The sequence below is a fragment of the Limnothrix sp. FACHB-881 genome (assembly GCF_014698135.1).
GTDB lineage: Bacteria > Cyanobacteriota > Cyanobacteriia > CACIAM-69d > CACIAM-69d > CACIAM-69d.
Genome location: NZ_JACJSN010000023.1, coordinates 1 through 57,671, shown reverse-complemented (window position 1 = coordinate 57,671; position 57,671 = coordinate 1). Strand labels below are relative to the sequence as shown.

General features: G+C 55.8%; 39 protein-coding genes (1 of these 39 running past the window's edge). 21 read left to right on the top strand and 18 right to left on the bottom strand.

From position 1 onward, the window contains the following. From H6G52_RS16850 to H6G52_RS16840, 3 genes are all read left to right on the top strand, one after another. Nucleotides 1–234, top strand: partial view of an NAD(+) kinase gene (locus tag H6G52_RS16850; protein ID WP_190355921.1) — the 3' portion only. 714 nt of this gene lie to the left of the window's left edge; 234 of the gene's 948 nt are visible here — the last part of the coding sequence; its start codon lies beyond the left edge, outside the window; the stop codon is at nt 232–234. Between the two features lie 198 nt (nt 235–432). After that, nucleotides 433–1,419, top strand: coding sequence for a phosphatidate cytidylyltransferase (locus H6G52_RS16845; protein ID WP_190529842.1), 987 nt, complete (start codon nt 433–435; stop codon nt 1,417–1,419). A gap of 235 nt (nt 1,420–1,654) precedes the next feature. After that, nucleotides 1,655–3,124 (top strand): DUF697 domain-containing protein, encoded by a 1,470-nt coding sequence (locus H6G52_RS16840; protein WP_190529840.1) that lies wholly within the window; start codon nt 1,655–1,657, stop codon nt 3,122–3,124. On the opposite strand, the gene H6G52_RS16835 is transcribed toward H6G52_RS16840, so the two are convergent. The 10 genes from H6G52_RS16835 to H6G52_RS16790 form a co-directional block, all read right to left on the bottom strand. After that, nucleotides 3,063–3,737 (bottom strand): hypothetical protein, encoded by a 675-nt coding sequence (locus H6G52_RS16835; RefSeq protein WP_099533776.1) that lies wholly within the window; start codon nt 3,735–3,737, stop codon nt 3,063–3,065. The genes H6G52_RS16840 and H6G52_RS16835 overlap by 62 nt on opposite strands. A gap of 69 nt (nt 3,738–3,806) precedes the next feature. Further along, nucleotides 3,807–4,421, bottom strand: coding sequence for a MerR family DNA-binding protein (locus H6G52_RS16830; protein WP_190529838.1), 615 nt, complete (start codon nt 4,419–4,421; stop codon nt 3,807–3,809). A gap of 201 nt (nt 4,422–4,622) precedes the next feature. After that, nucleotides 4,623–5,534, bottom strand: coding sequence for a glycosyltransferase family 2 protein (locus H6G52_RS16825; protein ID WP_190529836.1), 912 nt, complete (start codon nt 5,532–5,534; stop codon nt 4,623–4,625). A 134-nt stretch (nt 5,535–5,668) separates the two neighbouring features. Further along, on the bottom strand, nt 5,669–6,796 hold the full coding sequence (locus H6G52_RS16820) for a Gfo/Idh/MocA family protein (RefSeq protein ID WP_190529834.1): 1,128 nt from the start codon (nt 6,794–6,796) through the stop codon (nt 5,669–5,671). A gap of 298 nt (nt 6,797–7,094) precedes the next feature. Then, a complete protein-coding gene (locus H6G52_RS16815) occupies nt 7,095–7,976 on the bottom strand; it encodes a DUF6492 family protein (protein ID WP_190529832.1) in 882 nt (293 codons plus the stop codon). Between the two features lie 475 nt (nt 7,977–8,451). Continuing rightward, nucleotides 8,452–9,864: an O-antigen ligase gene (locus H6G52_RS16810; protein WP_190529830.1), complete on the bottom strand. Its 1,413-nt coding sequence runs from the start codon at nt 9,862–9,864 to the stop codon at nt 8,452–8,454. Between the two features lie 236 nt (nt 9,865–10,100). Continuing rightward, nucleotides 10,101–11,279, bottom strand: coding sequence for a hypothetical protein (locus H6G52_RS16805; RefSeq protein ID WP_190529828.1), 1,179 nt, complete (start codon nt 11,277–11,279; stop codon nt 10,101–10,103). Between the two features lie 221 nt (nt 11,280–11,500). After that, on the bottom strand, nt 11,501–12,874 hold the full coding sequence (locus H6G52_RS16800) for a GGDEF domain-containing protein (RefSeq protein ID WP_190529826.1): 1,374 nt from the start codon (nt 12,872–12,874) through the stop codon (nt 11,501–11,503). A gap of 122 nt (nt 12,875–12,996) precedes the next feature. Further along, entirely contained in the window at nt 12,997–13,500 is a 504-nt protein-coding gene (tsaE, locus tag H6G52_RS16795; protein ID WP_190529824.1) for a tRNA (adenosine(37)-N6)-threonylcarbamoyltransferase complex ATPase subunit type 1 TsaE, read from the bottom strand. Nucleotides 13,501–13,797: 297 nt separating this feature from the next. Then, nucleotides 13,798–15,402, bottom strand: coding sequence for an NAD(P)H-quinone oxidoreductase subunit 4 (locus H6G52_RS16790; protein WP_190355911.1), 1,605 nt, complete (start codon nt 15,400–15,402; stop codon nt 13,798–13,800). Nucleotides 15,403–15,760: 358 nt separating this feature from the next. On the opposite strand from H6G52_RS16790, the gene H6G52_RS16785 reads away from it, so the two are divergent. After that, on the top strand, nt 15,761–16,519 hold the full coding sequence (locus H6G52_RS16785) for a Uma2 family endonuclease (protein ID WP_190529822.1): 759 nt from the start codon (nt 15,761–15,763) through the stop codon (nt 16,517–16,519). A gap of 269 nt (nt 16,520–16,788) precedes the next feature. Here the strand turns inward: H6G52_RS16785 and H6G52_RS16780 are convergent, their stop codons facing one another. The 6 genes from H6G52_RS16780 to H6G52_RS16755 form a co-directional block, all read right to left on the bottom strand. Continuing rightward, nucleotides 16,789–18,579 carry a tetratricopeptide repeat protein gene (locus H6G52_RS16780; protein WP_190529820.1) on the bottom strand — a complete coding sequence of 597 codons (1,791 nt, stop codon included), beginning with the start codon at nt 18,577–18,579 and terminating at the stop codon, nt 16,789–16,791. Nucleotides 18,580–18,588: 9 nt separating this feature from the next. Beyond that, the gene (locus H6G52_RS16775) at nt 18,589–19,029 is read right to left on the bottom strand and encodes an ATP-binding protein (RefSeq protein WP_190529818.1); all 441 of its coding nucleotides are present in this window, start codon (nt 19,027–19,029) and stop codon (nt 18,589–18,591) included. A 3-nt stretch (nt 19,030–19,032) separates the two neighbouring features. Next, on the bottom strand, nt 19,033–19,374 hold the full coding sequence (locus H6G52_RS16770; protein WP_190529816.1) for a hypothetical protein: 342 nt from the start codon (nt 19,372–19,374) through the stop codon (nt 19,033–19,035). Continuing rightward, nucleotides 19,346–19,678 carry a type II toxin-antitoxin system RelE/ParE family toxin gene (locus H6G52_RS16765; protein WP_190529814.1) on the bottom strand — a complete coding sequence of 111 codons (333 nt, stop codon included), beginning with the start codon at nt 19,676–19,678 and terminating at the stop codon, nt 19,346–19,348. Before H6G52_RS16765 ends, H6G52_RS16770 begins: the two co-directional genes overlap by 29 nt. A gap of 11 nt (nt 19,679–19,689) precedes the next feature. Next, a complete protein-coding gene (locus tag H6G52_RS16760; RefSeq protein WP_242026461.1) occupies nt 19,690–19,962 on the bottom strand; it encodes a DUF433 domain-containing protein in 273 nt (90 codons plus the stop codon). A 248-nt stretch (nt 19,963–20,210) separates the two neighbouring features. Continuing rightward, the gene (locus tag H6G52_RS16755; RefSeq protein ID WP_099534778.1) at nt 20,211–22,037 is read right to left on the bottom strand and encodes an ABC transporter ATP-binding protein; all 1,827 of its coding nucleotides are present in this window, start codon (nt 22,035–22,037) and stop codon (nt 20,211–20,213) included. A gap of 553 nt (nt 22,038–22,590) precedes the next feature. Here H6G52_RS16755 and H6G52_RS16750 point away from each other — a divergent pair. Both H6G52_RS16750 and H6G52_RS16745 read left to right on the top strand, forming a co-directional pair. Beyond that, complete coding sequence (locus H6G52_RS16750; protein ID WP_190529812.1) at nt 22,591–24,219, top strand: iron uptake porin; 1,629 nt, start codon at nt 22,591–22,593, stop codon at nt 24,217–24,219. Between the two features lie 168 nt (nt 24,220–24,387). Further along, the gene (locus tag H6G52_RS16745) at nt 24,388–26,016 is read left to right on the top strand and encodes an iron uptake porin (RefSeq protein WP_190529810.1); all 1,629 of its coding nucleotides are present in this window, start codon (nt 24,388–24,390) and stop codon (nt 26,014–26,016) included. Between the two features lie 22 nt (nt 26,017–26,038). Here the strand turns inward: H6G52_RS16745 and H6G52_RS16740 are convergent, their stop codons facing one another. Further along, nucleotides 26,039–26,194 (bottom strand): hypothetical protein, encoded by a 156-nt coding sequence (locus H6G52_RS16740; protein WP_190529808.1) that lies wholly within the window; start codon nt 26,192–26,194, stop codon nt 26,039–26,041. Between the two features lie 187 nt (nt 26,195–26,381). Between H6G52_RS16740 and H6G52_RS16735 the strand changes: the two genes are divergently transcribed. The 10 genes from H6G52_RS16735 to H6G52_RS16690 all read left to right on the top strand — a co-directional run bounded on the left by H6G52_RS16735 (nt 26,382) and on the right by H6G52_RS16690 (nt 40,490). After that, entirely contained in the window at nt 26,382–27,938 is a 1,557-nt protein-coding gene (locus H6G52_RS16735) for a ferredoxin--nitrite reductase (protein WP_190529806.1), read from the top strand. Nucleotides 27,939–28,022: 84 nt separating this feature from the next. Then, nucleotides 28,023–29,363, top strand: a complete 1,341-nt coding sequence (locus tag H6G52_RS16730) for a CmpA/NrtA family ABC transporter substrate-binding protein (RefSeq protein ID WP_190529804.1) — start codon at nt 28,023–28,025, stop codon at nt 29,361–29,363. 492 nt (nt 29,364–29,855) lie between these two features. Then, a complete protein-coding gene (gene ntrB / locus H6G52_RS16725) occupies nt 29,856–30,695 on the top strand; it encodes a nitrate ABC transporter permease (RefSeq protein WP_190529802.1) in 840 nt (279 codons plus the stop codon). A gap of 68 nt (nt 30,696–30,763) precedes the next feature. Then, the gene (locus H6G52_RS16720) at nt 30,764–32,779 is read left to right on the top strand and encodes a nitrate ABC transporter ATP-binding protein (protein WP_190529800.1); all 2,016 of its coding nucleotides are present in this window, start codon (nt 30,764–30,766) and stop codon (nt 32,777–32,779) included. Nucleotides 32,780–32,863: 84 nt separating this feature from the next. Further along, nucleotides 32,864–33,706: an ABC transporter ATP-binding protein gene (locus H6G52_RS16715; protein ID WP_190529798.1), complete on the top strand. Its 843-nt coding sequence runs from the start codon at nt 32,864–32,866 to the stop codon at nt 33,704–33,706. A 229-nt stretch (nt 33,707–33,935) separates the two neighbouring features. After that, on the top strand, nt 33,936–36,074 hold the full coding sequence (locus tag H6G52_RS16710) for a molybdopterin oxidoreductase family protein (RefSeq protein ID WP_190529796.1): 2,139 nt from the start codon (nt 33,936–33,938) through the stop codon (nt 36,072–36,074). Nucleotides 36,075–36,110: 36 nt separating this feature from the next. Next, complete coding sequence (locus H6G52_RS16705) at nt 36,111–36,419, top strand: DUF3181 family protein (protein WP_099534787.1); 309 nt, start codon at nt 36,111–36,113, stop codon at nt 36,417–36,419. Between the two features lie 234 nt (nt 36,420–36,653). Next, nucleotides 36,654–37,859 (top strand): argininosuccinate synthase, encoded by a 1,206-nt coding sequence (locus tag H6G52_RS16700; RefSeq protein ID WP_099534788.1) that lies wholly within the window; start codon nt 36,654–36,656, stop codon nt 37,857–37,859. Between the two features lie 306 nt (nt 37,860–38,165). Then, nucleotides 38,166–39,767: a HAMP domain-containing sensor histidine kinase gene (locus H6G52_RS16695; protein WP_190529794.1), complete on the top strand. Its 1,602-nt coding sequence runs from the start codon at nt 38,166–38,168 to the stop codon at nt 39,765–39,767. A gap of 3 nt (nt 39,768–39,770) precedes the next feature. Continuing rightward, nucleotides 39,771–40,490, top strand: a complete 720-nt coding sequence (locus H6G52_RS16690; RefSeq protein ID WP_305068647.1) for a response regulator transcription factor — start codon at nt 39,771–39,773, stop codon at nt 40,488–40,490. Between the two features lie 17 nt (nt 40,491–40,507). Here the strand turns inward: H6G52_RS16690 and H6G52_RS16685 are convergent, their stop codons facing one another. After that, nucleotides 40,508–42,478: a hypothetical protein gene (locus tag H6G52_RS16685; RefSeq protein WP_199312479.1), complete on the bottom strand. Its 1,971-nt coding sequence runs from the start codon at nt 42,476–42,478 to the stop codon at nt 40,508–40,510. A gap of 66 nt (nt 42,479–42,544) precedes the next feature. Here H6G52_RS16685 and cobJ point away from each other — a divergent pair, with 66 nt between their 5' ends. The 5 genes from cobJ (at nt 42,545) to H6G52_RS16660 (ending at nt 57,583) form a co-directional block, all read left to right on the top strand. Beyond that, nucleotides 42,545–44,446 (top strand): precorrin-3B C(17)-methyltransferase, encoded by a 1,902-nt coding sequence (cobJ, locus tag H6G52_RS16680; RefSeq protein WP_190529792.1) that lies wholly within the window; start codon nt 42,545–42,547, stop codon nt 44,444–44,446. Nucleotides 44,447–45,885: 1,439 nt separating this feature from the next. After that, a complete protein-coding gene (locus H6G52_RS16675) occupies nt 45,886–47,376 on the top strand; it encodes a response regulator (RefSeq protein WP_190529790.1) in 1,491 nt (496 codons plus the stop codon). A gap of 600 nt (nt 47,377–47,976) precedes the next feature. Beyond that, nucleotides 47,977–52,638 (top strand): chemotaxis protein CheW, encoded by a 4,662-nt coding sequence (locus H6G52_RS16670; protein ID WP_190529787.1) that lies wholly within the window; start codon nt 47,977–47,979, stop codon nt 52,636–52,638. Nucleotides 52,639–53,030: 392 nt separating this feature from the next. Then, nucleotides 53,031–56,561, top strand: a complete 3,531-nt coding sequence (locus tag H6G52_RS16665; protein ID WP_190529785.1) for a GAF domain-containing protein — start codon at nt 53,031–53,033, stop codon at nt 56,559–56,561. 152 nt (nt 56,562–56,713) lie between these two features. Further along, nucleotides 56,714–57,583 carry an Hpt domain-containing protein gene (locus H6G52_RS16660; RefSeq protein WP_190529783.1) on the top strand — a complete coding sequence of 290 codons (870 nt, stop codon included), beginning with the start codon at nt 56,714–56,716 and terminating at the stop codon, nt 57,581–57,583. Nucleotides 57,584–57,671: the final 88 nt, after the last annotated feature.

Below are 57,671 nucleotides of genomic sequence, written 5' to 3'. Positions count from 1 at the left end.
CGCTGTGTGGTCAGCATTTGGCCCTTGGGGGATTACGAGCTGGCCACCAAAGTTTGGACGGATGGTGTTTTTGGGGCTTCCCTTTGGCCCGGCCAGCGGATTGATGTGCGGATGGCGGATTGCGTGGCCAAGTTTGTGATCCTGCGGGAAAACTATTCCTACTACCGCACCCTGCGCGAGAAATTGCTTTGGGCCGGGGCCCGCATTGACTATGGCCATGCCAGCCGCAATTAGGCCCAGCACCCAGCCTAAACCTGAAATAGGGACGGATTTAGCGCGATCGCCCTAGTTGGCTACGGCACACAACACCGAGGCGCACTGCCTTATCCTTAATTAAGGCCAACTTAACCTCGGTTCCCCGTTTCCTTAACCCTGTGTCGCAGTTCTTGGTCGCTGCGCTCGCCCTTGCTGTCCTCGTGCTGGTTGCGTCCCATGTCTTTGAGTGAATCAAGTTCCGCTGCAATCAAGTCTGCTTTGCCAAAAGCGGCCCAGGGCAATGCCGGCCGCAGTTGGGGCGATCGATTAGCAGGGTGGCCCTGGCGGCGGATTTTCAGTGCCGTGGTGGGAATCTCGATCGCCCTCACCATGCTGGTGTTAGGTGGCTGGTATTTCACGGCGGGGTTTGGCCTGTTGGTCTACCTGGGTTTGGGTGAATATTTCGCCCTGGTGCAGGCCAAAGGGGCAGTTCCCGCCGTGAAAACCGTCACCATTGCTTGTTTGGCAATTGTGGCCGCCTCGGCCTGGATGCCGTCCGTGGCCGATGCGATCGTCCCGATCGCCAGCACCCTGGTTTGTTTCTATTTGCTGTTTATGCCCAAAATGGCCTCGATCGCCGATCTGTCCAGCTCGGTGATGGGCCTGTTTTACTGTGGCTATTTGCCCAGTTATTGGGTGCGGCTGCGGGTCGGGGCGGGGCTGGCCTTGGACGATGGAGCCGTGGCCCGGTTGCCGCTGAATGGGTTCTGGCCCGAATCTTGGAACCCGGCCGCCTGGCCCGAGGCCCTGACGGTGACGATTCTGGCCTTTTGCTGCATTTGGGCGGCCGATATTGGGGCCTACATCATGGGCAAATGGGTGGGCAAAACCCGCCTCTCAGACATCAGCCCCAAGAAAACCGTGGAAGGCTCTTTGGCCGGCACGCTGGGCAGCGCACTGGTGGGAACTCTGGGCGCGGCCTATTGCCATTGGCCCCTGTGGTTCATCACGGGGCCTTTGTTGGGGCTGCTGGTGGGTGTTTCCAGTCTGCTGGGAGATTTGATTGAGTCCCTGATGAAGCGAGATGCGGGGGTCAAAGATTCCGGGAATTTGATTCCGGGCCATGGCGGCATTCTCGATCGCGCCGACAGCTACATTTTCACGGCTCCCCTGGTGTATTACTTCACGACCCTATTGCTCCCGTTCGTTTCTCAGTTGAATTAGTTGTGTTAGCGAATTCGCCGCTGAATCGTTCAAAGCGCATGATTTTCTAAAAACTCCGATTCCTTAAATTCCTTAAACTCCGATTCCCTAAGGAGTTGCCCTATGGCCGTGGTGCTGATGGCAGGAATGACCCGATCTGCGCCTGCTAGCTGGATTTTCGGGAGCCAATGCAACGAGACGATCGCCTCGCTTCTACAATGGGGGCGACTAGTTTGATTTGGATGAGTTCACAGCCTTGAACGCGCCCCAGTCGGAACAATTTGAGCGCGTCCGATCGAGCTTGCGACGGGCGATCGAGCAGTTGGGTACTCGCGATTCACAACGGTGGAATGCCCTGATTCAGCCGGATTTGGATCGGTTAGCGGGGGCCCTCGACAAGCTCGATCGATTCGTGGTGCGGATTGCGGCCTTTGGCTTGGTTAGCCGGGGCAAGTCCGCCGTTTTGAATGCCCTGTTGGGGGAACACCTGTTGGAAACGGGGCCCCTGAATGGCCTGACGCGCTTGCCCCGATCGGTGCGGTGGCATCCTCCCGGGCGCGATCGCCCGATCGAGGTGGAATTCATTGACACACCGGGGCTGGATGAAATTGACGGAGAAAGCCGCGCTGAACTCTCGCGGGAAGTAGCCGAGCGATCGGACTTGATCCTATTCATCACCGCTGGCGACTTAACCCAGGTGGAATATGCGGCCTTGCGAACCTTGCGCCAGGCCCATAAGCCCCTGATTTTGGTTTTCAACAAAATTGATTTGTTTCCCGAAACGGAGCGGCCGGCGATTGTGGAGCGGCTGCGATCGCTCATGCAGTTGGAAGCGGCCGGTCAGCCCCCACCCACCCACCGGCCCAACAATCCTGCTGAACGTCGCTGGGATCCGTTCTTGCCCGTGGATGAAATTGTGCTGGCGGCGGCGGAACCGGCCCCGATTCAAGTGCGGGAAGAATGGCCCGATGGCCGGGTGACCTATGGTTGGGAGTCGCCCCCACCGGAGATTGAGGCCTTGCGATCGGCCATTTTGGCCACCATCGATCGGGAAGGAGAAGCCCTGCTGGCCCTGAATGCCCTGATGCAGGCCCGCACTGCCCAGCAAACCATCGCCCAAAAAACCCTCACCCACCTGCGCGACGATGCGGAGGCCCAAACTTGGCGATTCATTCAAGTGAAGGCCGTAATCGTGGCCCTCAGTCCCTTTGTGCTATTGGATGCGATCGCGGCGGTGTTGGTGGATTGGTTTTTGGTGCGATCGCTGTCGCGGCTCTATGGCCTGCCCCTGGTGCGATCGGCTTGGCAGTCGTTTTGGAAAACGGGCTTGGTCAGCTTGGGAGCCATGCTGCTTGGAGAGGTGGGGGGCGGCTTCTTGGGTGGGAATGACGGGCGATCGCTCCAAGCGGGCAGCGACGGCTTCAGCGGCTACCTGGGGGCGGCCCTGGTGCAGGCGGCGGCGGCGGCCTTTGGCAGCTTAGCGATCGCCAAAACCACCCGCAGTTCCCTCGAAGCGGGCTGCACTTGGGGAGATGACGGCCCCGACACCCTCGCTAAAGACTTGCTGGATTTTGTGGAGCCGGGAACCGTCCTGCACCAACTGCGAGACGAGTGGCGATCGCGCATTGGCCTGGGCGGCCTTGATGCCAAACCCACCGACCCTGCTAAAACAGTCGCGATCGTGCCCGCGCCGAAAATCCCCCCGGCAGATAAATTGGACAAGTGACCCCCGCCCGCATTTGTGACCAGTCACAGAACTGGGCCGCCAACGCATCGCCCGAGCCATTGCAAACTCGCACATTAAAGCCATATTCCCTGGCCACTCGCCCAAATTCATTCAGGTAGGCATATTGGCGCGGGTATTCCAAATTATTCCAAGGTTGCAAATTAAACGTCACTTCCACCCAAGGCGGCAATTGCTCATCACCCCGGTGGATCGTCCAGCGATCGACAATTTTTCCCCCCAGCAAATCCCGCGTGAGCCAGAGGCTAGGCGGAGTCAGGCCCTGTTGGCGAATTTCCTGATCGGTGGCCATGGGTTGATCGCCAAAGCAGCCCGTCCGTCGAAAGATTCGGGTTGGCTCCAGTTCCACGGCCACCGGATCCCCCAAGGGTTGATCGGACAGTGCATCGCTGCCGCTGGTGACGGCTGCCGCCGCAGCCTCCGAAGCCGAAGTTTCCACAGCTGGCGACACGGACATTTGCACCGGCTCGGCCTTGGGCGGCCCTTCCCGGGCGATCGCCTCGGGCGCAATTGCCACCGGCAACCCCAACCCCAGCCCTAAACCAACGGCCCAACCAATAGCAGCACGGTTAGCAACACGAGTAAGACTGGGCATGACTTTTGCGCCATTCTGGCGGCAGCTTGCAACGGGCAATTCTGAAGATTTTAGAGGGCGCGATCGGCTTCAAGGTTTAGTGCCAGGGCTTGGCGATCGATTCGCACAGCAACCGGCAGCAGCAGACGGCGGCGGGGTTGACTGGGCGATTGATGACTGGGCGATTGATGACTGGGCGATCGTTGAACCCTGAGTAGCCGCAGTCTCCGCCTCCAAAGCAGCACCCTCCATCGCCTGATGAAGCTGACTTGCTCGCTCCACAATCGGACAAATATTGCCCGGGGATTGTTCCAAGTCATCCGCCACCGCCAACAGGGATTGCAACTCATCTCGCAGCCGCTGAAGCGATTGAATGCGGCGATCCAAATCTGCCAACTTATCCCGCAGCTTATGCTTCACCGTTGAACAGGGAGCATTACCACTGTCATAAACCGTCAGCAGCTCACTGATATCTTGCAAACTCATGCCCAAAGATTGGGCCTGCTTCACAAAGGCCAAGCGATCGAGCGTGGACGGTGCAAACAACCGAAACCCGCCAGCCGTTCGATCGATCGCTTGGATCAGTCCCAAACTTTCGTAGTAGCGAATCGTTTGAATGGAGCAGCCACTGCGCGATCGCACCTCTCCAATTTTCAACAGATTTTGGGCTGGTGCTTCAGCACGCTTTGCAAATTCCCAAGACACTGGAACCTCAGAAATTTTTTATTCATCGAACTTCGTTCACCTAAGCTTATCAATATTTATCAATCATGCATTCAACTTTGAGGATATCTACATTGAGGGATTTACAGATTCAGTTTTGACTGAAATCCTGAGTTAGCTCTCAGGTTTTAGCAGCATCAACAATCCCTCACTAAACTTTATTAAGCTGAGCTTAGATGATCGCTAAACCCAAGTGGTTCTGCGTCCCAGTAATCCCATAATTGTGCCCGCTCCCTGCGCCGTTCGGATACAAGCTCGATATAAATGATGCTTTCCTCGCAATAATCCAGGAATTAGCGCCAGAATTCCCAAAATCATTAACGCAAGTCCCTTGCAGAGCCGAACTAGAAATATCTTGGGCTGTGGGTAGAGTTCTTTTTCAACCAAGCTGTAAATGCTCCAACCCCAATAGTTACGCCGTAACAACCATTGAAACGTGGTTCGACTAGCCGGAATCGATTCATAGGCGATCGCCTCTGCTGACCAAACAATTTTTAAGCCCGCTTGATGGAGCCGCATAAATAGGTGCGTATCTTCTCCACCTCCCACCGCAAATCGCTCATCAAAAACACAGGGTATTTGCTTCAGATACGGCGCAGGGAGCAACACATTGTTCGTGAAAGCCACATGCAAGTTCTGACCTGTTTTATAGGCAGGAGGCGCAAAGAATTGTCCCTGATGAATCCAGTTAGGCACTTGATTGGATTGAAACACGGGCAAGATTGGCCCGCCCACAATATCTGCTTGAAATTGCGCTTGCGCAGTCAAAAGCGCTTCTAGCCAAGAGGGGCAAGCTTGTTCATCATCATCAATGATGGCGATGAAGTCACTATCTTCAGCCGCATTTTGAATGGTGCGATTTCTGGCATAGGTCACACCCGATCGCATTTCAACATCGTAGCGAATTGGCCAGCGGGAGCTTTCTTGCCAAGTGGACAAGGTTTCACGCGCCGACCCATTTGCATCATTGTCAACCACAATGATTTCAATTTCAGGAGTTGCAATTTGCTCAAACTTGAGTGCCTGCAAGCTCAAGATCAGTTGATGCAGTAAATCTTGTCGTTTATAGGTGGCAACACAGATGGAAACTTTCATGAAAATTTAATTGATCACCTTCAATTAGCCACACTCAATCAGTCGCACTCAATCAGTCGCACTCACCAATCGCCCCTAAACCGCCCGTGATCCCTCATTTTGCGATGATGACTCGTTGAATCGAAGCCTCACGATCAAAGTGCCCAAGGCAACGGTTCCACCACCGGGCAATTGGTTTGCATTTGATAGGTACATCCTTGAGCCGTCGCGTAGTGAATAGCCAAGACCATTTCATTCACATGCAATGAATAGCGTCCTGATAACCTGGGTGATCGCTTATTTTCAATTGCCTCGGCTAAGTCGGCAATTCCCCGCGCAAAATCCATTTGTTGAGCGCCCCGATACTTTTGACGCTTGGTGACTGGCCCCACCAATGGGTAACGTTGCGCGAGCGGCCCCTCGATCGTTTTGCGACGAATTCGTAGACGACGTTTAATATAAACGGGCGATCGATAAAACCAACAATCTTCCGTATACATCACCCCCTGATCTCCAAAAATTCGTAATTCGTGATCATGGGAAGCCACAATACTACAGGTCAAGCGAGCCACAACTCCCGAGGCAAACTTAATACAGGCAACTGAAAAATCCGGCGTATTGGGTGGATCTAGATGATCAACACCCTTATTGGGAATCGTACAATCCGCAAAGGCAGTAACGCTAACAGCCGACCCAAAGAAAGCAGGTAACCAAGTTAAGTAATAGCCCGCATGTTCCAACGTGCAACCCACTTCAAATTCATCTTTGTAGGGCCACGGTATTCCCGATTCACTCAGCCAGGTTTGGTAAGCCATCGCAGGCACAAACCCATCGTCCATTTCTGCATAAACCAAGCTGACTTGGCCAACCGCTTGCTCGCGCAAAGCTTTCCAAATCGTTTGTGCCGTTTCGCCCAAAAGGCTGCAAGGCGCACCGGAAATTTCCAGTTGCTTAGATTCCGCTAGTTCAACCAGTTCTTTGGCCTCTTCAAAAGTCATCCCCAGCGGTTTTTCCGAGTAAACATGTTTGCCCGCCAACAAAGCTGCTTTGGAAACTTCGTAGTGACTGCGAGGATTGGTTAGGTTGATGACAATTTGCACGCGCTCATCTGCCAACACCGCTTCCAAACTGGGGTACTTAGGAAGTTTATGAAATTGAGAAAAATGCTCTGTGCGTGCTGAATCTCGATCCATTACGCCCAGAATTTTTAATGAAGGATGATTTTCGAGGGTTCGCACATAATAATCAGCAACAAATCCACAGCCGATCAATGCAACATTCATGGAACTATTGCCCGTTTATATTGATCAAAAACAGAACAAGGGGGATGCCCCAAATAGTCAGCTAGTTTTGGCGGTCTCAGGATCAAGAACATCACTGCTGACCAAGGAGTTGGTCAGCGGGCCCCCACAAACCTGGCCAAATTTTCATCCTTTACCAAGATTTGTGGCCAGGAACCGGATCATTGAAAGTAGCCCGAGGGTTTTTGATCGTATGCTGGCTTCTTCGACTCGCTCAAAAGTTACCCTCCATCCATCATGAAGAGCGATCGACTACACATGCACACCCTTAGCAACCAGTCTATTCAAGCTCTAACAAGCTCGCGTATCGATCAACTGCTATTTTAGCCTTAGCAGAAATCATGATGGCAACATGCTCAGGTCGAGTTGAGTTAACAAAGTTGCGCAACTCTTCTTCGGTCATCACATTGGGATCGTAATAGGAATTGAGAATTTTGGTTGGATCCCAGTAATGACTGCTTCGGTCTTGAAGCACCCGGTCAATATAGGTTCCATAGAGTGTGTATTCAGAAAAATGCCAGGTTTTTGAAACTGCCTCGAACCATGATTGATGATAAATTCGTTCAATGTGACGACACATCGCTGTTACATTTTCTCGTTTCCACGTGATCACATCAGCAATGTAGTCGGGAGCTGGCATGGGTGTTGCTGTTAAACCCAATAACCGGCTAGCCGATTGATGCCAATGTTGATGCGGCGTATCCATTCCGATCGGATTTCCCTCTGGCTCAGCATAGAATCGAACTTGGTTATTTTTGACCAGGTTCGAAATGCCAAAGTCTCGGATAAACATTTCATCCGAGTCCAAAAATACTGAAATTTCTTCATCAATGACTCTAGAAAGTGCAATTTTGGAAATTTGCTGCATAATCCAGCTACGCACTGGAACTCCTTTTAGGCTGAACCAGGTTTTTCGGATTTTGGGTAGCCTAAAAAGCCAAAAAGGGAGCAGATCTTGAACAATAATAATTTCTGTGTGTTGATTTTTGAGTTGTGAAAACAGTTTTAGATCCCGCTTTTCTACAACAATGTAATGCTTGAAAGGTGGTTGAACAAATCGCGATATACTTTTGCAGAGAAGTTGACAGCGTTGGAAATCTTGATCATAGCTTGGCGTAATGATTGCAAAGGAAGACAGATTTTGAGAATTATCGATTTGCATGGGATGACTGGTGTTGAAGGCAGAGCTAGGTTATCGATTTTTGAGCATCTTCAAGCGAAATACTGACTCAAAGGGTTCTTTTAAAAACAGGACAGTTGAAAACAAGGCACTGAACAATTATTCTGATTGATTTTATTTGAATCAGGAAAAAGTAAATCAAGAAAAAGTTTCTCAATCATGAGATAAATTGTTCTATTTTCAAGATTGAAGTTTTGTAAGCCTGAAGTAATGTTCAAGCAACTTCTCGGGTTATGTTTCAAACACCCATTGTAAGCCAAAGATTTTCGCTATTATTATACTGCATTGCCGAAATTGATTTGTATTTAGCTTTGTAGAATTTTTTGAGAATTTTCGAGGAATTTTTATTTTTGATCAAGAAGAATTTGTAAATTGTAAAAAGTGAATTTTTCTTAAAGAATTTGCTTGCAAGTAAGTATTTTGAATTTCCTTAAAGTACCTTCAGTTTTTCTCGTAGTCAAGAATTGGACTTATACTCAATTCCAACTCTTGACTCATCCGACAAGAACTCAGCGGTCTCGGGCAAGGGTTGTTCCGGAATCTGAGTGGAAAAATTCGAGGGGTTAACTTTAAATTGTTGATAATAGTTTGCTGCCACTGTGAAGGAGACAGCAGCAAAGATGACACTTGGCAAGGAATTACGAAACAGCAAGGAGCTTTCCGAAAGATTAGCAACGGTGCTGTAGGTAAAGAACATCAGAACCCAAATATATTCGTTATTTTTAGTGGCACGCATGAGCGCTATGGTTTTGACAATTGTTTGAAAAACAACCCAAACGTAAACTGCTAAGCCCACAAGACCTAAATCAATACATATTTCCAAAAATCCATTATGGGCATCAGGAACGGGCCACCGAACTGCGCGAACAACATAGGCTGATTTCCCATCTAAGCCATTCCAGAATGTGCCAAAGCCATAACCCAGGATTGGTCGATCCTTGATTCGATCGATCACAAATTCCCAAACATCTGTTCTACCTGTTAGGCTAGCATCCTTACCTAACGCGCCCAGGATATTAATTACGATGTCATCCCAATAAAAAAATAAATTAATTCCAATGACGGCTGACCAGATTAGGCAGCGAACCATCCATTTGTGTGGTAGGCGAAAAATCTGGCCAAATGCGCTCATGCCAATCAGCAATCCAATATTAATAAAGGGACTTTTGGAGCCAGAGAGTTGAATAAGAACAAAGGCAGTGAGGAGGCCAGACCAAGCTAAATAGCGATATCGTCGATAGGTTTCGGAAATACCAAGCAGCACAAAGACTCCGGAAGCGAGGGCCATCATTTTACCCAGTTGATTTTTGTGGGAATAGATGCCGCGCCATTTGCCGGCATGAACTGCGCCCATCACGCCATATTTACGGAGGGCAACACCAAAGACGAAACAGAGCACTTGGGAAATGCCAAACATAACTCCCAAGATGCGCACTTGATCCCTGAGGGAGTAGCGAGTGGCGAGATAAAGACCAAATTGAAAGGTGCCAATCATGGCGATCGAGGCATTAAGGGTCTTAGACGGCTCGATCGACCAGAGAAACGAAATGGGAAACATAGCAATGAGAAAAACCACTGTGGGAGCTGCCATTAGCATCACAATGACTTTTTTCCATCGCATAATTAATAAAATATTGGTGACGATGTAGTTCAAAAAATAGAGCGCCACGCTCGGTTTATAATTAAAAGATAAGATATCTTGCCCATCACCTTCACTGGCTCCATTGGTTAAAATAACCTCTAGAATGCCAAGGGAGTAGCGAATGAGAAAGAAAACAACAAAAATGTGTTCTAAGAGAAAGAGAGGATTGCGGTTATAAACCTCTTTGAGTTTTGCTGTTGCTTCCTTTGTAATCAAAAAAATGCTCATTTCTTTTTGATCAAATACTAGTCAAGGGGGTTGGCAGCGGATCTGGAGCAATATTCGTAAACAATCAAAATAAATTCAAAACGAACTCAAAATAAAACAATTTAAGATCAATGGCAGATCAATATTAACAACATTAATTCAATGCCAAGCTCAAGTTTGGTTCATGGGTTCGCTGGTTTGAGCCGTGAGTTCAGCAGTTATAGTCCAATTTTTAAGCGAGTTTACCTGACTTGCCACTAGGCGTTGGGCTTGCGGGGGGCGCGGCGGTGCTTGGGTGCTGGTGGCTCGTTAGCGGACAGGTCTTTGAGAAGAAAACTGAGCCACAGCCGCAAGGAGTTGGTTTCCTGTTGTTTTTTGTGGTTGACCCGCAGGAGTGCTTGGCGATCGCGCTGTAACTCGGCTTGGATTGCTTGCTGCTGAGCACGAGCTTGGGCCATATTTTCGTGAATTTGGTTTAATTCCACTTGCCGATCGCGACAGAGGGCCACGAGTCGATCGTGCTCTGCCTGTAGTTTAGCGACGGTGGAGGGCAGTCCGTCGTATTGCTGTTGCAGGGTTTCGATCTGTTGGCGAAGTTCGTAGCGCCGCCGGTGATGGGCATCGGCTTGGGTGCGAATTTGTTCGAGGGCCGCTTGCTGCTGTTGCAGGGTCATTTCTACGCTCTGCTGTTCTCGCATGGTGTCAGCGAGCGATCGCGTGAGGGTGGCCGTGCGCTCGCTGAGTTCGGCTGCTTGGGCCTCAAGGCTGGTGCAGTTGTTGAGGAGGGTTTGTTCTCGCTGGCGGAGGTTACTGAGGTTGGCTTGGCGCTCTTGGGCCTCTTGTTCTAGGGCAATTGTTTCGGCGCGCAGTCGATCGACCTGAGTTAGGTCGCGCTCCATGCTTGCCTTGCGACTGTCAAGATTGGCTAATTGAGTTTGATGCTGAACAATTTTGTCTTCGAGTTGCTGGCGCTGGGTTTCCAAATCAGCCAAAACGCGATAGACCTTCTGCGTTCGGCCGCTGCCTTCATCAATTTGGGACTGAATTGCTTCTTTTTCCTTGCGCAGCACACCAATCACGGCTTCGAGTTGCTGCTTACGGGTGAGGGATTGTTCTAGTTCTCGTTCGAGGCGATCGACCTCCACACGCAAGGCGCTGGCGAGGTCGCTGCTGAGGGGCGGGTTGATGGTTGGTGGGCGGCGATCGCTGGGTAACCAGTTGGCATATTCGGGGGAGATGGTTTCCCTGAGGCGAGGATCCCAGGGTTCGGACTGCGATCGGGAGCGATCGGGCGTTAAGGCGGTGATCGCCGCTGCACCGGACAGGGCAATGGCTCCGAGACCGAGGGCCTTTTGCCATTGGCGATCGGTCACAACCCCAATGCCAAGACCTAAGCTAAACGCGACCGTGCCTGCGATCCACCAATTGCGATTCACTGCTAACACACCATCTGAACTATGCGATCGTAGCCATAACTTAACTGCTGATTACTCCAATCCATCGATTACCCCAATCTATACCAAGGGATCAACAGAGCCAGACCGAGACCAACCAACCCCGCCAAAAATCAGCAGACAGAATCAACGAACGAAACCAGCTAATACAACCAGGCAACAAAACCAGCCAATACAATCAGCCAACACAACCAACAACCGGGTTAATATTCCAGCCCGTCCATCTCAACGCAATTCCCCCCATGCCGACGGGCCCGTTCAAGGGCCCGCAAAGCCGATCGCACGGCCGCATCGGGCAGTTGCTGGAGGTCAGGCACCAACGTGCCAATGCCTAAGGATAGGGTCACTTCTCCGCCAGCGATTGGGATCGGCTCCTGGGCGGACGGGGAGCGATCCATTGGCGTTCCGGCAGGGACTTCGGAAGAGACTTCAGGGGCCACTTCAGCAGCCATTGCAGCCTCAGAACCAGTGACCAAGAACGCATCGGCTAAATCTGCGCTGGCATCGATGCCGACATTGCCAACATTAATGTTGGTATTGATCGGTCTGGATGCCTCTTGCCCAGCATGAACCCGGTCATTGGCGGTGTTGGAGTTGTTCCGGGGCCGATCGCTCGTTGGGGAAAAATCCATATCCAGATGCAAAGATGAACCGGCAGCCCAAGGAGAAGCCGGAGCCTCATCGTAGTGGCTTGGCCAATGGTGAGCCGTGGGAGTCATGGCCTGCTGAGTCGTGCAGCGATTGAACTGATGGCGAATCGATTCCGCGACGGCCAAAGCGCCGATCGAGTCGGTGTTGGGCAGCAGAATCAAGAATCGATCGCCCCGATCGCGGCCAACCACATCGGAACTGCGCTGCACCTGTTGTTTTAAGACCGTTGCCAGATTGTGGATCGTTTGTTGACCAAAGGCCTCGCCTTGGAGATTTACCCAATCCGCCAAATGATCAACCTCGCAGGCCACAATCGATAGCACCTGTTCCGATCGCAGCGCCTGTTGCCAAGTGTGCTGCAACGCTTCATAAAAGCGATGATGATTCGCCAAACCCGTTTCCAGATCAACGCCTTCCAACTGTCGAATTCGGTCTTGGGCCTGGGCGAGGGCCACTTGCAATTTTTCCTGTTCCGCTTCCATCAAAATCAGTCGATCGCGATGTTCATGGAGCCAACTTTCCAGGGCTAATCGTTGTCGCTCCAAAAACTGCAATCGATCACCATACCGCACCAGCAAGCGACTGGTGAGCCGCACAAACTGCGCACAATCATCCTGATCGTCCAATTGCGTCAGGGCGCTGACCTTCGCCGCCAAGCCCCCCGTAAAAGAAGACTCCTGATCTAAACAGCTCAACAGCACCCAAGCAAGGCGGATGGAGTCCAAGGCCCGACTACAAATCCAAGCCGCAGTCATTCCCGTTAAAAGACTGACAGCCAAGGCCCAGCTCGCCACCTTGGCCAAGGGAAACGGCTCCCAACTCGCCCACAGAAACCAGCCCCCCAAAACACTTAAAAACACTGCCGCACCGACTTTGGTTGGCAGCGATCGATTCCAGTTGATCGGCGGACTAGAGAAGCGCGTCACCGGTTGGCTTACCCACTGAGTTGATCAAGTTATCCAGGACGGGAACGCCACAGGAGCATCGGAGATGAGGAAATCGCATTCACTCACAGTTCACCTCGCCACAGACCAGCGCCCACCCTCCATCATTCCTGATTCAGCGTGAGTCCGCCCAAATTTGCGCAAAGATCTTCAAGATGTCGAGGGTTCCAGCCCGGCACTTCACCCACCACCTCAATCAACACCTGACGGCCCGTCATGCCCGATCGCAAGGCCACTTGGAGATAAGCGATCGGCAGTTCCGGCAACCGCTCCGACCACTCGATCGCCACAATTCCCGCAGCCACCTCGCCCCCTTCCCAATATTGCTCCAGGGCCAGCGGCTCCACCTCTTCTGGACTCAACCGATAGAGGTCAAAGTGATACAGCGGAATCGCGCCCTCCAAATATTCATTCACCAGCACAAAGGTGGGACTCACCACCGGCTCCGCAATGCCCAGCCCCGCCGCCAAACCTTGCACCAGCGTTGTTTTACCGGCTCCCAACTCTCCATCCAGCAGGATCACCGCACCGGGCCGCAAGATCTGCCCGATCGCCCGGCCCAGGGCTTGGGTCGCAGTCGCATCTGCCAAAAAGAATTCCAGAGTCATTGCACCAAAGTCGCCGGGTTGCCAAAGAAAACCGTTACCAGGAAACCCCAAGGATTAGTCAAGGGATTAATCAAGGGGTAAGTCAACGGTATTTGTAAGTATCCGTAAAATTATCACCGTGGAATTCCATCAACTCAGAATTGCACGGCTGCTGATTGGTGATCAAAACAAAATCCCGATTCTCCACCAGGGAAAAATCGGGATTATGGAATCATCTCATCGAGATTTGTCAGGGGTTCGTCACCCCTTCAGGGGCAACACTGAGAGCCTTCGCTAGAGACCCTTAGCTAGCGATCCTTAGTTGGTGCGTACCGATGCCGCCAACTCCGTATCCGCCAGCTTTGGAGCATTCAGCACCGCTGAGTAGAATCGGGAATCCTGGGCCTTTGCCACGATCGCGAAGCTGCTCCGCACTCGGCTAGCCACTTCCGTAGACTTCATTTCATAGGTTTGGGTCGCTAGCTTGGGATAGATACCCACACCCACGATCGGGGCCAACAACACCAGGGCGATCGCCAGTTCCCGCAGCTTCAGATCCGACCAATTCACTTCAGTCAGAGCCGTATTCTCCTTGCCGTAGAAAATTTCCCGCAGCATCGACAGCAAGTAAACCGCCGAGAGAATCACGCCCACCGCCGCCAACACCACCACCGTGGCCCGGAACGGAGCGCTATAGACCTCACTGGTGGTTAAGCCAAGGAACACCGTCAGCTCACCCACAAAGCCGCTCATGCCGGGCAGAGCCAAAGAAGCCATGGTCGTCGCCACAAACAACGCAAAGGTGCGGGGCATCTTTTGCCCAATGCCGCCCATGTCGTCGATCGAGAGGGTGTGGGTGCGCTCGTAGGTTACGCCCGTCAGGAAGAACATCGCCGCCGCAATCAACCCGTGGGACACCATTTGCAGCACCGCGCCGCTCAGACCCACATCGGTGAAAGAAGCAATCCCCAGCAACACAAAGCCCATGTGGGACATTGACGAGTAGGCAATCCGTCGCTTCAGATTCCGTTGGGCAAAGGCGTTCAGCGCACCGTAGATGATGTTCACCACACCCAGGATCGCCAAGACCGGCGCAAAGTAGATGTGCGCGTTCGGCAGCATCTCCATGTTCATCCGAATCAAGCCGTAGCCCGCCATCTTCAGCAGCACACCGGCCAGCAGCATGGAAACGGGCGTGGGCGCTTCACCGTGGGCATCGGGCAACCAGGTATGACCCGGGAAGGCGGGCAGCTTCACCAAGAAGGCGATCGAGAAAGCCGCATAAAGCAGGAGTTCCGCCGTCAGGGAGTAGTTCTTCAGCCCCAAGGCATCCATATCAAAGGTGACCGGGCCGCCCGAGAAGGCCATGGCCAGCGCCGCCACCAGGATGAACAGGGAAGCAAGAGCCGTGTAGAGAATGAACTTAGTGGCAGCGTAACGGCGCTTCGCACCACCCCAAATCGAAATCAGCAGGTAGACCGGTACTAACTCCAGTTCCCACATCAAGAAGAACAGGAGTAGGTCTTTGGAAACAAACACCCCAAGCTGAGCGCTGTACATGGCCAGCAGCAGGGTGTAGAACAGGCGGGGTTTCTTGGTGACATTCCAGGAAGCACCGATCGCCAGGGTTGTGACCAAACCGGTCAGGGCCACCAGCGGCATGGAGATGCCATCGATCGCCAAAGACCAGTTCAAGCCAATTTGCGGCAACCAAGCGTAGGTTTCCGCCAGTTGAAACTCAGTGTTGGTGAAATCAAACTGCCCGAAGCAGGTGTAGGAAATCAGGGCCAACTCCACAATGCCCACTGCCAGCGCATACCAACGGATCGTTTTTCCGTCGCGATCAGGCAGGAAGGGAATTGGCAGTGCCGCCACCAAAGGCAGCAGCGTAATCAAACTTAACCAGGGAAATGTTGCGTCCATTGACTCCACCCGGCTGCAAAGGTCGGGTATGAACTCGATGAGGAGTAGGTAGGGATAATTACTCACCTGGTTTTAGTTTAATAAACTTTACATACAGTGACCAATCGTTTTTTCTAATGATTACGATTTGTTTCAAAAAGTTAAGTTCATGTCTGCAATCGATCGCCCAAGGGGATCGCTCCGCCGATCGCGGATCCAACGATCGAATGGGCGAAGCAAGGATGGGGAATTTTTTCACCGGACTGGATCAATCGCTCAGGCTGAATGGCGGCAGGCTCGGAGAACCAATCCTGTCTGATTCTGTCTGAACGGAGAGATTGCTAAAATCCAAACAGTCGATCGCCCCCACTTGCCCGCCATGGTTGCCATCCGGCCCAACCGCTCCACAACAATTGCTAGGACTGCCGCTGGGGCTGCTGCATCTGATCAGCCTCAGTCGTTGGCCGCCACACCGGCATCCGAACTGGTTGAAGGGGGCGATGTGATTGCTGAAGACTCACCCGATGACTGGCAAAAGGCAGATTGGGAGATATATCAGCAAGCGATCGCCCAAGCCAGTGAGAAAACAAAAGGTTATTATCACGACGGAATGATGAGGCTCGAAATGTCTCCCGTCGGAAACCCCCACTCCCGTGACCATTCGATCGCAATTTACGCGACGTTACTGTTTGCTGCGCTTCGTGATCTGCGGGTGGATGTCCACGACAATTGCACCTACCGCAAAACCGGCCTGAGAGAAGCGCAACCTGATATTTCCCTATATGTGGGCGATCGGGTGGGATCGCTGGACTGGGAAATCAAGATTGTGGACTTGGATCAGTTGCCGCCGCCGGACTTGGCGATCGAAATTTCCGATAGCACCCTGCCCGATGACTGTGGGCGCAAACGCTTGCTCTATGAAGATTTAGGCGTGCGGGAATATTGGGTGGTGAATGTGGCGGAGGCGCTGATTCTCGGGTTTGAAATTATTGAGCGCGGCAGTCGGCGGATCCAAGAATCGATCGTGTTGCCGGGCCTGAGTTTGGACGTTCTCGAAGAAGCCCTGCGGCGATCGCGCGAGGCCGACCACGGCCAGGTCAGCGCTTGGTTACTTCAGCAATGGCAGGCTGAAGGGTAGTTTCCAGCGAAGGAGCGGCCGACACGGAAGGGTGCAGAAAGTTGCAGCCAACGGCTGCTGTGCGTCCTCTACTAGGGGCGATCGCTTGAAATGAATTGGTTTGCGGAGATCTCGCATATCGGAGGGCGCATGGCGATGTGGTTCCACAAGAATCGGTTTTCCCGCGTGGGTAGGGGCGTACCGCTGTACGCCCTCCGCCAGGATTGATCGCCTGACACGAATTGGTTTGCGGAGATCTCGCGTATCGGAGGGCGCATGGCGATGCGCCCCTACGGATTGGGTGGGGTGGTGAGTTGTTGCAGGAGGGATTGGGTGAGAGGGTGGTCGGAGAGGTCGGCAGCGCGATCGGCTTGGAGGACGGTTTGCACCAAAACATTCAAGCGGCGCAGGGTTTCTTTGACGTAGGGATGATCAAAATTGAGAGCGCCCTGAAAAGTCTTGAAGGCTAAAAGCAATAAGCTCGCTGCTTCTGAGTAGCGTTCTAGAGCCATGTATAGTTGCCCCAAATTGCCTTGGCTAATGGCGGTGTCGGGATGGTCGGCTCCCAGCACTCGCTCACGGATTTCCAGCGATCGCCGATAGAGAGGTTCCGCTGCCTCGTACTGTCTCTGGGCTTGGTAGAGTACCGCTAAGTTGTTGAGGCTGTTGGCGGTGTGGGGATGGTCGGCTCCCAGCACTCGCTCACTGATTTCCAGCGCTCTTTGGTAGAGGGGTTCCGCTGCCTCGTACCGTCCCTGGGATCGATAGAGTTCTGCCAAGTTGTTGAGGCTGGAGGCGGTGTGGGGATGGTCGGCTCCCAGCACTCGCTCACAGATTTCCAGTGATCGCCGGTAGAGGGATTCCGCTGCCTCATATTGTCCCTGGGATCGATAGAGTTCTGCCAAGTTGTTGAGATCGGTGGCGACTTCAGGATGATCTGGCCCGTAGACTTTCTCATCGATTTCCAGCGATCGCCGGTAGAGGGGTTCCGCTGCCTCATATCGTCCCTGGGATCGATAGAGTTCTGCTAAGTTGTTGAGGCTGGAGGCGGTGTGGGGATGGTCGGCTCCCAGCACTCGCTCATAGATTTCCAGCGATCGCATGGCCCAAGTCTCTGCCAAGCCAAATAACCCTTGGGCGTAGTAGAGCAAGGACAACTTATTGTTCAACAGAGCGAGCGGGCTGGCCAACTCAGCGTGGTCAGTCCACTCCGCAACAGCGTGGGCATGGGGGATGACGTTCTCTAAGGCTTGCGCTTGGTCAATTGTCATCGTCTGGCTGATTGACACCGTTGCCTTCAGCAATTCCTTGACCACTGCTGTTTTGAGAACAAGCGCATCGGGTTGGTCAGTGGATTTGTGGGCGAAAAACTCCCGAATCAGCGGATGCAGGCCATATTGCCCACCGCCCAACCGCTCCAACAAACTCAGCCGCACCAATTCCGCCCGCGCTGCCTCCAGCTCTTCTTCGTCGTCATTGGGCAAGCAACCCTGCACCCAAGCCCACAACACCGGAGCCGCCCCAAAACAACCCAACAACACCGCCAGCCGTTGTGCTTCCTGGCTCAGAATTTGCCAACTCAACTCAAAGGCCGCCGCCACCCCCCGCTCGGCCGTCGTAGTGGCGGGCACTTGGGTCAGCGCCTTGGCCGCCAACCGCTTCTGCTCCAACCGCTGCTGCATTTTGGCCAGCGACAACTCTGGATCAGCCGCCAAATAGCTGCCCACCAATTCCAATCCCAAAGGCAAATAGCCTAGCCACTCGCACAGTTTCTCCGCCGTCGCCTGTTCCGCCGCGATCCGACTTTCCCCAACAAAATTGCTCAACAACGCCAAAGCTGCCGTCGGTTCCAACACGCCCAAATCCAGGCGCAATTCTGGATTCAGCCATCGCTCCCGACTGGTGAACAGCACCCGAAACCGATCGCCCACCACCGGAAACCCCTGCACCTGGGCCGCAAAATCCGTCACATCATCCAAAATCAACAACACCCGACCCGGCAAATCGTCAGCCGTTTTGGGCCAATAGGCTTGGCAAAAGGCCGCCTGCTTTTCCAGCGTGTCCAACTGCGTGAAATCCACCTGGGCAAATCAACGGGGCTGGGCAAAGGCCACCAACTCCCCACAGGCCGCCGCCGCCCGCAGCCACACCACCCCGCCGGGATAGTCGCCCAGGTGCTCCCGCGCATATTGCAACGCCAGCTCGCTCTTGCCCACACCGCCCAGACCGCTCACCCCGGCGATCGCCACCTGGGTTTGGGTCTGCAACAACTCATCCAACCGCGCCAACTCCGCATCCCGCCCCACAAAGCGATCGCGCGTCAAACCGTAAACCTTCAAATTATTGGGCGGCCCGTCGATCGTCGGCTCCAGCGTCTTCGTTTCAAAGCGCTGTTCTACCGTTTGAATGTTGATCGTGGTTGAGTCGTTACCCACGATGCCTTGCTGGCTTGTGGGCTGGACGGTGATATTCTTATCGCCCGCAACGTTATCGCCCGGGCCGCTGTGGTTTTGCTCGACGCGATCGCCCATGCTTTACGCCTGCCCTTGTTGAATCACCAACCCAAACCCGATCGCCCGCAACCAAGCCACCCAAGCATAGATAATTCCCGATCCCGGCGTTGCCAAGCCCTGCTCAAACTGCTGCAATGCATCCCGCGCCGCTTCAGGACAATGCCCCGCTGCAATTTGTCCTTCCGTCACCGCCGTCATGGCCCGCACAAATGCCCGATCGCGCACCGTTGGATCATCATCCATTTCTTCTAGCAAAACTGCTAAGCAGGCGATCGCTTCCTCGGGGTCTTGGAGCGACTCAACCAATGCCTCAAACCAGCGATCGCTCGTCGATTCATTCGTTGTCAGTGCAACGGCTTTCATAGTCCCTCCAGTAGCTGCGAGCTAGTTCGATATCGCGCGATTGACTACTTTTATCTCCCGCACAAAGTAACAAGACAATGACTGATTCTATTTGACCGTAATAGATACGATAGCCTGAACCAAAGTCTAAGCGTAGCTCCCAAAGCCCTTGTCCCAAAGATTTACAGTCTCCACGGTTTCCTGCTTCTAGACGCAATAATCGATTCTGAATACGCTGTCGGACTTTGCGATCACGAAAACCATCTAGCCATTCAGCAATGGGAATTCGTCCCTGCTTTGTGATGTATCGACGAACTTCAAACATTCTTTTTTGAATCAGACTCCCCAGGCAGCATAACGATGGTTGCGATCGGCTACAAAGGCCAAGCAAGCCAAAATATCCTGCGTCGTCAGCTCTGGGAAATCATCCAGAATCTCCTCAAAGGACATCTCCGCCGCCAACCAACCCAGCACGTCATAGACCGTAATTCGCATATGCCGAATGCAGGGCTTCCCTCCCCGTTTGCCTGGCTTGATCGTAATAATTTGGCGATAGTCCGTCATGGTTTTGTAGGTTGTTAAGGTACGAAACCCAACATCTGTAGGCATTACATTGATCGCGTCGGGTTTCGCAAAACTCAACCCAACCGACTGGCTCACTAACTGAAATGTTGCGTGATCGGCGTGTTGAAAACAGGGGCTGATTGGTCGTTGAACACATTGCCCTGCTGTTTGTGCTGATCGATTTTGATGTCGATCGCCGGTAAGCTGCTCACCACCTCGTTCGTGCAGGGGTTGTTGGGTGGGTTTGGGCCGGGCGATCGCGCAAAATCACCGATCGCCCAGCCAAGCCATTGCTAAACATCTGCCCCCAGCATTTGCAATCGATAAAGGCTGGCATAAAGACCATCCAAAGCCATCAATTGATCGTGGGTTCCAGATTCCGCCAAACGACCTCGTTTGAGGGCAAAGATGCGATCAACATTGCGAATGGTCGAGAGCCGGTGGGCAATAATAATCGCCGTGCGATCGCGCATCATTCGATCAACCGCTGCTTGAATAACTGCTTCCGTTGCCACATCCAAACTGGACGTAGCTTCATCCAAAATCAGCACTTTGGGTTCTCGAATGGCCACCCGTGCAAAGGCCAAAAGCTGCTTTTGACCGCCCGATAAATTAGTGCCGCGCTCACGCAATTCCGAATCATATCCTTGGGGTAATTGCCGGATAAATTCATCAATGCTGACTCGTTCGGCGGCGGCTTGCACCTCGGTCAGGCTGTAATTTTCCCCGAGGGTAATGTTGCTTTTTACGTCGCCGGAAAAGAGAAATCCATCTTGCAAAATAATCCCTAATTCTCGACGCAAATCGGCCTGGGCCATGTCGCGAATGTCCACGCCATCCAGCAAAATTCGCCCTTCGGTGACTTCATACAAACGGCTGAGTAGCCGGATGATTGAAGATTTGCCCGCGCCCGTGGGCCCCACGAAGGCTACTTTTTCGCCGGGATGGATGGTGAAATCTAGGTCGTGGAGCACAATTTCATCGGATTTGTAGCCAAAGGAAACATGCTCAAAGCGAATTTCACCACGGGTTTTTAGGCTGGCAAATTGGGCGCGATCGACCTTGGGCGGGTCTTGGATTTCGATCGGCTCCGAGAAGATTCCGTTAATTCGTTCAATGGCGGTGAATCCCGCTTGAATGGCGGTGAACTTTTCGGCAAATTCTCGCAAGGGATCAAACATCCGTTGGGCAAAGAGAATGAAAGCCGCCAAGGTTCCAAACTCGATCGTTTTGCCCGCCACCAATGCACCGCCATACCAAAGCACCCCGGCGATCGCGACGAGGGAAATCCACTCCAAGGTGGCTGAAACGGCCGAGTCAAAAAAGATGGTGCGATCGACTTCGTGAATATAGTCTTGATTGGTTTTCCGAAACTGTTTGGCGTTGTAGCGTTCTCGACGGAACAATTGCACCACATTCACGCCCACCAGATTCTCTTGCAGCATCGAATTCAAATCCGATAACCGCTCGCGGGCCCGATAGTTGGCTTTCCGAAATTCCCCTTGAAAATAAACAATGGCCCCCGCGATCGGGATCAACATCAGCAACAGCAATAAGGCCAATTGCCATTGCAGAGTCAACATGGTGGCCACCAACACCACGATCGACAACAGATCGCTCACAATCCCGATCGCGCCCGTGGAAAAAACCTCACCTAAGGCATCCACATCGCTGGTTAGGCGGGTAATCAACCGACCCACTGGCGTTCGATCAAAAAAGCGCATGGCCAGCGCGGTCACATGATCGAATAAATCATTGCGAATATCCGCCGTGATCCGTTGGCCCACCTCCTGCACCAAGTAGCCCTGAAGCCCTTGGAGTGCCAGCCGCACCGCCACCGTCACCAACACCAACAGCCCCACGGTATTCAGACCCGATCGCAGGGGCATCGCTTCCAGAAAATCCCAAGCGCTGGCCTCGCCCCGAATCAGCGAGATGGCTTGACCCACCAAAATTGGCTGCAACGCATTGCCCAAGGACAAGGGCAGCAACAAAATCAGCGACACAATCAGCAGCTTGCCGCTGCGACGGGCGTAGGGCACCAGTCGCAAAAAAAGCCGCCAGTCAGTTTCAGAGCGGCGATCGGACGGGGTTTGCGCAGCAGCAAGATTCGCAGTCATAGCCAACCGGTAGAGACACAAATCAAGCCGCCCTGACGGATTGGCGGCCGGGCCTGTTTGCAAAGGCGGGCAGACAATCGATCAGGGTGGTTTGACGGCAATTTCAGTACAGAGTCTCCCCCATTATCGCCTATGAATTCGCCTCCATGACTCGATCGACCGGTGGCAGCTCAGCGGCTCCAATTGCCTAGCGGATCTCTGTATCGCCCTGTCTGAATTGATACGCGATCGGGATCTGCAATCCATCACGATCAACGATGGTCAAATATCTGCCAAGGAGGCACAAACAGTCAGAAAGGTGGTATTTGACAAAGGGAAAAAATCAGAAATAATCAAAAAAATTGACCGATCTGAAATTAGAACGCGAACCAAGAATTAAGGAGTTTGAGGGTAGAAATCAGCAGAATTTGGGATGGCATCTGAATTCGCCATAGGTTATGAATCTGAAGATTTCTGTTTTGGGTGCTCGTGCGTTGACTGCGAATTCTACCTGCCAGCTAGCCCTACAGAATCGTTACCCGCTAGCTCCACAGGAAACGCCTAGGAATTTCTGATGATCCATCCCTTTGCTCCACGACTCGCTCATTATTCACTGCTGCCTTTTTTCACCCTGATTTTGGGAATACCCACGGGGGCGATCGCCTCGGAAATTCCCCTGCTGACCTTGGACGATCGCCCGACGGTGGCCACCGAAGCCGACCTGCTGGGCACGGATTCCCTAGGCACTGATGACCTGGCCCAGGTCACCGCCGTTTCGCAGCTCTCGGATGTGCAGCCCACCGATTGGGCGTTTCAGGCCCTGCAATCCTTAGTGGAGCGCTATGGCTGCATTGCCGGTTATCCCGATGGCACGTTCAAGGGCAACCGGCCCCTCAGTCGCTATGAGTTCGCCGCCGGGTTGAATGCCTGCCTCGATCGGATCAATGAGCTAATCAAGTCCGCCACCGATCCGCTTGCGACCAAGGAGGATCTGCGGAAATTGCAAAAACTGCAAGAGGAATTTGCAGCGGAACTGGCAGCCCTGCGCGGTCGGGTCGATGCCCTGGAAGCCCGCGCTTCGGAACTGGAAACGAACCAGTTTTCGACCACCACCAAGCTGAAAGGCGAAGTGATTTTTGCCTTGGATAACGTGTTTGGCAATGGGCGGGCCGGCGACGGTGACTTGGATTACAACACCACGTTTTCTTACCGAGCGCGGCTGAATTTCAACACCAGCTTTACCGGAAAAGACGAGTTGCGGGTGCGGCTGCAAAGCAACAACATCATCCCGATCGATGGGGCTGTGACGGGAACCAGCATGACCCGCCTGTCTTTTGATGGCAACAGCAACAATCGGTTCCGATTGGACGATTTGCACTATCGCTTCCCGATCGGGCACAAAACCCACATGTGGCTGATTGCCAGCGGTCAGGGAACTGACGGCATTGCCGATCCGTTGAATTCGTTTCTGCGGAGTGACAGTGCCGGTTCCCTGTCGCGGTTTGGTCGCTTTAGTTCGATCTACCGCAGCGTGCGCGGCCCCGGGGTTGCGATCGAACATGACTTTAGCGATCGGTGGTCGGTGGATCTGGCCTACCGTGCGCCCCAGGGCAGCAACCCGGATGATGAAGCGGGCCTGTTCAACGGCAGCTACGGCATTTTGGGCCAAATTCTATACCAGCCCAGCAAAAGCGCTGGCATTGGCTTCACCTTCGCCCACACCTACTTTGACGAAGCCGACGTGAATATCACGGACGGCGTGGGCAGTGCCTTTGCCCAACGGCCCTTTAATCGGGTTGATACGTTGGCCAACTCCTATGGGTTGATCGGCTCAGTGCAATTTAGTCCGCGTTTCAACCTGTCCGGCTGGGTGGGCTACACCGATGCCAAAGCCAAATCGGGCAACGATCGGGGAGCCAATGCCGACATTTGGAATTGGGCCGTCACGATGGCTTTTCCGGATCTGTTTAAGGAAGGCAACCTGGGCGGGATTATTTTCGGAATGCCGCCGAAGGCCACCCAAAACGATGTGGACAGCCACGAAGATCGCGATACCTCGTTCCACGTGGAGGCGCTCTACTACCACCAGCTCACGGACAACATTGCCATTACGCCCGGTGTGATTGCGATTTTTAACCCGGAGCACAACAACGATAACGAGACCCAAGTGGTGGGTGTGGTGCGCACTGTGTTCTCTTTCTAACTAAATCCGGTGTGGCCATTCAGCGTAAATACCTGATCCGGCTTTTTGAAAGTAGCAGAGGTGAATCATTGACGGGGAGCCAGCTTTTTCTGGGCAACAGCTCACTGCGGCTCACTGCGGCTCAGTCAATCTCCCCGCAACCGCTTGGCAATTATTGAGGACTAACCCATGACCCATCGTTTTCTGCCACTACTCTCTAGCTCCGCTCTGTTGCCCCTTCTGACTTTGATTCTGGGAATACCCACGGGGGCGATCGCCTCGGAAATTCCCCTGCTGACCTTGGGCGATCGCCCGACGGTGGCCACCGAAGCTGACCTGCTGGGCACGGATTCCTTAGGCACTGATGACCTGGCCCAGGTCACCGCCGTTTCCCAACTCTCGGATGTGCAACCCACCGATTGGGCATTTCAGGCGCTGCAATCCTTGGTGGAGCGCTATGGCTGCATTGCCGGTTATCCCGATGGCACGTTCAAGGGCAACCGGCCCCTCAGTCGCTATGAGTTCGCCGCCGGGTTGAATGCCTGCCTCGATCGGGTTAATGAGCTAATCAAGTCCGCCACCGATCCGCTCGCTGCCAAGGAAGACCTGCGGAAATTGCAAAAACTGCAAGAGGAATTCGCAGCGGAGTTGGCAGCCCTGCGGGGGCGGGTGGATGCATTGGAAGCCCGCACGGCAGAACTGGAAGCCAATCGCTTTTCGCCGGCCACCAAGCTCCAATCCGAAGCCATGTTTGCCCTGGCCGATGTGTGGGGCGACGAAAAAGCGGGCGGCGGCGATTTGGACTACAACGCCACCTTTGCCTATTGGGTACGGCTGAATTTCAACACCAGCTTTACCGGCAAAGACGAGTTGCGGGTGCGGCTACAAAGCAACAACATCCTCCCGATCGATGGCGACTTGACGGGAACCAGCATGACCCGCCTGGGGTTTGACGGCAACAGCGGCGGCCAGCTCCGGTTGGGGGATTTGTACTACCGCTTTCCCTTGGGCGATCAAACGCGGGCCTGGTTAATTGCCAATGGCCACGGCACGGATGGGATCACGGATCCCCTGAACGTATACCTGCGTAGCGACAGTTCCGGGGCCCTGTCCCGGTTTGGGCGCTATAGCTCGATCTATCGCGGGTTGCGCGGCCCCGGTGTGGGAATTCAGCATCGTTTTAATCAACATTGGTCGGCCGATGTGGCCTACCGTGCGCCTCGGGCCAGCAGCCCAGATGATGAGGCGGGGCTGTTCAATGGCAGCTATGGCATTTTGGGGCAATTGCTCTATCAGCCCACCCCCAGCACCAGCATTGGTTTCACCTTCACCCACACCTATTTCGATGAAGCGGATGTGAACATTACGGACAACATCGGCAGCGCCTTTGCCCAGCGGCCGTTCGATCTCGTCGATACTGCTGCCAATTCCTACGGGCTGATCGGCGCGGTGCAATTTAGTCCCCGTTTCAATTTGTCCGGTTGGGTAGCTTACACGGATGCTGAAGCCAAATCGGGGGGCGATCGGGGGGCCAATGCAGATATCTGGACTTGGGCCGTTACGATGGCTTTCCCGGACTTGTTTAAGGAGGGCAATGTGGGCGGTCTGGTGGTGGGGATGCCGCCGAAAGCCACGCGCAACGACTTGGCCAGCCGCGAGGATCGGGACACATCGTTGCATGTGGAAGCCCTCTATCGCCACCGACTGACGGACAACATCGCCATCACGCCCGGCGTGATCGTGATTGTGAACCCGGAACATGATGAGGACAACGGCACGCAGGTGGTGGGCGTGGTGCGTACTACCTTTGCGTTCTAAGTTCTGCGTTCTGAGGTTTTTTCTAAGGACTTTGCCGGTGTTGGGAGCCGATCGCCTGGTTCAGTTTTGGGCCGAGGCGATCGGCTGTTTTTGGGGTGGCTGACTGGGCGATCGGGGCGATCGGGGCGATCGGGGCGGAATCGAGCGGCTCACGGGTGCTTAAATGCAGAAATTGCATGAAATTCATGCTTAAAACGGATTCTGTAAAGTTTTTTGTAACTTGGATTACAAAAGCCCTGAGGCGCGATCGCTAGCATTTGCCCATTCTCAGCTCTAGCAACTACAACTTCTGACCGAATACTCCCTGGCCTCGGCCAGCGGTCAGAAGTTTTTACCCACCGGCATTGACCCCCTCGCTGGTAACTATGGCTCAAGCGATCGCCCCGGCAAGTTCCAAACTCACCAAGTTTGAGAAATTCAAAGCCGAAAAAGACGGACTGCAAGTTAAACACGAACTCGCCACCTTTGCCCGCTTGGGCTGGGAAAACCTCCCCGAAGACGACTTGAATCACCGTTTGAAGTGGCTAGGGGTGTTCTTTCGCCCGGTCACTCCCGGAAAGTTCATGTTGCGGATGCGGTTGCCCCACGGCATTTGCACCAGCGGCCAACTGCGCGTCCTCGCCAGCATCGTTGAGCGCTACGGCGACGATGGCAGCGCCGACATCACCACCCGCCAAAACCTGCAACTACGCGGAATTCGGTTGGATGACATTCCTGAAATTTTCCAGCAGCTCGATCGCGCCGGCCTCACCAGCATCCAATCGGGCATGGACAACGTGCGCAACATCACCGGTTCCCCCGTGGCCGGCATTGATGCCGACGAGTTGATCGATACCCGGGGGCTGGTGCGCAAAGTGCAGGACATGATCACCAACAACGGTGATGGCAACCCCAGCTTCACCAACCTGCCCCGCAAATTCAACATTGCGATCGACGGCAGCCGCGACAACTCGGTTCACGCCGAAATTAACGACATCGCCTTCATCCCCGCCTACAAAGACGGCAAGCTTGGGTTCAACGTGGTGGTGGGCGGGTTCTTTTCCGCCAGCCGCGTGGCCCCCGCCATTCCCCTCAATGCCTGGGTGGATCCACGCGATGTGGTGTCCCTCTGCGAAGCGATCTTGGTGGTCTATCGGGATCACGGCCCCCGCGCCAACCGCCAAAAATCTCGGTTGATGTGGCTGATTGACGAATGGGGAATTGAAAAATTCCGCGCCGTTGTCGAAAAGCAACTGGGATTTCCCTTGATTGCCGCCGCCGAGCAGGATGAGTATTGCTGGGACAAACGCGACCACATCGGCATCCACGCCCAAAAGCAAGTGGGCCTCAACTATGCCGGGTTACACATTCCCGTGGGCCGGCTGAATGCGCGCCAAATGTTTGACCTGGCGCGGTTGGCGGATATCTACGGCAGCGGTGAACTGCGCTTCACCGTTGAGCAAAACGTGATCATTCCCAACATTCCCGATTCCCGGTTAGCGGTTTTTACCCAAGAGCCGCTTTTGAAAACCTTTTCGATCGCCCCGGCTCCCCTCGTGCGGGAACTGGTTTCTTGCACGGGGTCGCAGTTTTGCAACTTTGCGCTGATTGAAACCAAACAGCGTGCCCTGGCCGTGGCCCAAGCTGTCACCGATCGGGTCAAGCTGCCTCGGCCAGTGCGAATTCACTGGACCGGCTGCCCCAACTCCTGCGGCCAGCCCCAAGTGGCCGACATCGGCTTGATGGGCAGCAAGGCCCGCAAGGACGGCAAAACCGTTGAGGCCGTGGACATTTTCCTCGGCGGCAAGGTGGGCAAGGAGGCCCACTTGGGCGATCGGGTCATGAAAGGCATTCCCTGCGAAGACCTGAACGATGTGCTGGTGGACTTGCTGGTGGAGCATTTCCAAGCCGAGCGCAAATCTCCCGCCCTGGCCGAGGCGTAGCCCAACCCGGCCCTTAGCTCCCAACACACCACTCGATCCTTCCCGATCGTTGACTCCCCTTCTTTACCTTCAAACTCAGCAACCATGAGCAGCTTTTCTCGCCGCAAGTTTTTGTTCACCGCCGCCACTGCTGCCGGAGCCACCGTTGCGATCCATGGTTGTGCTGCCGGAGGTGGCAACCAGGCCGCCAGCAGCCCGGCCGGTGGCGACTCCGCCGGGGGCAGCCCTTCGCCGGCCGCCTCGATCGCCCCGCCGGAAGTAACCAAAGCCAAGCTCGGTTTCATTGCCCTCACCGACGCGGCCCCCTTGATCATCGCCAAGGAAAAGGGCCTCTTCGCCAAATACGGAATGCCCGATGTGGAAGTGGTCAAGCAAGCCTCTTGGGCCGCCACTCGCGACAACCTGGAATTGGGATCAGCCGGGAACGGGATTGATGGTGCGCATATTCTTTCCCCAATTCCTTACCTGATGACCACCGGCAAGGTCACGAAAAAACCCGTGCCGATGAACATCTTGGCCCGTTTAAATACCAACGGTCAGGCTATTTCCCTCAGCAAAGACTATCTTGGTCAAAAAATCGGTCTTGACAACCAACCTTTCAAAGCAGCTCTGGCTAAAGCAAAGTCCGGTGGCAAAGATGTGAAAGTGGCCGTCACCTTCCCCGGAGGAACACACGATTTATGGATGCGCTACTGGTTGGCAGCCGGTGGCATTGATCCCAACAAGGATGTGTCGGTGATTGTGGTTCCGCCGCCGCAAATGGTGGCCAACATCAAGACCGGAACCATGGAAGCCTTCTGCGTGGGTGAGCCTTGGAATGCCCAAACGGTATCCCAAAAGCTGGGTTTCTCGGCCTTGGTGACCGGTGAGCTGTGGAAAGATCACCCGGAAAAGGCCTTTGCGATGCGTGCCGATTGGGTGGAAAAGAACCCGAACGCCACCAAAGCCCTGACCATGGCAGTGCTGGAAGCACAAATGTGGTGCGACAAGCCCGAAAACATTGCCGAAATGTGCGACATCATCAGCAAGCGCGAGTGGCTGAAGATCAAGGCGGAAGATATCTTGGGTCGCTCCCAAGGCACGATCGACTTTGGTGATGGGCGTAAGGAAGAAAAATTCCCGCTGGCCATGAAGTTCTGGGCAGACTTCGCCTCCTATCCTTTCAAGAGCCATGACCTGTGGTTTGTCACGGAAGACATTCGCTGGGGTTACTTGCCGGAAAACACCGACACGAAAGCTTTGGTGGATCAGGTCAACCGGGAAGACATTTGGCGCGAGGCAGCTAAGGCGCTGGGTGTGCCCGAGGCGGAAATTCCCAAGGATACGTCGCGCGGGGTGGAAACCTTCTTTGATGGGGTGAAGTTTGATCCGGAAAATCCCAAGGCCTATCTCGATGGTCTGAAGATCAAGGCCCTGAAAGCCTAGTAGCATGGCTGCCTTAATTCACTGGGTTAAATGACCTGGCTGTTACCGTCACCTGATCGTTAAGCAGCAAGGGGCTTAAGCCCCTTGTTACCACGACTGGCTCCGCAACTTTGACCCAATATTTTAAGGATGTCGCGCTACTAGGGCTGGGTTCTGAATCGAATGTTGTCAGGCAATCAAAACCTTTCATTCAGGAATGATTGCCATATTGAAGGGAGGGCTGAAGCCACCAGCAACGGTTTCCCTCGATCGAGATTAGACTGCGACTGCCCGATCGAGATTGCCCGATCAAAATTCCTGGGTCAGTCGCCTGAATCAAATCATTTGATCAGGCTTGATAATCTCATCGAGAATGAGCCGTTGTTGGAGGGTTTCAGTCATCTGCGAGCAAGCGCAACGATCGACTCAGGCTGACAACTTGAATGCCCATCGAATGCCCATCGAATGCTCAACGATCGATTGAGGATTTAATCACACTCAGGTTTGACCACCATGGCTGCAAGTAGTTCTAGTTCGCTCGTTGATTCGATTATTCGTTTTGTGCCGCTGTCTAAGAAAAATGCCCGCAAAGTGATTGCGGCCATTGTGGGAACGCTCATTTGCTTGGTGGCTTGGCAGGCAATTTGCTCAATTCCCGGAGCACCCTTGCCGGGGCCCCTGGAAGTGTTTGGCGACACCCAGGAATTGATTGTGGGTGCGTTCGATCGCACGGATCCCAACAGCACCGATGTGGGCATTTTTTGGCATTTAATGGCCAGCTTGCAGCGGGTGGCGATTGGCTTTTCAGCGGCGGCAATTATTGGGGTTTTAGTGGGCATTCTGATCGGCAGCAACCCGCTGATCTATGACGCACTGGATCCGGTTTTCCAACTACTACGAACTATCCCGCCATTGGCTTGGCTACCCATTTCCTTGGAAGCCTTGAAAAACAACCAATCGGCGGCGCTGTTTGTAATTTTCATTACAGCAGTTTGGCCGGTTTTGTTAAACACGGTAACTGGTGTGCAGCAAGTGCCCCAAGACTACAAAAACGTGGCCCGGGTGCTGCGTTTGGGGCGAGTGGAATATTTCCTGAACGTGCTGTTTCCGGCCACGGTTCCCTATGTTTTCACGGGTCTGCGGATTGGCGTTGGGCTGTCCTGGTTGGCCATTGTGGCGGCGGAAATGCTGGTGGGCGGTGTTGGCATTGGGTTCTTCATCTGGGATGCCTATAACAGTTCCCTGACCAGTGAAATTATCCTGGCGTTGATTTTTGTGGGCTTGGTGGGGCTGTTGCTCGATCGATTCGTGGCTTTTTTGGGCAGCATTGCCGTGCCGCCGGAACGCCGCTAACGGGCGAAGTTTGGGCATAGCTTTGGATAACTCACTCCTCGATCGCACAACACCGATCGCACAACACCATGACTCCTTTTCTGGAAATCGATCACGTTGACAAAATCTTTCCGCTGCCGGGGGGCGATCGCTACATTGCGCTCCAAAACATCAACGTTGAGATCAAGCAAGGGGAATTTATTTCCCTGATTGGTCACTCCGGCTGCGGCAAGTCCACCCTGCTGAACATCATTGCGGGCCTCGATCGGCCCACCAGTGGCGGGGCCATTTTGAACGGTCGCCAAATCGAAGCCCCGGGGCCCGATCGGATGGTGGTGTTCCAAAACTACTCCCTGTTGCCCTGGAAAACTGTCCGCGACAACATCGCCTTGGCCGTCAACACGGTGCTCAAGAACCTGCCCAAGGAAGAGCGGCGGGCGATCGTGGAAGAAAATATTCAGCTCGTGGGGTTGGCCCACGCGGCCGATAAGCTTCCCGGCGAACTGTCCGGCGGCATGAAACAGCGGGTGGCGATCGCCCGGGCCCTGGCCACCCGTCCCCAAGTGTTGTTGCTCGATGAACCCTTCGGGGCCTTGGATGCCCTGACCCGAGGCGGCCTCCAAGAGCAACTGATGCGGATTTGCGAAGAGAGCCATGTCACCTGTGTGATGGTGACCCACGATGTGGACGAGGCCTTGCTCCTGAGCGATCGGGTGGTGATGCTAACCACCGGCCCCGCCGCCCATGTGGGGCAAATTCTGGAAGTGGATATTCCCCGTCCCCGCAGCCGCATGGACGTGGTGAACCATCCCAGTTACTACAGCCTGCGCAACGAAATCGTTTACTTCCTCAACCAACAAAAACGTTCCAAGAAACGGAAAGTTGCGGCCCCTGCGGTGGCGGCCGGCAACGGCCTGGAAAAGGTCAATTTGGAGCTGGGTTTCATTCCCCTCACCGACTGTGCGCCCCTGGCGATCGCCCGGGAAAAGGGATTCTTTGCCAAGCACGGCCTAGAGCAGGTCACCCTTCAGCGCAAACCCAATTGGAAATCGATCGCCCATGGGGTCGCCAGCGGCCAGCTCGACGCGGCCCAAATGGTGACCGGAATGCCCTTGGCCATGACCCTGGGCAGCAGCGAAAGCGAACCCGTGCCAATCCAAGCCTCCATGGTGCTGTCCCGCAACGGCAACGCCATCACCTGGGGCAAACGCCTGATCGAACAGGGCGTGAATGACCTGGCCACCTTCAAGAGTCTGATTGAACGGGATCCGGACAAGGTTCACACCTTTGCCATGGTGCATCCGGCTTCCATGCACAACCTGTTGCTGCGGCATTGGTTCGCCTCCGGGGGCATTGACCCCGATTGGGATATCAGCTTGGCCACCGTGCCGCCGCCACAGATGGTCTCGAACCTGAAGGCGGGCAACATTGACGGCTATTGCGTCGGAGAGCCTTGGAACTCCCGGGCCGTGCAAGAGGGCATTGGTCAAATCATGGCCACGGATCTTGACCTGTTCCCGGGCCATGTGGAAAAAGTGCTGGGGGTGCGGGAAGATTGGGCCCAGGCCTATCCCAATACCCATGCGGCCCTGCTGACGGCCCTGCTGGAGGCCTGTGAATATTGCGATGATCATCGCAACCGGGCTGAGGTGTTGGAAATTTTGGCCCGCCCCGACTATGTGGGGCTGCCGGTGGAGATGATTGCGCCCGGGTTCCTGTCGCCGCTCGATCGGGGCGATGGTTCCGAGGCCCAAGCGCTTTACACCTTCCATCAGTTCTTTGTGAGCCGATCGGCCTGTCCCGACGCGGTACAGTCCCTTTGGACTTTGGCCCAGATGGCCCGCTGGGAAATCACGCCCTTCCCCCGCAATTGGGTGGAGGTGATGGAACGGGTGAACCCGACGGCCACCTATTTGACTGCGGCTCGCAATTTGGGACTGCCGGAGGTGGAATTAGACCGCAAGCCGATCGTCCTGTTTGACGGCCAAACCTTTGACCCCGATCGCCCGATCGACTACCTCGACAACCTGGCGATTAAACGCAATATCCGTGTGGCCGAAATTCGGGTCGATGAAATCTTTAGTTGCTCCGTTTCCCCTAGCTAAGGGGCCCGCCTGTGGCCCGATGCCGATCGCCCCAACTCTTCATCCTCTGACTCGATCGACCCCTTCCTCAGCCCTGGCAATCCTATGCAAACCCTCTCTTCTCAAACCGTCCCGCCCATGGTTGTCGCAGCGGAACCCGATTTTTTGGTAATTGACCAAGTTTCCAAGGTCTATCAAACGCCCAAGGGGCCATACCCCGTGCTGGATGGGGTCAACTTGCGGGTGGCCGAAGGTGAATTTGTTTCGGTGATTGGTCACTCGGGTTGCGGCAAGTCCACCCTATTGAACATGGTTTCGGGCTTTGCGGAACCGACGGCGGGTGAAGTGCGCCTAGAACAGCAGCGAATCACTCGGCCCGGCCCCGATCGGATGGTGGTGTTCCAAAACTATGCCCTGCTGCCCTGGAAAACCGTTTTGGAAAATGTGTTGTTGGCGGTGAAAGCCGTTTACACCACCCAACCCAAGGAAGCACAACGGCAATTGGCCCTGAAATATTTGGAGATGGTGGGGCTGAGCGAAGCGATTCACAAGCGGCCGGCGGAAATTTCCGGGGGGATGAAACAGCGGGTGTCGATCGCCCGGGCCCTGGCCATTTGCCCCAAAGTGTTGATTTTGGATGAACCCTTTGGGGCGTTGGATCCCATCACCCGCGAAGAGTTGCAAGACGAGTTGCTGCAAATTTGGCGAGAAAATCAGGTCACGGTGTTGATGATCACCCATGACATCGATGAGGCGCTCTACCTGTCCGATCGATTGGTGATGATGACCAATGGCCCCGCCGCCAAGATTGGGGAGGTGATGGATATTCCGTTCCCCCGACCGCGCGATCGGGCCCGACTTTTGGAAGATCCCAAATATTACGAGCTGCGCAACTACGCACTCGACTTCCTCTATAACCGCTATGCCCACGATGACGCGGCGGAATAGGGCTGAGGGTTGGCCCCCGATCGGCTCCTACGCGATCGGTTCCTACACGATCGGCGCTTAATTGGCCTCATAGGGCCTCTCTCTTCGGCTCAATGCTCAGTTCAACATTCAGCTCAACGCCCCGCCAGGGGCATTTTTTTGACTCATGGCCCGCTGGGATCGTTGCCTAGCTGCGGCTGGACTTATTTTCACCACGTATTCGCAACTTAGAAGTTGTTTTAATTAATCCATGGAATCTGTCAGAACCGTTTGTCCCTACTGCGGTGTGGGGTGTGGTTTGGAAGTGGTGCAAGGGCCAGTGGGGCTTAAGGTGCGGGGCGATCGGGCCCATCCTTCCAGCCAAGGCATGGTTTGCGTAAAAGGGGCAACGATTTTGGAGTCGATCGACCGCGATCGGCTGCTGTATCCCATGTGGCGATCTGCTTTGGATCAAGACTTTCAGCGGATTAGTTGGGACGAGGCCTTTGAGGCGATCGTGCATCGCATCCAAACCGTTTTGGCCAACCAAGGGCCCGACGGCCTTTGTATGTATGGCTCCGGGCAGTTTGTCACGGAGGATTACTACACGGCCCAAAAACTGATCAAGGGTTGCCTGGGAACCAACAATTTCGATGCCAATTCGCGGCTTTGCATGTCTTCGGCCGTCTCGGGCTACTTACGCAGTTTCGGGGCCGACGGGCCCCCCTGTAGCTATGACGATTTGGAACTGGCGGATTGCCTGTTCGCGATCGGGACCAACACGGCCGAATGTCACCCGATCGTCTTTAACCGGTTCCGCAAACACCACAAGGCCAACCCCGATCGAGTGCGATTGGTGGTGGTGGATCCCCGCTGCACCGAAACGGGCCAGGTGGCCGATCTCCATTTGCCCATTCGCCCCGGCACCGACATCGACTTACTGAACGGCATGGCCCACCTGCTGCTGAAGTGGGATCAGATCGATCGCGCCTATATCGAAGCTCACACGGGCGGCTTCGCAGCCTACGAAGATCTGCTGCAACATTACTCGCCCAATCTCGTGGCCGAGCAATGCGGTATTCCGGCGGAGTCGATCGAGGCGGCGGCGCGGATTTGGGCCCAGAGTGATCGGGTCTTGTCCCTTTGGTCCATGGGCATTAACCAATCCTCCGAAGGCACAGCCAAAGTCCGCAGCATCATTAACCTGCATCTGCTGACGGGGCAAATGGGCAAACCGGGCGCGGGGCCCTTTTCCCTCACCGGCCAGCCCAACGCCATGGGCGGCCGCGAGGCCGGCGGTTTGTCGCGGTTGCTGCCGGGCTATCGCTCCGTGACCAATCCCCAGCACCGGGCCGAAGTGGAGGATTTTTGGAACCTGCCCCCGGGTCGCATTTCCCCAACACCGGGCCGGGCCGCCTGGGAAATTGTGGAAGGGCTGGAAGCGGGAGCGGTGGGCCTGTTGTGGATTGCGGCCACCAATCCCGCCGTTAGTTTTCCCGACCTGAACCGCACCAAAGCCGCCCTGAGTCGATCGCCCTTCACGATCTATCAAGAAGCCTATTACCCCACGGAAACCAGTGCCTTTGCTCATTTGCTGCTGCCCGCCACCCAATGGAGCGAAAAAACCGGCACGATGACCAATTCTGAGCGGATGGTGACCCTTTCCCAGGCGTTTCAGCCCCCTCCGGGAGAAGCCAAGGAAGATTGGGCCATCTTTGCGGAGGTGGGCCGGCGGCTCGGCTTCCGGGAGCAGTTTTGGTTCCAATCCTCGGCGGAGGTCTACGGCGAATTTGTGCAATTGACCCGAGGCCGCCCTTGCGACATGACCGGCTTGAGTCACGATCGGCTCAGAACCGCTGGCCCCCAACAATGGCCTTTTCCGGCGGATGGGGCGATCGACCCTTTGCAGCCAGCCCCCACCAAGCGGTTGTATACCGATGGACAATTCCACACCCCCGATCGGCGGGCCCAATTTCTGGCGGTTCACTCGCGCGGGCTGGCGGAACCACCTGATGCGGCCTATCCCCTCGTGTTGACCGTAGGCCGGCTCTATGGCCATTGGCACACCCAAACCCGCACCGGTCGGATTGAAAAAATCAAAAAGCTGCACCCGAATCCCTTCATCGAAATTCACCCCAAGGATGCGGAACCCCTGGGCATCCAGGAGGGTGACTGGGTGGCGGTGAAGTCGCGCCGGGGCGATGGGCGGTTTCCGGCCAAGGTGACCCGGGCGATCGCGCCGGGAACCGTGTTTGTGCCCATGCATTGGGGATCCCTGTGGGGTGACGGGGCCGAAGCCAACGCCCTCACCCACCCGGAAGCTTGTCCCGACTCCTTTGAACCGGAACTGAAGGCATGTGCTGTTCAGTTGCAAAAGCTGGCCTCACCGCCCAGCAATCTGGATAATTGAGTCTGCAAGTGATTCAACTCAACCGCAGGTGCTGAAATGTCGAAATCTGTCAGTAATGAAGCGATCGAAACCCTGGCCGCAGAGATTGGCGATGTGGCCTATCTGGACATTGCCAAATGGCATCTCGATTTGGCCCATGCCCATTTGCACAGTGCTCTCGCTGAAAAAATCTATCCCCTCTTGCTCGATCGCACCTTCAGCCGTGCCAAGCTGACCGCTTTGTTAGGGGAAATGGCGATCGAAATTGGGGCCGGCAAGCGATCGATTCCCCTGTTGGATTTCATTCCCGATCGGGAGGTGGAGCGGCTTTATCAGGCGATCGATGACTACCAAGCCAAGCTCTAGGGCGGCGAATCAGGGCGCTAATTGGGGGGACTAACTATAAAGACCAATGAGCCATTTTGGGTTGCAGCCCCATCGCCCAGCCATCGATGCCAACCCTACCAAATCCCTCCAAAATCATTCCCAAGTCGCTCCAAAGTCAAGAAGTCCTCAAAGTTGGTACGCTAACTGACCGTTGCGATCGCCCGGGCCGTGCCTACAATATGGGGTTGTTTTCTCGCAGCTTGAGCAAAATACATGGGTCGCGCCAAGAAAGTTGTCCTCGCCTACTCCGGCGGTGTGGATACCTCCGTTTGCATTCCCTACCTGATGCAGGAATGGGGCGTTGAAGAAGTCATTACCCTGGCCGCCGACTTAGGGCAAGGCGACGAACTGGGCCCCATCAAGCAAAAAGCCCTCGACTCCGGAGCCAGTACTTCGCTGGTGGCGGATCTGCGGGCCGAGTTCGTGCAGGATTATGCGTTCCCGGCCCTGCGGGCCAATGCCCTTTACGAAAACCGCTATCCCCTTTCAACGGCCCTGGCGCGCCCGCTGATTGCCAAGGCGCTCGTGGAGGCGGCGGCGGAATATGGCGCAGACGCGGTAGCCCACGGTTGCACGGGCAAGGGCAACGACCAAGTGCGGTTTGATGTGGCGATCGCAGCCCTCGACCCCACCATTAAGGTGTTGGCTCCCGCTCGCGAGTGGGGCTTCAGCCGCGAAGAAACGATCGCCTACGGAGAAAAGTTCGGGATTCCCGCGCCCGTGAAGAAAAAGTCGCCCTTCAGCATCGATCGCAACCTGCTGGGCCGCAGCATTGAAGCGGGCCCCCTTGAGGATCCCTGGACGGAGCCGCCGGAAGAAATTTACCTGATGACCAAGGCGATCGCCGACACGCCGGATGAGCCGGATTACGTGGAAATTGGCTTTGAAGCGGGCACGCCGGTCACCCTGGACGGCCGCACCTTGGACTCGATCGCCCTGATTGAGGAACTCAACACCCGCGTCGGCAACCACGGCATCGGCCGGATCGACATGGTGGAAAACCGCTTGGTGGGGATTAAGTCCCGCGAAATCTACGAAGTGCCGGCCCTGTCGGTGCTGATCGCCGCCCACCGGGATCTGGAGAGCCTGACCCTGACCGCTGATGTGAGCCACTACAAGCGCGGCATTGAAGAAACCTACAGCCAATTGATCTACAACGGTCTCTGGTACAGCCCCTTGAAGGCGGCGCTGGACGGATTCATCAACGAAACCCAAAAGCGGGTAACCGGCACGGTGCGGATCAAGCTGTTCAAGGGCAATGCGGCGATCGTCGGTCGCAAGTCCGAGCAGAGTCTTTACACGCCAGAGCTGGCTACCTACGGGTCTGATGATGAATTTGACCACAAGGCCGCCGAGGGCTTCATTTATGTTTGGGGTCTGCCGACGCGGGTTTGGTCAGAAAAACTGCGCCAAGGCTAGGACTTGCTGGTGAATTGCCTGAGACCCTATGGTCTGAAACTCTGATTCCGCTCTGAAGATCGTAGGGGGCAAGGGGCTTGATGGCCTGTCGTCATTTCCATCGCCGTAGGGGTTGGGTCTCCCAACCCTAACCCGAGCGATCGCCACAACCCCGCCCAGCCCTGGAACCGAGATCACAGGGGCTGGGCGTGGAGACCCCGCCCCTACGATTAAACCCATGACAGGCCCTAACCCGTTTCAGCAAGTCCCGATCGGCCTGTTGGAACGGGTTTAGACTGGGAAAGTGACCCTGAGGCCAAGGTTCCCATGCTGTTCACTCAAGTGCTTCGGGGAAGGATTGCCCATTGGTGGTCTAAGCCCTCCCAGCGATCGCCCCAAACCGCAACCCCAACTCTGCCCGAGCGAGGGACTGACGCGATCGCCCCGCAACCCGCCCCGGGCGATCGATCGGGGCCATTGGGCCGATCGGGCTGGCGGTGGTCATCGTTGCAGGGGCGACTCACCCTTGAATTAGGGGCGATCGCGGTCTTGAGCCTGAGCACGGCGGCCCTTTGGTCCACCTGGCAAATGGAACAGACCCTCGCCACCGCCCACAAGCAAACCCTCAGTTATATTTCCCAGCGCTTTCCCGAGGAACTGGCCCTCTACGATCAGCACGAAGGGCTAGCCAGCGGATTAACCACCACCATCGATAAGGTGGCCATGGCGGGGCTGTTAGCTTGGGTCACCGATGATCAAGGGCGCTTGCTGGCCCAACCCAAAGATGATCAGAATTATCAAATCGTCCGCAATTTGGTGCAGTCTTTACCGGCCGCTGCCCAACGGTTGACCATTGTTCACCGCGATGGCCGAGTTTGGGTTTTATGCGAGCGTCCCTTGACGGTACGGGGCCGGGCGATCGGGCGGGTCTACTTTGCCCAGGACGTGAGCCATGATTGGCACAAACTCCATGGCAGTTTGCGGCTGCTGTGGTTGGTGAATGGTTTAGCCATGGTGGTTGCACTGGGGGCGATCGGGCGGCGAATTCGCTTAGCCCTCATGCCCTTGGCCACCATGAGCCAAGTGGCCAGCGCCGTTTCTGCCGATGACTTGGCCGGGGCCCGCCTGGAGTTGCAAGGGGCCCCCGATGAAGTCCGGGGCCTAGCCCAAGCCTTTAATGAGATGTTGGCGCGGCTGTCGCGTTCTTGGGAACAACAACGACAATTTGTGGGCAATGTTTCCCATGAACTGCGCACCCCGCTCACGGTGGTGCTGGGTTATTTGCAAAGCCTCCTGCGGCGCAGCACCAACCTGAACGACTATCAGTTGCAAGCCTTGACCACGGCGGAAGCGGAGGCCGATCGCACCGTGCGCATGTTGCAGGATTTGTTAGATCTGGCCCGCATTGACAATCGGCAACTCCACTTGCGGCAAGCGCCGATCGTCCTTAATACCCTGCTGTCAGAGGTGACGGACTGGCAACGGCTGGCCTGCGATCGGCCCATCCATTTGCATTTGGTGGCGGAGGATGTGGTGGTTTTGGCTGACCGCGATCGCCTGACCCGCGCCATTCGGAATTTGCTGGACAATGCCGTGAAATATTCCGCCTCTGAGCAGCCCGTGACCCTGCAACTGAGCCATCAAGCAGACTGGGCCGCCATCGAAGTGCGCGATCGCGGGATGGGCATTCCTCCGGATCAACAAGCCCGGGTTTTTGAGCGCTTCTATCGGGGTGAAGATGAAATGACCCGATCGCGCGATGGCACGGGTTTGGGCCTGGCGATCGCCAAGGGAGCCGTGGAAGGGATGGGCGGCCGCATCGATCTACAATCGCAACCGGGCCTGGGCAGCACCTTCACGATCAGACTTCCTCGCTGGCACATGTCCTCTGCATCCGATTCATCCGTTGATCAATTGATCAATTCGTGATTGATGGCCACTATGGTTTCACCCTTGAAGCTCAATCCCCCCACAGCCCGAATTCTGGTGGTGGAAGATGATGCCAATTTGGCGCGATTTGTGGCGGGAGAATTGGAACTGGAGGGCTACGGGGTAACCGTGGCAACCACAGGACTGGAGGGGCTGAACGCCGCCCGATCGCACCCGTCGCCGGATCTGTTGATCTTGGATTGGATGTTGCCGGGGCTGTCGGGCTTGGATCTTTGTTTGCGGTTGCGGGAAACGGGCTTACAGGCCCCCATTATTCTGCTGACGGCCCGGGATGAAATTCTCGATCGGGTCACGGGCTTGAATGCGGGCGCGGATGATTATGTGGTGAAACCCTTCAGCATTGCGGAGCTGTTGGCGCGGGTGCGGGCCCATTTACGGCGAGTTTCGCCCCACGAACCCGATCAAATTACCCTGGCAGATTTGACCCTGAATCCGCTAACCAGGGAGGTGCAACGCGGGGGCGATCGGGTGGACTTAACGGCCAAGGAGTTTGATTTACTCGAGTTTTTGTTGCGCCATCCGCGTCAGGTGATTTCGCGCGATCGACTGTTGGAATCCGTTTGGGGCAATAACTTTGGCGGCGAATCTAACATCGTGGAAGTCTATATCCGAGCCTTGCGGATCAAATTAGAAATGGCCCAGCGCCCTCGCCTGATCCACACCTTGCGGGGGGTTGGTTATGTTTTGCGCGAGTCGCCCTGATTGAGCGATTGCTTGATCTAGCGATCGGGAGCGGAGCCTGTCCAGGTTTGCTCACCAACAATCACGCGGAGGGTTCCCCCTTCCCAATCTTGGGTGATTAGCGGTCGATCGGGGCGGGCTGGGTTGCGCGATCGATAGGCCGCAAACTGGCCCCAGTCGAGCTTTTCCCCGTTGCGTCTCACAACGGGGCGATCGGGCCCCCGTTGGGTCACGGCCAGTTGATTGCCTTGGGAACCGGTGAAAGTAACCGTGTTTTGGTTCACAACCCAGCGCGATCGCCCCAACACCGCCGCCCGAAACGCAGCGAAATTCTGATTAGTTCCCGGTTCCCCAACCTCCATGGCCCAGCCCGTGAGGGTTCCGGCAGGGCGATCGGGGCGAGCCACCCACAGTTGATCCGTGGGATAGCGCTTTTGTAGCTTGGTGGTTTCGCTGTTGTTTACCTGGGGCAGTGTCAGCCCGATCGGGTAAATGGCAATCCAAGTTTCGGCCAACTGCCAAAACAAAACCGGCTGACCGGCGGCGGTTTGGGCCGTTTCGCTGGCGGCCGCTTGGGGCAAACTCCACTGAAACGGGGCCCGCCCGTCATTCAGCCACACCAACAGGGGCCCAAACTGCCCGATCGCGTCGTGGGTGTCCGGTTGGTGGTGGGTAGAAATTTTCTCGGGATTCACCCCGGAACCGGCCAGCAGGTAATCCACGCCCCGGCTGGGGTGGGTGGCTAGCAGTTTAAAACCGTTCACATCATCGATCGACCCTTGGGCCAGGCTGCCCAATTGGAAGGTGCGGCCAAAGTAGAGCGTTTCGTAATACAAGGGGCGATCGCGTGCGCCCGGTTTCCAATGTTCATAGGTGGGTTTGCCCGCAAACACTTCTTGGGGGCGATCGAACCGTTTGCGGGCCAGGGCCACCGCCACGGCCGGCGGTCGGTAACCACTGGTGAGGGCATGAACACCATCGGGTTCGGGATCCGGATCCGGGGCGATCGCCTCCCCAAAATATAAATTCAGCAGTTTGCTCGCCAAAGCCGCCAAGGGCGCATTTCCCTTGCTAGCGTCGCGTTTGCTGGGGCCCCCAAAGCCGCCGCGCCAATATTTCAACGCTCCGGTGATGCTTAACCAATCCAGGGCGGCCTTAGCCGTGGCCCGCATTTCCGGTTCCGGCGCAAAGTCGTAAAGATTCAGCCAGGCGGTGAACGTGTGACCCCAGTAGGTTTCCGAGTCCCATTCCCCCTGGCCAATTTTGTAAAGATTGCGGGCGAAACTTTGCAGGCGATCGCGGTAAATGGCGGCGGTTTCTCGGTTGCCGGCTTCCATGGCAAACAGATAAACGGCCGTTTCTCGCATCGATCGCAAATTATCGGTGTTGCGGCAATCTACCCAGGTGATGCAGTTATCGCGCGATCGATTCCAAAAGGGCTGCGGGGTGCTGAAAAACTGCTTCAGGGGATCCAACTTTGTCCAGAGGGCGGCTCCCTGCTTCATCCGATCGCGATAGGCCGGATCGAGAAATTGCCCAAAATAAAAGTATTTACGCACCTGCCCCTTCAGGGTGAAGGCGGGATAGAAATCAATGCCAAGGGTATGTTCGGTGCTGCTGGGGATCGGGTCGGGTTTTTGCAGGAAGGCGATCGCCCGATCGCGGTTGCCCGCCAAAAAGTCCAGCATGGCCTTGGGATAGGACTTTTTCTCATTTTCAAAATAGCCATTGCCGTAGGTTTTGGGGTTGGCAAATTGGGCAATGAGGGCCCGCCCCCGAGCTTGGTAGGCCGCTTCCCACTCGGCGGGCCAAGGGTTGGCTCCGTCGGGCGGGACGATCGGGACGTTGGCGGCGATCGGGCTGGGGTTGGGCGATTGCTGTTCGGGTGAGGATTGAGCCGATCGGGAGGATTGAGCCGATCGGGGGGCTTCCGCCTGAACCGCACAGCCCGCCACCATCACCCAGCCAATCGTGGCCACCCATCCGTAGGTGCTAGTTTTTTTACTCACAGCTCAATCACCTTCGCCCCTCAGTCGGTAAGCTGAAAAGTCCTGTCTCTTCCTGGCACCCAACCCATGAGCGATCGCCCTTCCGTTGCCATCCTAGCGCCCACGCCTCGCGGTCTGCGGTTGGCCCAACAAATCCAAGCGGGACTGCCCGGCTCCGTGATTTGGACGAAGGATTCGGCCCGGGGCAGTGCGGCGGCGGGTTCCCAGAATGCCCTTCGCACCTACGAAGACTTTCGGGCCTTGGTGGCTGATCGCTGGGCGGCGGGGCAACCGCTGATTTTTGTGTTGGCGGTGGGGGCCACGGTGCGGGCGATCGCCCCCCATTTGCAAGACAAACGCACCGATCCGGCCGTGGTGGCCGTTGATGAAACGGGTCACCATGTGATCAGCCTTTGTGGGGGACATTTGGGCGGGGCTGATGCCTTGACCCGACAGGTGGCGGGACTGTTGGCGGTGGAACCGGTGATTACCAGTGCCGCCGAAGGGCAGCAGCTCCCGGCGATCGATCTGTTGGGCGATCGCTACGGTTGGCGACGGGGCCAAGGGGATTGGCTGGGGGTGGCCAGCGCGATCGCCCGGTTCGAGACCGTGGGCGTGGTGCAAACCTGCGGCTGGAATCTGTGGATTGAGGAGTTGCCGGAGTTTCACCCCTTTGTGCTCCTGTCGGAAGCGGACTTGGTGGATTGGGACGAGTTGCCCCCCAATTTGCGGGCGATCGTTTGGATTAGCGATCGCCCCTTGCCGCCCTTGCCCTTGCCCGCCGTGGCCTGGCATCCGCGCACCCTTTGGGTTGGCATTGGTTGTGAGCGTCACACCCCCGAAGATCAGATGGCAGCGGCCTTGGCCCAAGTATTGGAGCAAGCGGATTTGGCTCCGGAGGCGATCGCCGGGATTGGTTCGATCGACCTGAAACAGGATGAGGTGGGGTTGCTGGCCTTGGTCGATCGGCTCGATCTGGCCGCCCGTTGGTTCACCGCCGCCGCCCTGGCCCCGATCGCCGTACCCAACCCTTCGGAGGTGGTGCGCTCAGAGGTGGGCACGCCCTCGGTGGCGGAAGCGGCGGCCCGGCTGGCGGCCGACGGAGCCGAACTGATTCGGGAAAAACAGGTGTTTCGGGCCCCCAACGGTGGCTCCGGCGCTTGCACGATCGCCCTGGCCCGGGCCGATCGGGAATATACCCCCCACCTGGGCAAGCTGTGGCTGATTGGGACGGGCCCCGGCTCCTTGGATCAGCTCACCCCCGCCGCCCGCGCCGCCCTCAGCCAGTGCGACGTAATCATTGGCTATCAACTCTATCTAGACCTGCTGCGCCCCCTGTTGCATCCGGGGCAAATTATTGAAGGCAGCCCCATCACCCGCGAAAAGCAGCGTGCTGAACGGGCGATCGACCTGGCGGAACGGGGGCTAAGGGTGGCTGTGGTTTCCTCCGGCGACTGTGGAATTTATGCCATGGCCGGGCTGGTGCTGGAATGTTTGGCGGCCCGCCATTGGGACGGCCAGACCCCACAGGTGGAAGTGTTGCCCGGCATCACGGCCCTGCAAGCGGCTGCCGCCCGCGTGGGTGCGCCCCTGATGCATGATTTTTGCGCCATTTCCCTGTCGGACTTGCTCACGCCCTGGCCCGTCATTGTGCAGCGGTTGCAGGCGGCGGCGGCCGGAGACTTTGTGGTGGCGTTGTATAACCCCCGATCGCAAACGCGCCAAACCCAAATTGAAACGGCCTTCGAGATTTTGCGAGCCAAGCGATCGCCCGAAACCCCCGTGGTTCTGGCTCGATCGCTCCACCGGCCCGACGAACAGATCACCATTGCCACCTTGGCTACGGTTGATTTACAGGCGATCGATATGCTCACCGTTGTTTTAATTGGCAACGCCAGCACCTTCACCCACAGCGGCAAGGTGATCACCCCCCGGGGCTATGCCGTGGCCAATGGGATCCTTTCCGCCACAGCCCCCGCCACCGATTGATGAGAAGTTGAATGATGAGAAGTTGAATTGGGGTCTCATTCAAAATGCCCTAAATGACCCAAAATTAGCGATCCCCTTCATCATTACTCCACAATTCCTTCGCTTTTCGACCAATCTTTGAAGGTTGAATAAAGTGGCAGGATGCAAAGAAAAACCTGGGAATGATCGAAAAAGGGCAATCGGCTCATTTTGGCGGAATTTTGAGCATATCGACCGCATTTTGCTTGTCAATCTGCCCCAGTCGCGACCAGCGTGTCAAAATTGATGCTTGGGCAGCTTTCTGAAAAAAGACTTTTCGTCATTGTTTTAGGCCTTGGCAGCATTGATGAAAACTTAAACTGACAAGAGTTGTGATCGTATGGAATAAAGTTCCATTCATGATTTGCTAATTAGGTGCAGCAAGTTATGCGGTAGATTGACTTGTTGGTGGGTTTAAATGCGCAAAAAATTAATAGAATCAATATTTCTTGAGAATTTTTCTAAATCATTCAATTACTTTTGGGTGATTAATCTCTTGAGAATTATTCCCTGAGTGGGTCGAGCGATCGCTTGATCATGAGTGATTTTTGTAAACATGAAAAAAATCTAAAATTTCTTAAAGACAGATCTGGTAAACATCCAAGCAACCAGTGGATTAAAAATACCAACCATTCATATGTTAGCCTGCAAGGTCTAAATTGTTCTGAGGAGCGGTTCTAGTCTGCGAAAGATGCAAGAGAGCAGATCCGAAGCCAACACGATTATCAAGAAAAGTTAATAGCTGTTTGAAATCAATTAAATTATTATTTAATAATTGAATATGTCCTCATGATCTCTGGGTTAACTCTCGTCATTTCTTCGGTAAATTTCCCAATTGCTGCTAGGCGACTGTTTGTAGACCACGACAACGTTTGAGCTTGCTCAACCTGTTCTCAAATCAGTTCAGTAGGAGGTGAACTTGGAGTATCAATTAATACATAACATTCACGTCGGCTTTGGGTTCATCGCCATTGATTAGCAAAATCAAGCAATTTGGCGAGCAAAGTTGACCATCACTCAGGGATCTATCGCCCAGACGGAATCAGTTTTACAGCGGCAGAAATTCCCTGAAAACTGACTCAAGACCAAGATCAAACTACTGTGCCAATTTTGCGGGGCCTGTCGTAAAGCTTCAGGTCTTTGGGCAAAACAAGCGCAGCGATTGTCATTGGGTTGAAGGTTGGTTTCATGACTGTCATTAAGGTTCGCAAGGGAGCATTAAGGACGATCGGGGTGGAATTGGGGGTGTGAGTCCAGGGCCAAGGAATTGGCCAGCGATCGATGAATGGGATCGATGAATGGTCTGAGGAATCGGTGACTGGTGAATGATTCTCGAATGATTATTTGAGGACGACGGGAGCGTCGTGATCAATTAGCCATGGGTCAAATGGGTCAATGGGTTGGATTGGGAGTGTCCATCGATGACTGAAGCAGCAACGGGATGGACAAAGGTGTCGCGGACGCTGGCGACGGTGGTGCAGCGACGGGCTTCGGGGGTGTTGGTGCTGGAGCGGGGGCCGAGTCGCTGGCGCTTGATTTTTTTGCAGGGTCGCTTGTTGTGGGCGATCGATGAGCGGTTTCGGATTCGCCGTTGGCAACGGGCCCTGAAGCGATCGGGGGTGAATTTGCAGCCGGTTCCGCTGACGGAAACGGCACGGCCCCTATGGGAGGTGTGGTGGTTGGCGACGGCGCTGTTGGCGGGCCAAGTCACACCGGCCCAGTTGCACTCGATGCTGGAGTCGGTGGCTCAGGAGGTGCTGTTTGCGGCGGCGAGCGATCCCACGGTGGTGTCTCACTGGGATAAGTATGTGCCCGCTTTGCCGGACACGCGGACGGTGGCGCAACAGTTGCTCGGCAGTGAGGCCCTGTTGGCGGTGATGCAGTCGGTGGTGAAGTTGCTGCAACGGTGGGAGTCGGTGGGGTTGTCGCCAGAGCAGGCCGATCGCGCGCCGCAGTTGGCCCAGTTGGATTGGTCCCCGTCCGCAACAACTCAAAATGACCGATCGACGTTTTTAACGTTGGCTCCGTTGCTGAATGGTCAACGATCGACCTGGGATGTCTCGCTGGTGATGAAACAGCCCATGTCGATCGTCGTGCATCTGCTGCATCACTTGGTGGAGCGTGGGGGCTTGGATTTTCTGCCCTTGGACGATCGCCCGGCGGACACGGTGCTGAATTTGCTGTTCACGCCGCAAGCAGCACCAGTTAAGCCCCCACAGTCCGCAGCGCCCCGGGACAGAGCCGCCACCGCTCCAGGGCGATCGGGTGGGCCGGCGGCGAACCAGACCCCAACACCCCAGCCCACTCCAGCAACCCAAGGCCCCAACTCTGAGCAACCCTTGGTGATGTTGATTGACGATGATCCGATGGTGGGCAAGCTGCTGCGCCCCGTGGTGCATCGTTTGGGTTGTCGGTTTGTGCATATCACGGAGGCGACAAGGGCCTTGGCGGCGGCGATCGAGCAGCGACCAGATATGGTGTTGCTGGATTTGGTGATGCCGATTGTGAATGGCTATGAGCTTTGTACCCAGTTGCGACGGGTGAACCTGTTGGCCAATGTGCCGATCGCGATTGTCACCAGTAATCGCGGGGCGATCGACCGGGTGCGGGCCAAGCTGGTTGGAGCTTCGGTGTTTGTGCCCAAGCCGCTGCGCCTGGAAAAGGTGGCTGCGCTGCTTCAGCAATATTTGCCCGATCGATTGCAACCGCCACCCCAGGACAATCCCCAACGACCACAACCCTCGCCTACAACCGCAGGCACCCTCCCCACATCGCCGCGCAATGGTGGTGGCTGGCATCCGGCCCCCGCCGCTGGCATTCAACCCAACAACGCCGGCCCCCTGAATCGATACTTACTCGGTGAAGAAATGCTCAACAATCGCTATGAATTTGGAGTTTTGGCGAAACAATAGAGAAAGGATTGTATGGGGTTGCCACCTACGCCCGATCGGGATGTGGGAATTGTATGTGGGGACTGTGTGGGGATTGGGGTTTAAGTTCATCCGTTGAGACAGACGGATGCAACAGACGGATCGGTAAGCCATGAAAAATCAAGCCGATTGAGTCTCATTTGCACTGAATTGGGATTGAGGTTCAGCTTGAGGTTCATCAACAAAAAACCACAATTCTTGCAGGAAATTGACAATTTGAAAGCTGCGAGATCGATATCAAACAGGGGCGATCGGGGCAAGTTAAAATTACTGATCCAACCGATGTCCTAAGCAATGACCCAATCGACGATCAAGCCAATCCCAGCTACCAATCCCAGCTAATTGAATTGATCAATCAGTGATTAGGCATCAGTCCGGCAATGATCAGGGTGTGCTATTGGGGTTGCCATTGGGCCCGTGGGGCCTGGAATTGAGAGAAATAATCGGGTTCGGGACACTGAACCATGGATTGTTCATGGGCCGGGGCCTGCACCATGGCCGGGTTCCGGCCGAAGCGTCAGCCGAGGCGGGCCAGGACGGCCAATTAAAAATTGGGTTTTTGGATGTGGGAGAACGTGGGCGATGGACGCACAGCAGCAAACCGCATTGATTCAGCAGGCTTTGGATGCCAATCCCCAGGCGATCGCCCTGCTCATTCGCGATCGACTGGAACCGACCATTACCGTGAAGGCGGCCTTGAAGGAGGGATGTTTATATCTGCTGCTGGCCAGTGAGCAAGCTCCTTCGGCCCGCTTGGCCTTGGAAACCGTTGAGCCGGCGATCGAGGATTTGGCCGTGGCCGGATTGAACCGGGCCGTGATCCAATCGGTGAAAGTGGGCGGCCAAGCGCTGGATGAGCGATCGCCCAAATGGTGCTATCATATCGACTTGCCGCCCTTGCCCTATGGCCAAAGTGGCGATCAGGAAGCAGATCCGATCGTCAACTTCTTGGAGTCCCAGGTGCAAAGCATGGCCAATGGGGTGGCGGCCTTGATCAGCGATTCGCCCTTGGCTGTCCTGTCGGGTGTTGCTGGGCCAGAGTCCCAAAATGGTCATGGGGTTGCGGTGGCCCCACCGGAACCCGCGATCGATCCTGAACCCGCGATCGAGGTGGGAGAAGACACAACCGAAGATGTAACCGAGGACTGCAATCAGTCAGCAGCAACGGATCTTGACCGACCGGATTTAGACCCGATCGCCCCAGAGCCGATCGCTCCGGAAGTCAGCACGCCGGAAGTCAGCACGCTGGAAGTCATTACGCCGGAAGAAGTACCAACGCCACCGTTGCCCATTCCCACTGAAGCAGCCCAACTGCAAGCCACCCTGGCCGCCCTGACGGGTTTGGCCAGCACCCTGGAAAAGGCCGCCGCCTCCCTGGTCACGGCTGTGGGGTCGATCGCTCCATCGCCGTTGGTGGCTTCTGAGTTGAGTGCTCCAGAGTTAAGCGCTCCAGAGTTAAGTGCTGCGGAGTCGATCGCGCCGGCCGTTGAACCGGTGGAAATCCTCGAATCACCACCCGAGCCGGAACCCACCACAGAACCAGAGCTGGCGATCGTTGAGTCACCGCCAGAGCCAGAGCCAGCACCAGAACTCGCATCAGAAACCGAGGAACCCGATTTCGCGGTGGATGAACAGGATTTAGGGGCGATCGATGCCCTAGATTCGTTGCCCTCAGAGGAAACCAGCGACCTAGAACCGGAGACCCTCAGCCTGGATCCGGATGCCTTGGCCCTCACCGAAGCAGAGTTAGCCGACTGGGCCGCGATTGAAGAAGAAGGGATAGCGGAACCCAATGCTGAGACCGTAGCTCCAGAACCGGAACCGGCGATCGACTCCTTGCCTGAGCTGCCAACCTTGGTGGAACCGGCGATCGACTCAGCAGCCCTGATTGATGAGTTCGCCAGCGATGCCGCGATTGATGAAATGATCGACGAAACGATCGATCAAGTCATCGATGAAGCGGCGGAACTGGTGGCCGAGTTGGCGGCCGATTCCGAGCTGCTGGATCCCTTGGCAGATGCGGCACAAGAAACGGCAGGTTTGCTGGAATCCCCTGATGCATTGGAGGATGATGGGGCGAGCCTGGACTTCGATCGAGAAACAGTGATCGACCCGATCGACCCCGCAGAGCCGCCCACGGAGTCAACGGAAATTTCCCCAACGCCAGAGCTAGAGCCAGAATCAGAGCCGATCGGGACAGTGTTTGCCGCGATCGCCTCAGACAGCGGTAAAACGATCGCTGAAAAAGTGACCGACGCAATCAGCAGTCTGGTGCAGTTGGTGGAACATCATCCCAACGCGGATGTGAACACGGCGTTGGCGGCGATCGCCCGGCTGAGTGCCTTGGCCAGTCCGCCTCCGGTGGCAGCGCCGGAGCCAACCCCTTCAGATCGATCGCCCGAACCCTCCTCGGAACCCTCCTCAGAACCTTCAGACCAAGGAGCACAAGCCGCGATCGGTTCAGCGAATCTGGAATTACTCGATCCAGAATTCCCCAATCCAGAATCACTGGATTCGGCGATCGTTGATCCAGAAACTCAGGAACCACAGGAACCAACTGATCCCGAACCGATCGATCAAGACCTCAATGATCTGCAATTGGATTTGACTGAATCAGATGAATTGAGTGACTCGACTGATTTGATTGATGCGCAGGACTCTGACCAGTTAATCACTCTAGATCAGCTACCGGAATCACCAGAAATTGCAGAACTCACTCAGGAAGAGGCTGACCCGATCGGGGAAGTGGATGATGAATTAACCAGTGATGAACTTGACGATCAATTCAGTGACGAGTTGACTGGTGAACTAAATATTGAATTAACAGGTGATGTGCTCAGTGATGAATTTGGCAATGAACTGAGTGATGAATTAACGGGCGATGAATTTGGTGATGAACTGAGTGATGAATCAACGGGCGATGAATTAACAAGCGATGAGCTGAGTGATGAATCAACGGTCAATGAACTGAGTGACGAACTGGATGATGAATTAACGGGCGATGAATTTGGTGATGAACTGGATGATGAATTAAGCCTGCTTGATCAAGATCCAGCGGGTGAAGATCCAACCAATCCACCAGCCAGTGCAGACCCAGCAATCGCACAACCTGACACAGCCGCAGCGGAACTGATTGCAGAACCCACAAGCATCAGCCCTCGGGAAGCCCTCAGCACCATTGCGCAACTGACCCAACTGGCAGAACATCGCAGCGATTTGGATCTGAACGCCGCGATCGCCACGATCGCCCGTTTGGCTGGCTTTGCTCCCGAGCCGATCGCTCCCCCACCAGAACCACCTCCCGCAGCGGCGGCCCCCACTGAATCGACAGACCCGGAATCGGCGGTAATTTCTGAATCGGCCGCAATTGTTGACGAATTGGCAGAGAGTGCTGAATTAGCTGAATTAGAAGATGCTGAATCCGAATCGCTGGATTGGGTGGAACCCGAAGAGGCGATCGATTCCTCGGATCTCTCGGATCTATCCGATGATTTATCCGATTTGTCAGATCTGGCTGATCTATCGGATTTGGCCGATTTAGATTCAACGGCCGTTGAGGTAACTGACCCGATCGAGTCAGCTTCTTCCGAGGTGGTGGCCGACGATTTAGCCGATGAATTAGCGGAAGATGACCTAGCTGAATTAACTGATTTGACCGAAGAAGTTGAGCCAGATGATTTATCAGACTTGACCGATTTATCAGACCCGATCGAGCCAACCAATGTTGATGAAGGTGAATTGGCTGAATTAACTGATTTGGCTGAAGAAGTTGAGTCAGATGATTTAGATGATCCAACCGATGATTTAGATGATTTATCCGATGATCTAGCCAATTTCACCGAATCCCTAGAACCGGTGAATTCAGAGCCAATCGAACCATTACCCGACCCGATCGAACCGGTGCAATCCCCGGAATCTGCCGTTGTTTCGGATGAGCGCAGCGGTTTGGTCAATTTGGTGGCGCAGTTATTAGCCGAATCCAGCGATCCCCGATCGGCGCTGCTGGCTCTGGCGGAATCCTTGGGTGATGGTGCGTCGGCTGCCCCTCGCGAGTCGGAGCCTGTCCCGATCGCCCCTGCGGAACCTGCTGAATCTGTCCCAGCGGCCGAGTTAGCGGCATCCACCGAGCCGATCGCAGCGGCTGCACCCACCGAGGTAGTTGAGGCCACCGAATCTCCTGCCTTGACGGAATCGACTGAAGCGGCCGACTCAGAAGCATTACCAGAAGCGTTACCAGCGTTGGCCGATGTTCTGGATTTGCCTGAGGAACCAGAACCCGATCCCGCCGTCCCCGCTGAGCCGTTACCGGAACTACTGGAACTGCCGGAATTGCCGGAATTGGCAGAGTCGCTGCCGGAAGCCCCCGCCGTCATCGCCTTCGATGCGGAACCCGATCTGGGGCCAGATTTGGATCAAAACGATCAACCCTTGGGCTTTTTCGGGGATGACGACGATGAGCCTTCGGGGTTCTTTGGGGATGAAGGATTCGCGGCCCTGGTGGACATTGCCAACCAAGCCCTAGCCGCCGACACCGCCGCTGAAGTGCCTGCGGCTCCGGCGGCGGCGGTGGCTTTCGAGCCTGCGCCGGTTCGTGAATTGGTAGATGAATCGGTTCGTGAGCCGGAACCGCCCTTGCCGGTGGTGGAGGCGGCCGAGCCAGCCCCGATCGCCCCGTCGGAGCCGGAACCCAGCGCCCCCCCGGATCCGCTCACCCAATGGCTGCAACAGGGCGACGGATCCGCCATTTTGAACCTGCCCACCAGGTCGGCCGGCAGCGCCCTGAGTACCGATGGCCAGCGTTTCCTGCGTTTTCACCTGGGCTTTGAGGATACGGCCCTGCTCCCGATCGATGAGGTGCGGGAAGTGCTGCGAATTGCGGCCACGGACATTTTGCCCGTGCCACATATGCCAGAATCGGTCTTAGGGGTGTACAACTGGCGCGGTGAAATCATTTGGACGATCGACCTTAACCAGTTGGTGGGTTTTCCGGCCATTGCGCCGGATTTGACGGCCACCTCATCCGCCATCGCCATTGTGCTGGAGTGTGATGGCCAGAATCTGGGGTTGGTCGTGCCCCAAATTGAAGATATCGAGTGGCACGATTCTCCAAATGTTCAGCCGCCCAGCGCGGGTTTGTTTCCCGATCGGCTCTTGCCCTTTGTTCAGGGCTACCTCAGCGAGGCCAGCAGTATGGTGTTGAACCCCAGCGCGATCGCCAGGGCCAGCGCCCAACAGGCCGGCTAGGACGCTTGGCCATCGGGATCAGGATTGGCCCTCGGGGCGATCGCGCCAATCCTGCCCCGCCATTGCTGGGAGATTTCCCAGTCCTGAGCCTGTTTTCCCAACTCACCTTTGCTCAAATCCGCTTCTGCTCCTTTGTAACTTTTGCAACCTTTGTAACTTTGTTTGATGTTGCTTCATGTTTTTGGACATGGCTTGACGTTCCCTTGCTTGACGTTCCCTTGCTTGATGTTGCTTGGCTCCCCTTGCCCCGAGGGCCCCAGTGTGGCCGTGATTTCCACCGTGATGGGGAACTGCTGAATGGTTGTTGGTCTCTTGGCTGGCGGCCTGGCGGGCCCACTGGTAACGGCTCCCTGACTCTCTGTTTTTCCGATTGCTCTCTGGCCTAAATTCCTATGACTGCTTACTTTGATGCTTCGCGCACGGTTCGTGACGATCGCCCGGCCCGCAACGGCACTCCCCCCGTTGAACATAGCCCCGCTCCTGATTTGCGCCGTTTCCAAGATGCAGTCGATGCCCTGAAGGCGGAGTTGGAACGATCGGGCCGGCCCGATCGATTCGTGATGGAAAAGATGGAGCAAATTGAGCAGTTTGCGGAGTCGATCGGCACGGCCCTGGTGACCACCGATGGGGAAGCGGTCAACGGGAACCGCCTACCGGTGGATGGGATCGATCGCACCATCGAAGACAGCCAAAGTTTGGATGAACTGCTGCGGCGGCTTTGCCAAGAATTGCGGTTGCAACTGTCAGCCGATCGGGTGGCCATTTACCGGTTCAATTTCGACTGGACTGGGGAATTCATCACCGAATCCATGGCCCCCGGTTGGATGGCCCTGGTGGGGAACACCTTCCGCGACACCTACTTTGAAAGCACCCAAGGCAACCGCTACAACACCAAGGATGTTTACCAATGCGAGGACATCTATCGCGGTGGCCTCAGCGCTTGCCATGTGCAGCTCATTGAACGGTTCCAGGGACGAGCCTACATGATTGCGCCGGTTTTTCAGGGCGATCGACTGTGGGGGTTGCTGGCCATTTATCAAAACAGCGGCCCGCGCCCCTGGAGTCCCCTGGAAGCGGAGCTGGTGAAATATGCCAGCGATCAGGTGAGCCGCAGCATTGCCCAGCTCAGCGCGATCGAGAAACTGCAAAAACAAGTGGGCCGCCAACGGGCGATCGCCACGATCGTGGACAAGATTCACCAATTCCTGGATCTGGCCACGATTATGCAAACCACCACCGACGAACTGCGAATTTTGTTGGAGTGCGATCGCGCCGCCGTCTATCGATTCAGCGACGACTGGAGCGGCGATTTCGTCTCGGAATCCGTGGGTCGGGGCTGGAAACCGCTGTTGGGCAAAACCTTCCGCGACAGCTATTTTGAGCGCACTAAAGGTGGCCGCTACATCAACGGCGAAACCCTGACCGTGGCGGACATCCAAACCCAAGACTACGATCCCTGTCACCTGAAACTGCTGGAACAGTTCCAATGCCGGGCTTACATCATCGCTCCCGTGATTGCCAGCGATAAGCTGTGGGGACTACTGGCGGTCTATCAAAACGATCGGGTGCGCAGTTGGGAGCCGGAAGAAACCGACCTGGTGACCCAAATGGGCCAGCAAATGGGTGTGGCGGTGCAACAGGCGGAATATCTGAAGCAGCTTCAGGATCAAAAACTACAGCTTGAGCGCAATGTGCAGCAAGACCGCGCCCTGCTGACGGTGATGAACAAAATCCGCGAATCCCTGGACATTGACAGCCTCTTTGCCACCACCACCCAGGAAATTCGCCAAATTTTCCAGGCCGATCGCGCCTGCATCTTCCGGTTCGATCCGGACTGGAGCGGTGAGTTTGTGGCCGAAGCGGTCACCCCCGGTTGGCAACGACTGCTCGATCGCGACGGGGCCGGCCTGCGGGATGGCAACAACCGACGGGGCGGGCGCTCCCTGGCCCGCGTCGAAGACAGCTATTTGCAAGACAACCAGGGCGGTCGCTATCGCCAGGGCGAAACCCTGCTGGTCAACGACATTTACCAAGCCAACTTCAGCCGCTGCTATCTTGACCTGCTGGAGCAGTTCCAAGCCAAGGCCTACGCGATCGCCCCGATCTTCAAGGGCAATGACCTTTGGGGCCTGTTGGCGGTTTACCAAAACAGCAACTCCCGCCAGTGGGAAGAACTGGAAGGGCAGATTCTGTCTCGGTTGGGAACCCAACTGGGCTTGGCCCTGCAACAGGCCGAGTATGTGGAACAGCTCAAAACCCAAGCGGCCCAGCTCCAAAAATCTGCCGAACGGAATAAGGCCATTTCCGCGACGATCGACAAAATTCGCGCTTCCCTGGACATCCGTACCATCTTCCGCACCACCACCACGGAATTGCGCCAAATTCTGGAGGTCGATCGGGTCGGAATCTATCAATTCCAGCCTGACTGGAGTGGGCAATTCATGGCGGAATCCGTCGGCCCCGGTTGGTTGCGGCTGTTGGACTCTCCCGACAGCGATGGCAGTGTCCAAACGGAAATGAGCGATTGCGAAGCGATCAACAGCTTGACCCAAGCTCGCCCCACCAACGCCGGCCGGGTGCGAGACACCTACCTTCAGGAAAACGAAGGGGGCCGCTATGCCCGAGGCGAAAGCTTTGTGGTTCCTGATATCTACAAAGCCGGGTTCACCCCCTGCTATTTGAGTGTGCTGGAACGGTTCCAAGCCCGCGCCTACGCCATTACCCCGATCTTTCAGGGCGATCGACTGTGGGGGCTGCTGGCGGTTTACCAAAACAGCGGCCCGCGTCAGTGGGAAACCTCAGAAGTGGAATTCGTGGCTCAGGTGGGGGCACAGTTGGGCATTGCCCTGAAGCAGGCGGAAACCCTGGCAGAATTGCAGCGGAAATCGGCCCAGGTGGAAGAGGCTGCCCAACGGGACAAGGCCGCCCGCGAAGCCCTGCAACAGAAGGCCCTGAACCTGCTGATGGCGGTGCGGCCGGCCCTGGAAGGGGATCTCACCGTGCGCGCGCCGATTACCGAAGACGAAGTGGGCACGATCGCCGATGCCTACAACAACACCCTGCAAAGCCTGCGACAGATTGTGGTGAAGCTGCAAGAAACGGCTGCCAAGGTGTCCAATACCTCCACCACCAGTTCCAGCGCCATTGGTGAGCTGTCTAACCAAGCCCAGCAACAATATCGGGCCCTGCTGGAGGCGGTGCAGCGGGTGCAAACCATGGCAGAAGCTAGCACGGACGTGACCCAAAACGCCCAGCAGGTGACCCAGGCGGTGCAACGAGCCACCAACACGATCCAGGAAGGCGACGCGGCCATGAACCGGACGGTGGATGCCATTCTGTCGATTCGGGACACGGTGGCGGAAACGGGGCGTAAGATTCGGGCCCTAAGCGAATCGTCCCAAAAGATCTCGAAGATCGTGAGCCTGATTGGCAACTTCACCACCCAAACCCAACTGTTGGCGCTGAATGCTGCCATTGAGGCAACGCGGGCCGGGGAATATGGTCGTGGCTTCACGGTGGTTGCCGATGAAGTGCGATCGCTCGCCCGCCAGTCGGCCGATGCCACCACGGAAATTGCGGCCCTGGTGGAAGAGATTCAGGCGGAAACCCAGGCGGTGGCCCAGGCCATGGAAGCGGGGATTCAGCAGGTGGTGGCGGGGACGAATCTGGTCAGCGATACCCGATCGAACCTGAGCGAAATTGTGGATGTGACGGCCCAAATTGGCCAGTTGGTGGAGGGCATTAACCAAGCCGCCGCCAGCCAAACCCAACAGGCCCAAGCGGTGGCCCACACGATGACGGAGGTGGCGACGATCGCCGATCGCACCTCTTCCAGTTCCGTGGCCCTGACCGCTTCCTTTGAGGATTTGTTGGCCATGTCCCAAGAGCTGCAAGCCAGTGTGGGCCGGTTCAAGGTCAACTAACGGCTGAATGCCTTAGCCCCGATCGCCAGGGGGCGATCGCGCCGCTCCTAAAGTTGCGCCTCGGTTGCCCCCGATGCCCCCTGTTGCTGCTTTGCTTAACCCCCGTTCGTTTTTCCAACAGACCAAAACCAGGTCGTTTCCGGTAGCCCCCTATGCTCGATCCCGCCATCCGCGAGGAAGCCTACGGATACTTCCTCAGTGAGTCCCAAGACCTGCTGCGATCGATCGAGACGGATTTGTTGCAACTGCGCGACGATCCCTCGAAACAGCGGATCCATGCCCTGATGCGTGCCACCCACACCCTGAAGGGGGCTTCCGCCAATGTGGGGTTGGAAACCATCTCCACGATCGCCCACCACATGGAGGACGTGTTTCGGGCCCTGTTTGACCCGGAAGCGGAAGTGGAGGTGGAACTGGAGGGGCTGTTGTTTCAGCTCTATGAATGTTTGCGCTTGGCCCTGACCACCCAATGGGAACAGGGACGGGAGGCCGATCAAGAGGTGTTGGATCAGGCGATCGATGCCTTTGCCCGAATCCAAACCCTGTTGGGAGACTGCTTTGAGCGCGAACAAAAGTTGCCCACCTCCGCTGAACTGGGGTTTGACCTGGTGCAGTCGATTTTTGAAACGGGGGTGAAGGAACGGATTGATCAGTTGGCGACGCTGGTGGCGGCGGGGGATGGGCCGGCGGCCTTGGAAACGGTGGCCACCCAATCGGAGGTGTTTACGGGCTTAGGGGAATCCTTGGGGCTGCCGGGGTTCCAGGCGATTGCGGAGGCGGCACTCCAGGCCGTGGCTCACCAGGGCGATCGGCCCTTGGTGGTGGCCCAGGCCGTATTAAGCAATTGGCAAGCGGCCCAAGAGGCGGTTTTGGCGGGCGATCGCACCCAAGGCGGTGAAGTGTCGGCGGAATTGGCGGCCCTGGCGGGTCAGGAGCCGGAACCGGGAGACCTGGGCGATTTGACCGAGGGCACGTTGGATCTCAGCATGGATCTCAGTAGACCTCTTGCACGAATAGAATAGTGGTGTGGAAAGTCGCTGTCACCACCATCGAGAGATGCTCTACGAAAGCCTCGCCTCGCTACCCCCATCACAGTTCCGCCGTGCCTGT

Excerpts from the sequence above, each read along its gene's own strand:
- H6G52_RS16845 (WP_190529842.1), top strand. The coding sequence starts at position 433 with ATGTCTTTGAGTGAATCAAGTTCCGCTGCAATCAAGTCTGCTTTGCCA.
- H6G52_RS16835 (WP_099533776.1), bottom strand. The coding sequence starts at position 3,737 with ATGCCCAGTCTTACTCGTGTTGCTAACCGTGCTGCTATTGGTTGGGCC.
- H6G52_RS16825 (WP_190529836.1), bottom strand. The coding sequence starts at position 5,534 with ATGAAAGTTTCCATCTGTGTTGCCACCTATAAACGACAAGATTTACTG.
- H6G52_RS16820 (WP_190529834.1), bottom strand. The coding sequence starts at position 6,796 with ATGAATGTTGCATTGATCGGCTGTGGATTTGTTGCTGATTATTATGTG.
- H6G52_RS16815 (WP_190529832.1), bottom strand. The coding sequence starts at position 7,976 with ATGCAAATCGATAATTCTCAAAATCTGTCTTCCTTTGCAATCATTACG.
- H6G52_RS16810 (WP_190529830.1), bottom strand. The coding sequence starts at position 9,864 with ATGAGCATTTTTTTGATTACAAAGGAAGCAACAGCAAAACTCAAAGAG.
- tsaE (WP_190529824.1), bottom strand. The coding sequence starts at position 13,500 with ATGACTCTGGAATTCTTTTTGGCAGATGCGACTGCGACCCAAGCCCTG.
- H6G52_RS16790 (WP_190355911.1), bottom strand. The coding sequence starts at position 15,402 with ATGGACGCAACATTTCCCTGGTTAAGTTTGATTACGCTGCTGCCTTTG.
- H6G52_RS16785 (WP_190529822.1), top strand. The coding sequence starts at position 15,761 with ATGGTTGCCATCCGGCCCAACCGCTCCACAACAATTGCTAGGACTGCC.
- H6G52_RS16775 (WP_190529818.1), bottom strand. The coding sequence starts at position 19,029 with ATGGGCGATCGCGTCGAGCAAAACCACAGCGGCCCGGGCGATAACGTT.
- H6G52_RS16770 (WP_190529816.1), bottom strand. The coding sequence starts at position 19,374 with ATGAAAGCCGTTGCACTGACAACGAATGAATCGACGAGCGATCGCTGG.
- H6G52_RS16765 (WP_190529814.1), bottom strand. The coding sequence starts at position 19,678 with ATGTTTGAAGTTCGTCGATACATCACAAAGCAGGGACGAATTCCCATT.
- H6G52_RS16760 (WP_242026461.1), bottom strand. The coding sequence starts at position 19,962 with ATGCCTACAGATGTTGGGTTTCGTACCTTAACAACCTACAAAACCATG.
- H6G52_RS16755 (WP_099534778.1), bottom strand. The coding sequence starts at position 22,037 with ATGACTGCGAATCTTGCTGCTGCGCAAACCCCGTCCGATCGCCGCTCT.
- H6G52_RS16750 (WP_190529812.1), top strand. The coding sequence starts at position 22,591 with ATGATCCATCCCTTTGCTCCACGACTCGCTCATTATTCACTGCTGCCT.
- H6G52_RS16745 (WP_190529810.1), top strand. The coding sequence starts at position 24,388 with ATGACCCATCGTTTTCTGCCACTACTCTCTAGCTCCGCTCTGTTGCCC.
- H6G52_RS16740 (WP_190529808.1), bottom strand. The coding sequence starts at position 26,194 with ATGCAATTTCTGCATTTAAGCACCCGTGAGCCGCTCGATTCCGCCCCG.
- H6G52_RS16735 (WP_190529806.1), top strand. The coding sequence starts at position 26,382 with ATGGCTCAAGCGATCGCCCCGGCAAGTTCCAAACTCACCAAGTTTGAG.
- H6G52_RS16730 (WP_190529804.1), top strand. The coding sequence starts at position 28,023 with ATGAGCAGCTTTTCTCGCCGCAAGTTTTTGTTCACCGCCGCCACTGCT.
- ntrB (WP_190529802.1), top strand. The coding sequence starts at position 29,856 with ATGGCTGCAAGTAGTTCTAGTTCGCTCGTTGATTCGATTATTCGTTTT.
- H6G52_RS16720 (WP_190529800.1), top strand. The coding sequence starts at position 30,764 with ATGACTCCTTTTCTGGAAATCGATCACGTTGACAAAATCTTTCCGCTG.
- H6G52_RS16715 (WP_190529798.1), top strand. The coding sequence starts at position 32,864 with ATGCAAACCCTCTCTTCTCAAACCGTCCCGCCCATGGTTGTCGCAGCG.
- H6G52_RS16710 (WP_190529796.1), top strand. The coding sequence starts at position 33,936 with ATGGAATCTGTCAGAACCGTTTGTCCCTACTGCGGTGTGGGGTGTGGT.
- H6G52_RS16705 (WP_099534787.1), top strand. The coding sequence starts at position 36,111 with ATGTCGAAATCTGTCAGTAATGAAGCGATCGAAACCCTGGCCGCAGAG.
- H6G52_RS16700 (WP_099534788.1), top strand. The coding sequence starts at position 36,654 with ATGGGTCGCGCCAAGAAAGTTGTCCTCGCCTACTCCGGCGGTGTGGAT.
- H6G52_RS16695 (WP_190529794.1), top strand. The coding sequence starts at position 38,166 with ATGCTGTTCACTCAAGTGCTTCGGGGAAGGATTGCCCATTGGTGGTCT.
- H6G52_RS16690 (WP_305068647.1), top strand. The coding sequence starts at position 39,771 with ATGGCCACTATGGTTTCACCCTTGAAGCTCAATCCCCCCACAGCCCGA.
- cobJ (WP_190529792.1), top strand. The coding sequence starts at position 42,545 with ATGAGCGATCGCCCTTCCGTTGCCATCCTAGCGCCCACGCCTCGCGGT.
- H6G52_RS16675 (WP_190529790.1), top strand. The coding sequence starts at position 45,886 with ATGACTGAAGCAGCAACGGGATGGACAAAGGTGTCGCGGACGCTGGCG.
- H6G52_RS16670 (WP_190529787.1), top strand. The coding sequence starts at position 47,977 with ATGGACGCACAGCAGCAAACCGCATTGATTCAGCAGGCTTTGGATGCC.
- H6G52_RS16665 (WP_190529785.1), top strand. The coding sequence starts at position 53,031 with ATGACTGCTTACTTTGATGCTTCGCGCACGGTTCGTGACGATCGCCCG.
- H6G52_RS16660 (WP_190529783.1), top strand. The coding sequence starts at position 56,714 with ATGCTCGATCCCGCCATCCGCGAGGAAGCCTACGGATACTTCCTCAGT.